Source organism: Allgaiera indica, assembly GCF_900106675.1.
GTDB lineage: Bacteria > Pseudomonadota > Alphaproteobacteria > Rhodobacterales > Rhodobacteraceae > Acidimangrovimonas > Acidimangrovimonas indica.
The window spans coordinates 114,035-169,585 of sequence record NZ_FNOB01000007.1 but is presented as its reverse complement, the minus strand read 5'-3'; the positions used below and the strand labels follow the sequence as shown (position 1 = coordinate 169,585).

Annotated in this window: 57 protein-coding genes (2 of these 57 only partly in view); 13 read left to right on the top strand and 44 right to left on the bottom strand. The window is 66.7% G+C overall.

Annotated features, from left to right (window positions below; genetic code table 11):
• From BLV97_RS08465 to BLV97_RS08310, 32 genes are all read right to left on the bottom strand, one after another.
• A protein-coding gene (locus BLV97_RS08465) for a biotin--[acetyl-CoA-carboxylase] ligase (protein WP_035844256.1) crosses the window boundary here: on the bottom strand, positions 1-616 show its 5' portion. Its footprint begins 152 nt before the window's first position; the window shows 616 of its 768 coding nt (coding positions 1-616); its start codon is at positions 614-616; its stop codon lies off the left edge, out of view.
• A complete protein-coding gene (nuoN, locus tag BLV97_RS08460; RefSeq protein WP_035844258.1) occupies positions 606-2,048 on the bottom strand; it encodes an NADH-quinone oxidoreductase subunit NuoN in 1,443 nt (480 codons plus the stop codon). The genes BLV97_RS08465 and nuoN overlap by 11 nt, the downstream gene beginning before the upstream one ends.
• A 10-nt stretch (positions 2,049-2,058) precedes the next feature.
• Positions 2,059-3,624, bottom strand: coding sequence for an NADH-quinone oxidoreductase subunit M (locus BLV97_RS08455; RefSeq protein ID WP_035844260.1), 1,566 nt, complete (start codon positions 3,622-3,624; stop codon positions 2,059-2,061).
• A 1-nt stretch (position 3,625) separates the two neighbouring features.
• Complete coding sequence (gene nuoL, locus BLV97_RS08450; protein ID WP_035844261.1) at positions 3,626-5,752, bottom strand: NADH-quinone oxidoreductase subunit L; 2,127 nt, start codon at positions 5,750-5,752, stop codon at positions 3,626-3,628.
• Between the two features lie 6 nt (positions 5,753-5,758).
• Positions 5,759-6,064 (bottom strand): NADH-quinone oxidoreductase subunit NuoK, encoded by a 306-nt coding sequence (nuoK, locus tag BLV97_RS08445; RefSeq protein WP_035844263.1) that lies wholly within the window; start codon positions 6,062-6,064, stop codon positions 5,759-5,761.
• Between the two features lie 75 nt (positions 6,065-6,139).
• The gene (locus BLV97_RS08440) at positions 6,140-6,754 is read right to left on the bottom strand and encodes an NADH-quinone oxidoreductase subunit J (RefSeq protein WP_035844264.1); all 615 of its coding nucleotides are present in this window, start codon (positions 6,752-6,754) and stop codon (positions 6,140-6,142) included.
• Positions 6,751-7,161, bottom strand: a complete 411-nt coding sequence (locus BLV97_RS08435) for a carboxymuconolactone decarboxylase family protein (protein WP_035844266.1) — start codon at positions 7,159-7,161, stop codon at positions 6,751-6,753. The genes BLV97_RS08440 and BLV97_RS08435 overlap by 4 nt, the downstream gene beginning before the upstream one ends.
• The gene (gene nuoI, locus BLV97_RS08430; protein WP_035844267.1) at positions 7,158-7,652 is read right to left on the bottom strand and encodes an NADH-quinone oxidoreductase subunit NuoI; all 495 of its coding nucleotides are present in this window, start codon (positions 7,650-7,652) and stop codon (positions 7,158-7,160) included. Before nuoI ends, BLV97_RS08435 begins: the two co-directional genes overlap by 4 nt.
• A gap of 1 nt (position 7,653) precedes the next feature.
• Entirely contained in the window at positions 7,654-8,205 is a 552-nt protein-coding gene (locus BLV97_RS08425) for a hypothetical protein (protein ID WP_143037502.1), read from the bottom strand.
• 3 nt (positions 8,206-8,208) lie between these two features.
• Positions 8,209-9,246, bottom strand: coding sequence for an NADH-quinone oxidoreductase subunit NuoH (gene nuoH, locus BLV97_RS08420; RefSeq protein ID WP_035844270.1), 1,038 nt, complete (start codon positions 9,244-9,246; stop codon positions 8,209-8,211).
• Positions 9,247-9,271: 25 nt separating this feature from the next.
• A complete protein-coding gene (locus BLV97_RS08415; RefSeq protein WP_051646159.1) occupies positions 9,272-9,703 on the bottom strand; it encodes a hypothetical protein in 432 nt (143 codons plus the stop codon).
• A gap of 5 nt (positions 9,704-9,708) precedes the next feature.
• The gene (nuoG, locus tag BLV97_RS08410) at positions 9,709-11,739 is read right to left on the bottom strand and encodes an NADH-quinone oxidoreductase subunit NuoG (RefSeq protein ID WP_035844272.1); all 2,031 of its coding nucleotides are present in this window, start codon (positions 11,737-11,739) and stop codon (positions 9,709-9,711) included.
• Between the two features lie 6 nt (positions 11,740-11,745).
• Positions 11,746-12,249 (bottom strand): DUF3291 domain-containing protein, encoded by a 504-nt coding sequence (locus tag BLV97_RS08405; protein WP_035844273.1) that lies wholly within the window; start codon positions 12,247-12,249, stop codon positions 11,746-11,748.
• A 2-nt stretch (positions 12,250-12,251) separates the two neighbouring features.
• On the bottom strand, positions 12,252-13,547 hold the full coding sequence (gene nuoF / locus BLV97_RS08400) for an NADH-quinone oxidoreductase subunit NuoF (RefSeq protein ID WP_035844275.1): 1,296 nt from the start codon (positions 13,545-13,547) through the stop codon (positions 12,252-12,254).
• Positions 13,548-13,551: 4 nt separating this feature from the next.
• Positions 13,552-13,785, bottom strand: a complete 234-nt coding sequence (locus tag BLV97_RS08395) for a DUF5337 family protein (protein WP_051646160.1) — start codon at positions 13,783-13,785, stop codon at positions 13,552-13,554.
• A 42-nt stretch (positions 13,786-13,827) separates the two neighbouring features.
• On the bottom strand, positions 13,828-14,520 hold the full coding sequence (locus BLV97_RS21565; RefSeq protein ID WP_051646161.1) for an NADH-quinone oxidoreductase subunit E: 693 nt from the start codon (positions 14,518-14,520) through the stop codon (positions 13,828-13,830).
• 25 nt (positions 14,521-14,545) lie between these two features.
• A complete protein-coding gene (locus tag BLV97_RS08385; protein WP_035844276.1) occupies positions 14,546-15,721 on the bottom strand; it encodes an NADH-quinone oxidoreductase subunit E in 1,176 nt (391 codons plus the stop codon).
• Entirely contained in the window at positions 15,721-16,095 is a 375-nt protein-coding gene (locus BLV97_RS08380; RefSeq protein ID WP_035844278.1) for a hypothetical protein, read from the bottom strand. The genes BLV97_RS08385 and BLV97_RS08380 overlap by 1 nt, the downstream gene beginning before the upstream one ends.
• Positions 16,092-16,358 carry a hypothetical protein gene (locus BLV97_RS08375; RefSeq protein ID WP_035844280.1) on the bottom strand — a complete coding sequence of 89 codons (267 nt, stop codon included), beginning with the start codon at positions 16,356-16,358 and terminating at the stop codon, positions 16,092-16,094. Before BLV97_RS08375 ends, BLV97_RS08380 begins: the two co-directional genes overlap by 4 nt.
• A complete protein-coding gene (locus BLV97_RS08370) occupies positions 16,355-17,569 on the bottom strand; it encodes an NADH-quinone oxidoreductase subunit D (protein WP_035844282.1) in 1,215 nt (404 codons plus the stop codon). Before BLV97_RS08370 ends, BLV97_RS08375 begins: the two co-directional genes overlap by 4 nt.
• Positions 17,569-17,787 (bottom strand): hypothetical protein, encoded by a 219-nt coding sequence (locus BLV97_RS08365; protein ID WP_244520994.1) that lies wholly within the window; start codon positions 17,785-17,787, stop codon positions 17,569-17,571. The genes BLV97_RS08370 and BLV97_RS08365 overlap by 1 nt, the downstream gene beginning before the upstream one ends.
• On the bottom strand, positions 17,784-18,392 hold the full coding sequence (locus BLV97_RS08360; protein ID WP_035844284.1) for an NADH-quinone oxidoreductase subunit C: 609 nt from the start codon (positions 18,390-18,392) through the stop codon (positions 17,784-17,786). The genes BLV97_RS08365 and BLV97_RS08360 overlap by 4 nt, the downstream gene beginning before the upstream one ends.
• 10 nt (positions 18,393-18,402) lie before the next feature.
• The gene (locus tag BLV97_RS08355; protein WP_035844304.1) at positions 18,403-18,927 is read right to left on the bottom strand and encodes a NuoB/complex I 20 kDa subunit family protein; all 525 of its coding nucleotides are present in this window, start codon (positions 18,925-18,927) and stop codon (positions 18,403-18,405) included.
• Entirely contained in the window at positions 18,927-19,292 is a 366-nt protein-coding gene (locus BLV97_RS08350) for an NADH-quinone oxidoreductase subunit A (RefSeq protein ID WP_092164024.1), read from the bottom strand. The genes BLV97_RS08355 and BLV97_RS08350 overlap by 1 nt, the downstream gene beginning before the upstream one ends.
• Positions 19,293-19,550: 258 nt before the next feature.
• Positions 19,551-20,333 carry a crotonase/enoyl-CoA hydratase family protein gene (locus tag BLV97_RS08345; RefSeq protein ID WP_035844312.1) on the bottom strand — a complete coding sequence of 261 codons (783 nt, stop codon included), beginning with the start codon at positions 20,331-20,333 and terminating at the stop codon, positions 19,551-19,553.
• A gap of 141 nt (positions 20,334-20,474) precedes the next feature.
• The gene (locus tag BLV97_RS08340; protein WP_035844314.1) at positions 20,475-21,329 is read right to left on the bottom strand and encodes a hydroxymethylglutaryl-CoA lyase; all 855 of its coding nucleotides are present in this window, start codon (positions 21,327-21,329) and stop codon (positions 20,475-20,477) included.
• Complete coding sequence (locus BLV97_RS08335) at positions 21,322-21,975, bottom strand: glutathione S-transferase family protein (RefSeq protein ID WP_035844316.1); 654 nt, start codon at positions 21,973-21,975, stop codon at positions 21,322-21,324. Before BLV97_RS08335 ends, BLV97_RS08340 begins: the two co-directional genes overlap by 8 nt.
• Positions 21,972-23,930 (bottom strand): acetyl/propionyl/methylcrotonyl-CoA carboxylase subunit alpha, encoded by a 1,959-nt coding sequence (locus BLV97_RS08330; RefSeq protein ID WP_092164017.1) that lies wholly within the window; start codon positions 23,928-23,930, stop codon positions 21,972-21,974. Before BLV97_RS08330 ends, BLV97_RS08335 begins: the two co-directional genes overlap by 4 nt.
• A gap of 120 nt (positions 23,931-24,050) precedes the next feature.
• On the bottom strand, positions 24,051-25,655 hold the full coding sequence (locus BLV97_RS08325) for a carboxyl transferase domain-containing protein (protein WP_035844320.1): 1,605 nt from the start codon (positions 25,653-25,655) through the stop codon (positions 24,051-24,053).
• A gap of 64 nt (positions 25,656-25,719) precedes the next feature.
• Positions 25,720-26,883 carry an isovaleryl-CoA dehydrogenase gene (locus BLV97_RS08320; RefSeq protein ID WP_035844322.1) on the bottom strand — a complete coding sequence of 388 codons (1,164 nt, stop codon included), beginning with the start codon at positions 26,881-26,883 and terminating at the stop codon, positions 25,720-25,722.
• A 356-nt stretch (positions 26,884-27,239) separates the two neighbouring features.
• A complete protein-coding gene (gene aroB, locus BLV97_RS08315) occupies positions 27,240-28,349 on the bottom strand; it encodes a 3-dehydroquinate synthase (protein WP_035844324.1) in 1,110 nt (369 codons plus the stop codon).
• Between the two features lies 1 nt (position 28,350).
• Entirely contained in the window at positions 28,351-28,929 is a 579-nt protein-coding gene (locus BLV97_RS08310) for a shikimate kinase (RefSeq protein WP_035844326.1), read from the bottom strand.
• Positions 28,930-29,050: 121 nt separating this feature from the next.
• On the opposite strand from BLV97_RS08310, the gene BLV97_RS21170 reads away from it, so the two are divergent.
• The 4 genes from BLV97_RS21170 (at position 29,051) to BLV97_RS08295 (ending at position 33,473) form a co-directional block, all read left to right on the top strand.
• On the top strand, positions 29,051-29,188 hold the full coding sequence (locus tag BLV97_RS21170) for a hypothetical protein (RefSeq protein WP_160169187.1): 138 nt from the start codon (positions 29,051-29,053) through the stop codon (positions 29,186-29,188).
• On the top strand, positions 29,178-30,794 hold the full coding sequence (locus BLV97_RS08305) for a hypothetical protein (protein ID WP_092164016.1): 1,617 nt from the start codon (positions 29,178-29,180) through the stop codon (positions 30,792-30,794). The genes BLV97_RS21170 and BLV97_RS08305 overlap by 11 nt, the downstream gene beginning before the upstream one ends.
• Positions 30,795-30,797: 3 nt before the next feature.
• The gene (locus BLV97_RS08300; protein WP_081825116.1) at positions 30,798-31,745 is read left to right on the top strand and encodes a site-specific tyrosine recombinase XerD; all 948 of its coding nucleotides are present in this window, start codon (positions 30,798-30,800) and stop codon (positions 31,743-31,745) included.
• 429 nt (positions 31,746-32,174) lie between these two features.
• Complete coding sequence (locus BLV97_RS08295) at positions 32,175-33,473, top strand: HlyC/CorC family transporter (RefSeq protein WP_035844328.1); 1,299 nt, start codon at positions 32,175-32,177, stop codon at positions 33,471-33,473.
• A 173-nt stretch (positions 33,474-33,646) separates the two neighbouring features.
• Here the strand turns inward: BLV97_RS08295 and BLV97_RS08290 are convergent, their stop codons facing one another.
• From BLV97_RS08290 to BLV97_RS08265, 6 genes are all read right to left on the bottom strand, one after another.
• Positions 33,647-34,189 (bottom strand): sarcosine oxidase subunit gamma, encoded by a 543-nt coding sequence (locus BLV97_RS08290; RefSeq protein ID WP_051646164.1) that lies wholly within the window; start codon positions 34,187-34,189, stop codon positions 33,647-33,649.
• Positions 34,182-37,118 (bottom strand): sarcosine oxidase subunit alpha family protein, encoded by a 2,937-nt coding sequence (locus BLV97_RS08285; protein WP_092164015.1) that lies wholly within the window; start codon positions 37,116-37,118, stop codon positions 34,182-34,184. Before BLV97_RS08285 ends, BLV97_RS08290 begins: the two co-directional genes overlap by 8 nt.
• The gene (locus BLV97_RS08280; protein ID WP_035844339.1) at positions 37,115-37,381 is read right to left on the bottom strand and encodes a sarcosine oxidase subunit delta; all 267 of its coding nucleotides are present in this window, start codon (positions 37,379-37,381) and stop codon (positions 37,115-37,117) included. The genes BLV97_RS08285 and BLV97_RS08280 overlap by 4 nt, the downstream gene beginning before the upstream one ends.
• Positions 37,382-37,383: 2 nt before the next feature.
• Positions 37,384-37,884: a hypothetical protein gene (locus tag BLV97_RS08275; RefSeq protein ID WP_035844341.1), complete on the bottom strand. Its 501-nt coding sequence runs from the start codon at positions 37,882-37,884 to the stop codon at positions 37,384-37,386.
• A 10-nt stretch (positions 37,885-37,894) separates the two neighbouring features.
• The gene (locus BLV97_RS08270; protein WP_092164014.1) at positions 37,895-39,169 is read right to left on the bottom strand and encodes a sarcosine oxidase subunit beta family protein; all 1,275 of its coding nucleotides are present in this window, start codon (positions 39,167-39,169) and stop codon (positions 37,895-37,897) included.
• 268 nt (positions 39,170-39,437) lie between these two features.
• The gene (locus tag BLV97_RS08265; RefSeq protein WP_035844349.1) at positions 39,438-40,868 is read right to left on the bottom strand and encodes a Glu/Leu/Phe/Val family dehydrogenase; all 1,431 of its coding nucleotides are present in this window, start codon (positions 40,866-40,868) and stop codon (positions 39,438-39,440) included.
• 425 nt (positions 40,869-41,293) lie between these two features.
• Here BLV97_RS08265 and BLV97_RS08260 point away from each other — a divergent pair, with 425 nt between their 5' ends.
• The 9 genes from BLV97_RS08260 (at position 41,294) to BLV97_RS08220 (ending at position 49,851) form a co-directional block, all read left to right on the top strand.
• The gene (locus BLV97_RS08260; RefSeq protein ID WP_176992640.1) at positions 41,294-42,940 is read left to right on the top strand and encodes a TadE/TadG family type IV pilus assembly protein; all 1,647 of its coding nucleotides are present in this window, start codon (positions 41,294-41,296) and stop codon (positions 42,938-42,940) included.
• Positions 42,937-43,506, top strand: coding sequence for a TadE/TadG family type IV pilus assembly protein (locus BLV97_RS08255; RefSeq protein WP_035844351.1), 570 nt, complete (start codon positions 42,937-42,939; stop codon positions 43,504-43,506). Before BLV97_RS08260 ends, BLV97_RS08255 begins: the two co-directional genes overlap by 4 nt.
• 3 nt (positions 43,507-43,509) lie before the next feature.
• Complete coding sequence (locus tag BLV97_RS08250) at positions 43,510-44,139, top strand: TadE/TadG family type IV pilus assembly protein (RefSeq protein ID WP_051646167.1); 630 nt, start codon at positions 43,510-43,512, stop codon at positions 44,137-44,139.
• 410 nt (positions 44,140-44,549) lie between these two features.
• Positions 44,550-45,500: a DMT family transporter gene (locus BLV97_RS08245; protein ID WP_051646168.1), complete on the top strand. Its 951-nt coding sequence runs from the start codon at positions 44,550-44,552 to the stop codon at positions 45,498-45,500.
• A gap of 49 nt (positions 45,501-45,549) precedes the next feature.
• Positions 45,550-46,419 carry a hypothetical protein gene (locus BLV97_RS08240; protein WP_035844353.1) on the top strand — a complete coding sequence of 290 codons (870 nt, stop codon included), beginning with the start codon at positions 45,550-45,552 and terminating at the stop codon, positions 46,417-46,419.
• Positions 46,420-46,422: 3 nt separating this feature from the next.
• Entirely contained in the window at positions 46,423-47,346 is a 924-nt protein-coding gene (gene metA, locus BLV97_RS08235; RefSeq protein WP_035844355.1) for a homoserine O-acetyltransferase MetA, read from the top strand.
• Entirely contained in the window at positions 47,330-48,304 is a 975-nt protein-coding gene (locus BLV97_RS08230) for an alpha/beta fold hydrolase (RefSeq protein ID WP_035844357.1), read from the top strand. The genes metA and BLV97_RS08230 overlap by 17 nt, the downstream gene beginning before the upstream one ends.
• Before the next feature lie 67 nt (positions 48,305-48,371).
• Entirely contained in the window at positions 48,372-49,241 is an 870-nt protein-coding gene (ppk2, locus tag BLV97_RS08225; RefSeq protein ID WP_035844359.1) for a polyphosphate kinase 2, read from the top strand.
• Positions 49,234-49,851: a TetR/AcrR family transcriptional regulator gene (locus tag BLV97_RS08220; protein ID WP_035844361.1), complete on the top strand. Its 618-nt coding sequence runs from the start codon at positions 49,234-49,236 to the stop codon at positions 49,849-49,851. Before ppk2 ends, BLV97_RS08220 begins: the two co-directional genes overlap by 8 nt.
• An 85-nt stretch (positions 49,852-49,936) precedes the next feature.
• On the opposite strand, the gene lpxB is transcribed toward BLV97_RS08220, so the two are convergent.
• From lpxB to bamA, 6 genes are all read right to left on the bottom strand, one after another.
• Complete coding sequence (lpxB, locus tag BLV97_RS08215; RefSeq protein WP_035844363.1) at positions 49,937-51,088, bottom strand: lipid-A-disaccharide synthase; 1,152 nt, start codon at positions 51,086-51,088, stop codon at positions 49,937-49,939.
• Positions 51,085-51,915 (bottom strand): LpxI family protein, encoded by an 831-nt coding sequence (locus tag BLV97_RS08210; protein ID WP_035844365.1) that lies wholly within the window; start codon positions 51,913-51,915, stop codon positions 51,085-51,087. Before BLV97_RS08210 ends, lpxB begins: the two co-directional genes overlap by 4 nt.
• Positions 51,912-52,709: an acyl-ACP--UDP-N-acetylglucosamine O-acyltransferase gene (gene lpxA, locus BLV97_RS08205; protein ID WP_035844367.1), complete on the bottom strand. Its 798-nt coding sequence runs from the start codon at positions 52,707-52,709 to the stop codon at positions 51,912-51,914. Before lpxA ends, BLV97_RS08210 begins: the two co-directional genes overlap by 4 nt.
• Positions 52,709-53,170 (bottom strand): 3-hydroxyacyl-ACP dehydratase FabZ, encoded by a 462-nt coding sequence (gene fabZ / locus BLV97_RS08200; RefSeq protein ID WP_035844369.1) that lies wholly within the window; start codon positions 53,168-53,170, stop codon positions 52,709-52,711. The genes lpxA and fabZ overlap by 1 nt, the downstream gene beginning before the upstream one ends.
• Before the next feature lie 168 nt (positions 53,171-53,338).
• Entirely contained in the window at positions 53,339-54,100 is a 762-nt protein-coding gene (locus tag BLV97_RS08195) for an OmpH/Skp family outer membrane protein (RefSeq protein WP_051646169.1), read from the bottom strand.
• A gap of 8 nt (positions 54,101-54,108) precedes the next feature.
• Positions 54,109-55,551, bottom strand: partial view of an outer membrane protein assembly factor BamA gene (gene bamA / locus BLV97_RS08190; protein ID WP_081825119.1) — the 3' portion only. Its footprint extends 939 nt past the window's final position; the window shows 1,443 of its 2,382 coding nt (coding positions 940-2,382); the start codon falls outside the window, past its right edge; its stop codon occupies positions 54,109-54,111.

Here is a 55,551-nt window from a genome sequence, read left to right as displayed (position 1 = left end):
GCAGCCAGGCCTCGCGGATCGGGGCGAAGCCTTGGGTGGTGAAGAGGGTTTCGCGCGCGGCATAGGCGGGGGCCAGAAGATCCAGGAATTCCTCGGGGGTGACGCGGGCGCCGGTTTCGGCGATCAGGCTGACCGGGCGGGTGGCGCCGGGTTCGACCTGGGCCGCCTCGGGCGCGGCGGCCAGGTTGATGCCGATGCCGATCGCCAGATGGCTGACCCGCGGCCCCTGCCCCGTGCTTTCCAGCAAGATCCCCGCCACCTTGCCACCGTTCAGAAGCACGTCGTTGGGCCATTTCACCGAGAAGGGCTCGGCCCGGCCGGTGACGGCGACGAAGGCGTCATGCAGCGCCAGCGCCGCGACGAAGCTGCGCAGCGCCACGATCTCGGGGCGCTCGGCCGGGTGCATGACCAGCGTGGCCGCGAAATTGCCCGCCGGCATCGCCCAGGGCCGGCCGCGCCGGCCGCGCGCCGCATTCTGGTGCCGCGCCAGGATCCATTCCGGCGCCGTCAGCCCCGGCGCGCGGCGCGCGGCCTCGGCATTGGTGCTGTCGGTCTGGTCCAGGATCACCCGGCCATAGCCCGCAGGCCAGCCCCGGCGCGCAAGATCACTGGACAAGCGTCAGCGCGGCGGCCTGCGCCAGCCCCTCGACCCCGAACAGGTTGATGACCCCCAGCAGCGTGACCGCGGCCGAGCCCATCAGCATCACCCAGGGCATCACCCCCATGGGGCCGGTGTCGAGGCCCTCGTTTTCCTTGCCGAAATACATCAGATAGACGATCCGGATGTAATAGACCGCGCCGATCACCGAGGCGACCACGGCCAGAAGCGCCAGCCAGTACAGATGCGCGTCGATCGCCGCCTTGAGGACGTAGAACTTGGCGATGAAGCCCAACATCGGCGGCACCCCCGCCAGGCTGAACAACAGCACCATCAGCGCCAGCGCCTTCAGCGGCTCCTTATTGGCATAGAGGTTCAGCGCCCGCAGATCGGTGATCTGCACGCCGTCGCGTTCCATCGACAGCATGAAGGCGAAGACGCCGATCGTGGTGGTGGCGTAGATCGACATGTAGATCAGCATCGCCTGCACGCCCTCGGGGGTTCCCGCCGACAGGCCCACCAGCGCATAGCCCATATGGGTGATCGAGGAATAGGCCATCAGCCGCTTCAGGTCGTTCTGGCCAAGCGCCGCGACCGCACCCAGGAACATCGAGCCCACCGCCAGCACAGACAGCACCTGGCTCCATTCCTGCACGGCGGTACCGAAGGCGCCGAACAGCAGCCGCGCCAGCAGCGCCATTGCCGCCGCCTTGGGCGCGGTGGCGAAGAAGGCGGTCACCGGGGTGGGAGAGCCCTCGTAGACATCGGGGGTCCACATGTGGAAGGGCACCGCCGAGATCTTGAACGCCATCCCCGAGATCAGGAACACCAGACCGAACAGCAGCCCCAGCGACATCTGCCCGCCATGCACTGTCTGGATTATGCCCGAAAACAGCGTCGTGCCGGAAAATCCATAGGTCAGCGAGGCACCATACAGCAAGATGCCCGAGCTAAGCGCGCCCAGGACGAAGTATTTCAGCCCCGCCTCGGTCGACTTGATGCTGTCGCGGCGCAAGCTGGCCACGACATAAAGCGCCAGCGACTGCAGTTCCAGCCCCATGTAAAGCGACATCAGGTCGCCGGCCGAGACCATCACCATCATGCCGACGACGGCCAGCGCGATCAGGATCGGATATTCGAACCGCCCCAGGCCGCGCTTGGCCATGTAATCTTGCGACATCACCAACACGGCGGCGGCCGAAAGCAGCACAACCACCTTCGCGAAACGCGAGAACCCGTCGTCGATGAACATGCCGCCAAAGGCGGTATGGGTGCCCGGCCCGGTCACCCCGATCCAGAAGGCCAGCACCGCGAAGACCCCGGCCGTGGTCCAGGTGATCACCGGCATGGCGCGGTCCTTGCTGGTGTAGGCCCCGAACATCAGCGCCGCCATCGCATAGACCGCCAGCACGATTTCGGGAAGCAGAAGGCTCAGATCGTCGGAAATCATCGGCTTGTCCTTAGTGCTGCATGGGCGCGGTCAGCGCCGCCGGGTCGAAGGCCGCCTGGGCCGCGGTCACGTCGTTCACAAGGTCGGCCACACTGGGCCCCACCAGGTCGGTCACCAGCGAAGGATAGACCCCGAACAGCAGCGTCAGCGCGATCAGCGGCGCGAAGATGAACTTCTCGCGCAGGTCCAGATCCTTGATGCCCTTCAGGCTTTCCTTGATCAGATCACCGAACACCACCCGCCGGTACAGCCACAGCGCATAGGCCGCAGACAGGATGATCGCCGTGGTGGCGAACATCGCAACCCAGGTACTCACCTGGAAGGCGCCGACCAGGATCAGGAATTCTCCGATGAAGTTGGCGGTGCCGGGCAGGCCCACATTGGCCAGGGTGAAGAACATGAAGACCAGCGCATAGACGGGCATCCGGTTCACCAGTCCGCCGAAGGCCGCGATGTCGCGGGTGTGCATCCGGTCGTAGATCACGCCCACGCAAAGGAACAGCCCCGCCGAGACGAAGCCATGCGCGATCACCAGCATGATGCCGCCCTCGATCCCCTGCTGCGTACCCGAGAAGATACCCACCAGCACAAAGGCCATGTGCGCGACCGAGGAATAGGCGATCACCTTTTTCATGTCCTGCTGCACCAGCGCCACCAGCGAGGTGTAGATGATCGCCACCACGGCCAGCGCCATCGCGATCGGGCCCAGTATCTGGGTGCCCACCGGGAACATCGGCAAGGTGAAGCGCAAAAAGCCGTAATCGGCCATCTTCAGCAGCACCGCCGCCAGCACGACCGACCCCGCGGTGGGCGCCTCGACATGGGCGGCCGGAAGCCAGGTATGCAGCGGCCAGAGCGGCATCTTGACCGCGAAGGAGATGAAGAAGCCAATCCACAGAAGCGTCTGCAGCCCGCCCTTGATCGGAATGCCCAGCACGTCGAACGTCTGATAGTTGAACCGGTGGGTCAGCAGCCCGCCGCTGTTGGCCGAACCGGCCATATCGGTGGTGCCGGTGACGCGATAGATCGCGATGATCGCGACCAGCATGAAGATCGACCCGCCGAAGGTATAGATAAAGAACTTGAACGCCGCATAGACCCGGTCCTTGCCGCCCCAGATCCCGATGATCAGGAACATCGGGATCAGGCCGCCCTCGAAGAACAGGTAGAACAGCACCAGGTCCAGCGACATGAACACCCCGAGCATCAGCGTCTCGAGGATCAGGAAGGCCATCATGTATTCCTTGACCCGCGTGGTCACGTTCCAGCAGGCCAGGATCACAAGCGGCATCAGGAAGGTCGTCAGCAGCACGAAGCTGATCGAAATCCCGTCGACCCCCATCTTGTAGTGCAGCCCCAGGATCCAGCGATAGTTTTCCTGGAACTGGAAGCCGGTGTTCGACGGGTCGAACCCGGCCAGGACGAAGAGCGAGATGATGAAGCTCGCCGTGGTGGCCAGCAGCGCCACATATTTGGCGTTGCGCTGCGCCGCCTCGTCGGTGCCGCGCAGGAAGACGGCCAGCACCAGCGCCGCCACCGACGGGATGAAGGTGATGATGGAGAGCAGATTGTCCATGTCAGTGTGCCCCTCCGGAGAGCGTCATCCAAGTCACCAGAAGGGTAATGCCGATCACCATGGTGAATGCGTAAGTGTAGACGTAGCCGGACTGCAGCCGCTTCGCGAGGCCGGTGAGATAGGGGATCACCCGCGTCGCCAGGCCGTCGATCGTGCCGTCGATGACAACGCCGTCGCCCCAGCGCCACAGGAAGCGCCCCATCGCCAGCGTCGGCTTGACCAGCACCGCGTCATAGATCTCGTCAAAATACCATTTGTTCAGCAGGAACAGGTAGAGCGGGCGGTTGGCTTCGGCCAGGCGGCCGGGCAGCGCCGGGCTGCGGATATACATGATCCAGGCGGCCAGCGTGCCCAGAAGCATCGCGATGAAGGGCGAAAGCTTCACCCAGTCGGGCGCCGCGTGGGCGTTCTCGATCGCGTGGTTCTCGCTTCGCAGGAAGATCGCGCCGAACCCGGGCACGTTGGCCTCGGCACTGCCGGCCTCGTCCGCCAGCTTGGTGCCGGGGGAAACATCGCCGGTCGTGGCGATGGTGGGCGCCGATCCGCCATGGCTGGCGGCGGCGCTGGCCTCGGCAGAATGCGGCAGGTGGAAGAAGCGCGTCATGTCGGCGTGGCTGCCGAAGAAGCTGTTGTACCAGACCATCCCGGCAAAAACCGCACCGACCCCCAGCACGCCCAGCGGGATCAGCATGACCAGCGGGCTTTCCTTGGCATGTTCATGCGCGTGACGGTCGCCCCGGGGCGTGCCGAAGAAGGTCATGAAGATCAGCCGCCAAGAATAGAACGCGGTGAAGGCGGCGGCCACAACCAGCATCCAGAAGGCATAGCCGGCGCCGTCGGCACCCCAGACGCCCTCGATGATCGCGTCCTTGCTGTCGAAACCGGCAAAGCCCAGCGGCACGCCGAACAGCGCGTCGCCCACGAACGGAATGCCGGTCCCGGTGATGGCCAGCGTGCCGATCACCATCATCCAGAAGGTGAAGGGGATCTTGCGGCGCAGCCCGCCATAGGCGCGCATGTCCTGTTCGTGGTGCATCGCGGTGATGACCGAGCCCGCGCAAAGGAACAAGAGCGCCTTGAAGAAGGCATGCGTCATCAGGTGGAACATCGCCGCCGAATAGACGCCGGCGCCGGCGGCCGCGAACATGTAGCCCAGCTGCGAACAGGTGGAATAGGCGATCACGCGCTTGATGTCGTTCTGCACCAGTCCCACCGTCGCCGCGAAGAAGGCGGTGGAGGCGCCGATCACCAAGACCACCATCGCCGCGGCGGGGGCGTATTCGTAGATCGGCGACATCCGGCAGACCAGGAACACGCCGGCGGTGACCATCGTGGCGGCGTGGATCAGCGCCGACACGGGCGTCGGACCCTCCATCGCGTCGGGCAGCCAGGTGTGCAGGAACAGCTGCGCCGACTTGCCCGCCGCGCCGATGAACAGAAGCACCCCGATCACATCGGCCGCGTTCCAGCTGCGCCACAGGAAATGCAGCTGCGTGTCGCCCATCACCGGCGCCTGCGGGAAGATCACGTCGAAATTGACACTGTCGGTCAGGTAGAAGATCGCGAAGATCCCCAGCGCGAAGCCGAAATCACCGACCCGGTTGACGATGAAGGCCTTCATCGCCGCCGCATTGGCCGAAGGCTTGCGATAGTAGAAGCCGATCAGCAGATACGAGGCCACCCCAACCCCTTCCCAGCCAAAGAACAGCTGGACCAGGTTGTTCGCCGTCACCAGCGACAGCATCGCGAAGGTGAAGAAGCTGAGATAGGCGAAGAAGCGGGCCTTGTAATGCTCGCCCTCCTTCCAGTTCTCGTCATTCTCCATGTAGCCGATCGAATACAGATGGACCAGCGACGACACCGTGGTGATCACCACCAGCATGATCGCGGTCAGCCGGTCCAGGCGGATCGACCACTGGGCCTCGAAGCTGCCGGAATCGATCCAGCGCATGACCGGGATGATCTGGGTGTGGCCGTCGAAGGTGAGGAACACGATCCACGACAGAAGACAGGCGAGGAACAGCACCGCCGTGGTCAGGATCTGGGCGCCGCGCTCGGTGATGTAACGCCAGCCGAAGCCCGCGATGATCGACGCCGCCAGCGGCGCGAGAACGATGAACGGAAGCATGTGCCCTTACCCTTTCATCACGTTGACGTCTTCGACGTCGATCGTGCCGCGGTTGCGGAAGAAGACCACCAGGATGGCCAGGCCGATCGCGGCCTCGGCGGCGGCGACGGTGAGGACGAACATGGTAAAGATCTGCCCCACCAGATCGTCCAGATGGGCCGAGAAGGCGACGAGGTTGATGTTCACCGCCAGAAGCATCAGCTCGATCGACATCAGGATGACGATCACGTTCTTGCGGTTCAGGAAGATGCCGAAGATGCCGATGACGAAAAGCGCCGCCGCCACCGCCAGGTAATGTGTCAATCCGATCATGTCGTCCCTCCGGGTCTGGCCCGTCTCTTTCATTCTTTTCGCCCGGTTCAGGCCCGGGCCTCGATCTTCGCGCGGCTAAAGCCCCTGCCCGGGCTTCACATCCTTCAGCTCCATCGTCTTGGCCGGATCGCGCCACATCTGATCCAGCACGTTCTGGCGCTTGACGTCCTTGCGGTGGCGCAAGGTCAACAGGATCGCACCGATCATCGCGACCAGCAGGATCAGCGCCGCCAGCATGAAGAGGTAGACGTATCTGTCATAAAGCAGCAGCCCCAGCGCGCGGGTGTTCTGCACCTGGTCGGGATCCGGCGTCACCGCCTGGCGCAGCGCATCGGCATTGGGCGCGGCATGCCAGCTGCCGAAGAGCACGGCGAATTCCAGCAGCAAGATCACCCCGATCAGCAGCGCCAGCGGCATGTAGCGCGCCATCTCGGCCTTCAGTTCGGAGAAATCCACATCCAGCATCATCACCACGAACAGAAACAGCACCGCCACCGCACCGACATAGACGATGATCAGAAGCATCGCCACGAATTCCGCGCCCATGGTGACGAACAGCCCCGCCGCCGACAGGAATGTCAGGATCAGCCACAGGACCGAATGCACCGGGTTTCGGGCAATGGTGACGAACAGCCCCGAAGCCACCGCAACAATGGCGAAGAGGTAGAAGGTGAAAGCCGCGACAGTCATGCGCTGTCCTCCTCATGGTCGTCATAGACCTTCTGCGCGATCTCCAGCGCACGGGTCATGGCGGGGACGCCGCCGAACATGGACATCTGGGAAATCACCTCGGCGACCTCCCGCTTCGTCGCCCCCACCTCGATCAGGTGGCGGATGGTCAGCCGGATCTGCGGCTCGGCCTGGGCGCCCAGCACCGTCAGCGCGGCCAGGGTCACCAGAAGCCGGGTCTTGGCGTCAAGCCCCTCGCGGTTGAAGGTGCGGCCGAACCACATCTCCATCATCTCGGCCGGCATGGTCGGCATCAGCGCGTCGAAGCCCCGGCCCGGCATCGACTCGAGCGCCGGGTTGAAGGCGCGGACCATCTCCTGCCCCTGCTCGACCATCGCCTGGAACATCTTGGTGAAGCCCTCGGTCATCTGTACGGCGCGTCCAGTTCCAGGTTGCGGGCGATCTCGGCTTCCCAGCGTTCGCCGTTGTCCAGCAGTTTCTGCTTGTCGTAGAACAATTCCTCGCGCGTTTCGGTGGCGAATTCGAAATTCGGCCCCTCGACGATCGCATCGACCGGGCAGGCCTCTTGGCAGAAGCCGCAATAGATGCACTTGGTCATGTCGATGTCGTAACGCGTGGTCCGGCGCGAGCCGTCGTCGCGCGGCTCGGCGTCGATGGTGATGGCCTGGGCCGGGCAGATCGCTTCACAGAGCTTGCAGGCAATGCAGCGCTCCTCGCCGTTGGGATAGCGGCGCAGCGCGTGCTCGCCCCGGAACCGGGGCGAGAGCGGGCCCTTCTCGTGGGGGTAGTTCAGCGTCGCCTTGGGCGCGAAGAAGTATTTCATCCCCAGGCCGAAGCCCTTGATGAAATCCACCAGGAAGAAGTATTTGACGGCGCGGTTGAAGTCGATCTTGCTCATGTCAGCCTTTCGGGCAAACGGGCGCGGTTGCCATCACCTTGGTAAAATAGGCTTTTCCTTCCGCCGACAGTGGCTTGACGCCATCGAGGGCGGGCCATTCGGGCTTTGGCAGCTTGGCCTCGACATGGCAATAGAGGTTCTGGAACCCGGCCTCGCAGCCGGTGTTGCCGCGCCCCTTGCACATGTCGGCATCCGCCAGCACCGCGAAGCCGTAGACGAAGGGCGGACGCGCATCCGGGCCGTTCAGCTTCTTCAGGATCGGATGCACCAGCTGGGTCAGATCCTTGGGCTGCGCGCGCGCCGCCGCCTCGACGAAGGCGGCCTGCAGGAAGGCCATCGAAGGCGAGGTCTTTTCGCCGGTCGCGGGCTTGATCTTGCCTTCGAGGTACAGCGTCAGCGCCGATTCATAGGCGCATGAGAAATCGCCTTGGTTGTAGCAGGACTTGGCGGAATCCCAGGTCGCGCCAGGCATGGCAGCCTGAGCGCCCTGGGCGAGCACCAGCGGCGATAAGCCCACCAGGGCTGTGAGGAGGTAGGAGGTCATACGTTTCATGAGTTATATACCTATCGTCCAACGGGCCCAGAAATGCCCGAAGATTTCATATTTTGCGAGGAACGCCACGATCACGACCCAGCCCAGGCTGAGCGGCAGGAACACCTTCCAGCCGATCCGCATCAACTGGTCGTAGCGGTAGCGCGGTACGATCGCCTTCACCATCGAGAACAGGAAGAAGAAGACCGCCATCTTGGCCACCATCCAGAAGGCGCCGTCAGGCAGCCCGGGGATGGGGCTGAGCCAGCCGCCGAAGAACAGCAGGCTGAGCAGAGCGCTCATGAGCCATATGGCGATGTATTCGCCGGCCATGAACAGAAGGAACGGGGTCGAGGAATACTCGACCTGATAGCCCGCCACCAATTCGCTTTCGGCCTCGGGAAGGTCGAAGGGCGGGCGGTTGGTCTCGGCCAGAGCCGAAATGAAGAACAACACCACCATCGGCAGATGCGGCAGCCAGTACCAGTCCAGAAGGCCAAGATTGCCCTTCTGCGCGGCGACGATGGCCGAGAAGTTCATGCTGCCGGTCGAGATGATGATGCCGATGATGATCAGGCCCAGGCTGACCTCGTAAGAGATCATCTGCGCGGCCGAGCGCAGCGAGCCGAGGAAGGGATATTTCGAGTTCGAGGCCCAGCCGCCCATGATCACGCCGTAGACTTCCAGCGACGAGACCGCGAAGACGAACAGGATGGCCACGTTGATGTCGGACAGCACCCAGCCCTGGGCGATCGGAATCACCGCCCAGGCCAGAAGCGCCAGCACGAAGCTGAGCATCGGCGCCAGCATGAAGACGAACTTGTCCGCCCCCGCCGGGATGACGATTTCCTTGACGACGTATTTCAGCGCGTCGGCCACCGTCTGCAACAGGCCCCAGGGCCCCACCACGTTCGGCCCGCGACGCATCTGCACCGCGGCCCAGATCTTGCGGTCGCCATAGACGAGGAACAGCAGCGAAATCATCACGAAGGCGATCACCAGGATCCCCTGCAGGATGATCAGTAGTGCCGTTCCCAGCCCGGTTTGCAGAAATTCAGCCATATGCTCTCACCTGTCCTTCAGGTCCTCAGACCGTCGGTATCCCCTGTGCCCCGCAATCGCGCACCGTTACTTCCGCGTCGATGGTCTTGGGTCCGGGCGGCAGCGCCGCCGAGATCGTATAGACCGCATCCGCGCGCCAGACCCCGCCATCCACGTTCACCGTCGTCCGCACCTGCCGGGCAAAGCCGAAGCCCCGGATCAGCGCGTATTGGGCCGCCGCGCAACGCGCATAGGCCAGCACGTCGTCCGGCCCCAGCGCGCCGGTCATCGAAACCCGGAAATCGACCAGATCCTTGTCGATCAGGACCGTGTCGATGCCCCGGTAAACCACCGGCGGCGCGCCCGCACCGCGGGCCTCTGCCGGCGCCCCCACCCCTTGCGCAGGCGCGCAGCCGCCCAGCATCGCCAGCGCGGCGATGGCAGCGGCCGGGGCCTGGGTCTGGGGTCTGCGGATCATCGGCCCTACTCCGCCGCCAGGGGCGCGTCGCGCCTTGCCGCCGCCATCCGGGCCAGTTCCCCCATCAGCTGCGAAGCCCGCGCGATCGGGTTGGTCAGATAGAACTCGCCTACCGTGAAACGGAAGGTCGCGGTCGCCGGTTCCATCGCCTCGACCGGCTGCCAGCGGTTTTCGGCCACCTCGTCGATCCGCGCCAGATGCGGATGTGCCGCGATCAGCGCGCGCCGCAGATCGGCCAGGCTGTCCCAGGGCTGGGTCGCGTCCAGTTCCGTCGACAGCGCCCGCACGATTGCCCAGTTCTCCTTCGCCTGGCCCGGCGCGAAGCCCGCGCGCAGCGCGAGCTGCGGCCGGCCCTCGGTGTTGACGAAAAGGCCGTTCTCTTCGGTGTAGGCCGCGCCCGGCAGGATCAGGTCGGCCCGGTGCGCGCCGCGGTCGCCATGGCTGCCCTGGTAGATCACGAACGGCCCGCCATCCGCGTCGCGCGCGATGTCGATCTCGTCGGCACCAAGGTTATAGACCACCTCGGCGTCCTCCAGCGCGGCCATGCCGCCCTCGGCCACCGCGCCCACATCCATCGCGCCGACCCGGCTGGCGGCCGTGTGCAGCACCAGGAATTTCGAATTGCTGTTCTCGGCAAGCTTCATCGCATGGCCCAGTACCGCGGCGCCGTCGGCCTCGGTCAGCGCGCCCTGCCCCACGATCACGAGGCTGCGCCTGGCCTTGGTCTTCTCGCTGATTTCCTTCGACGACAACGCCACCAGCGCTGCCCGATCGGTGCCGACATGGGCGTATTCGTAGGTCAGGTCAACCGCTTCTCCGACAACCCCGATCTGCGCTCCGCGCAACCATGCCTTGCGGATCCGCGCATTCAGCACCGGCGCCTCTTCGCGCGGGTTGGTGCCGATCAGCTGGATCATCTCGGCTTCGTCGATATCCTCGATCCGCGCCGTGCCGACATAGGCCGACCGGTTGCCCGCCGGCAGCCGCGCGCCATCGGTGCGGCATTCGACCTGGCCGCCCTGCCCCTCGATCAGCTGTTTCAGCGCGAACACCGCCTCGACCGGGGCCAGATCACCGACCAGGCCCATCACCTTGCGGCCCTTCATCGCCGCCGCCGCGGCCGACAGCGCCTCGGGCCAGGTGGCGGGGCGCAGCTTGCCGTTCTCGCGGATATAGGGGGTGTCCAGGCGCTGGCGCCGCAGACCGTCCCAGATGAAGCGGGTCTTGTCCGAGATCCATTCCTCGTTCACCCCGTCATGGTTGCGCGGCAGGATGCGCATCACTTCGCGCCCCTTGGTGTCGACGCGGATGTTCGACCCCAGTGCATCCATCACGTCGATTGTCTCGGTCTTGGTCAGCTCCCACGGCCGGGCGGTGAAGGCGTAGGGCTTCGACACCAGCGCGCCCACCGGGCACAGGTCGATGATGTTGCCCTGCAGGTTCGAGGCCAGCGTCTGGTTCAGGTAGCTGGTGATCTCGGCATCCTCGCCGCGCCCGGTCTGGCCCATCTGGGCGATGCCGGCCACTTCGGTGGTGAAGCGCACGCAGCGGGTGCAGGAGATGCAGCGCGTCATGTGGGTTTCGACCAGCGGGCCGAGGTTCAACTCCTCCGTCGCGCGCTTGGGTTCGCGATAACGGCTGAAGTCCACCCCGTAAGCCATTGCCTGATCTTGCAGATCGCATTCGCCGCCCTGGTCGCAGATCGGGCAGTCGAGGGGATGGTTGATCAGCAGGAACTCCATAACCCCCTCGCGCGCCTTCTTGACCATGGGGGAGTTGGTCTTGATCTCGGGCGGCTCGCCGTTGCGGCCGGGGCGCATGTCGCGCACCTGCATGGCGCAGGATGCGGCGGGCTTGGGCGGGCCGCCGACGACCTCGACCAGGCACATGCGGCAATTTCCGGCGATCGACAGGCGTTCGTGATAGCAGAAGCGCGGGATTTCCACCCCCGCCTGCTCGCAGGCCTGGATCAGCGTAAGCGCGGGATCGACCTCGATTTCCTTGCCGTCGATGATGATGGTTTTCAGATCAGCCATTCTTTCCTACTCCGCCGCCATCGGGCTGCAGCCCCGTGTTTTCCACAGCTGCGCGTCCTTCAGATGTGCCCAGCCAAAGGCATGGTCGCTATCGCCATGCGCCTCGAAATGCCGGAACCGCGCCATGCCTTCGGCAATGCCGGGGCGATGCCCCTCGGGCACCCACCACATCACAAATCTCAAACTCTTCACCGCGTCATACCACTCGGCGCGCCGTTCATAGAACCGCCGGTGCACGGTGTTCCAGACGAAAGCCTCAAGCGAGGCCACATCTTCCCAGACCGACAGGGTCGAGGCGGTCCGGGGATTGCCCCCAAGTGCGCCCTCGGGATCATTCTGCTCCGCCTCCATCGCGTCATCGCCCAGCCGCCAGACAAAGCCCGGGCTGCGCGCCGCCACCCCGTTGACGAGGTCGAGCCCGTCAACGAAATCCTTTACCCGGGGATCGTCCCAGTCGTGACGCAGAACCCCGAAGTTCAATTCGGCGATATGATGACCCGTCGGTTGCATCCCTACTCCGCCGCCATCGCGCCCATGCGGCCCGTCTTGCGCGCCTTGATCCGGTCCTCGATCTCTTCGCGGAAGTTGCGGATCAGGCCCTGGATCGGCCAGGCCGCCGCGTCGCCCAGGGCGCAGATCGTGTGGCCCTCGACCTGTTTCGAGACGTCGAACAGCATGTCGATCTCCTCGATCTCGGCCTCGCCGCGCACCAGACGGTCCATCACCCGCATCATCCAGCCGGTGCCCTCGCGGCAGGGCGTGCACTGGCCGCAGCTTTCGTGCTTGAAGAATTTCGACAGCCGCCAGATCGCCTTCACCACGTCGACCGACTGGTCCATGATGATCATGCAGCCGGTGCCGAACGAGGACTGGTTCTCGCGCATCCAGTCGAAATCCATGATCCCGTCCTCGATCTGGTCGCGGCGCAGCACCGGACAGGAGGCGCCGCCGGGAATGATCGCCTTCAGATTGTCCCAGCCGCCGCGAATGCCGCCGCCGTGCTTTTCGATCAGCTCGCGCACCGGCAGGCTCATCTGATCCTCGAAGACGCAGGGGGTGTTCACATGGCCGGTCAGCGCGAACAGCTTGGTGCCGGCGTTGTTGGGCCGCCCGAAGGAGGCAAACCAATCCGGCCCGCGGCGCAGGATCGTCGGCGTCACGGCGATCGATTCCACGTTGTTCACCGTGGTCGGGCAGCCGTAAAGCCCCGCGCCGGCCGGGAACGGCGGCTTCATCCGGGGCATGCCCTTCTTGCCTTCCAGGCTTTCCAGAAGCGCGGTTTCCTCGCCGCAGATATAGGCGCCCGCGCCGTGGTGCAGGTACAGATCGAAATCATAGCCCGATCCGCAGGCGTTCCTGCCGATCAGCCCCGCGTCATAGCATTCGTCGATCGCCGCCTGCAGCGCCTCGCGCTCGCGGATGTATTCGCCGCGGATGTAGATATAGGCCGCATGCGCCCCCATCGCGAAAGAGGCGATCAGCGCCCCCTCGATCAGCGTGTGCGGATCATGGCGCATGATCTCGCGGTCCTTGCAGGTGCCGGGCTCGGATTCGTCGGCGTTGATCACCAGATAGCAGGGCCGCCCGTCGCTTTCCTTCGGCATGAACGACCATTTCAGGCCGGTGGGAAAGCCCGCGCCGCCGCGCCCGCGCAGCCCCGAGGCCTTGACCTCCTCGACGATCTTGTCGCGGCCGCGCGCCAGGATCTCCTTGGTGCCGTCCCAATGGCCGCGCTTGCGCGCCCCGGCAAGCGAACGGTCGTGCATGCCGTAGAGATTGGTGAAGATCCGGTCCTGATCGCTCAGCATCTCATCATTCCTTGTTGTCCTGCCGCCTGCGCCAGACGCGCCAGACCACCACGAAGGCGAAGACGAAGGCCGCCAGCGCCGCGAAATCCATCAGGAAGGCAAGGCGCGGATCCAGCCCCAGCCAGCCCCCCAGCCATTGCCCGCCCAGCCAGACGACCATGGCGATCGCGATCACCAGCGCCGCCAGCCGCATCTGCGCGGCCTGGGCCCGTTCCTCCGTATCGTCCGGTCTGTTCATTCACCCGGCACCTCAACACACCTTGCCTCAATACACCTAGCCTCAAGTCACCTTGCCCGTGTCCGCGCGGGCCGAGAACTCGGTCTCGCCCCCTGCGGCCAGAAGCTTCGCCTGCGCCACCCAGTCGTCGCGCGTCGCCCGGCCGCGGAACCCTTGCAGGTTCTCGTCGACCCAGGCGATTTCGGGCGCCGTCCAGGCGGCGATCTGGTCGAAATGGTAGATCCCCATCCCGTGCAGCGCCTGCTCTAGCTTCGGCCCCACGCCCTTGATCTTCGTCAGATCGTCCGCTTGCCCACCGCGCGCCGCGGCCAGACCGGCGGGGCCGTCATCCGCAACCGAAGAAGTCGCCGGCGTCGGCGCGGGCGCCCCCGAAGGCGCCTTGGCAGGGGCGGGGGCCCCGACATCCGCCGCCAGGGCTGCCTTGGTGGGCGCCACCGCAGCGGTTTCGGCGGCGGTTTCGGCGGCGGTTGAGGGCGAGATCTTGGGGGGCGTGGCCTTGGGGGCCGGCTTCGGCGCGGGCACCGCTTCGTGGCCATCCAGCAGGCTGCCGCCCCGGCACAGCGCCCAGCGAAGCGCCAGCGCCACGGCCCCGCCGACGATCAGGCCGCCCAGCAGCGCCCAGATCCAACCCCAGCCGAAATCATGGCGCAGAAGACCGAGCATGAGCAAACCGGCAATGGCGCCGATCCCCAGCGAGAGCGCCTCGCCCGTCACAATCTGCGGTTTCCTGTCCATCTCATCCATCCTCGCCCAATCGCCGTCAGTCGTAGACATCACCCTTGTCGACACGTTTCGAGAATTCGGTCTCGCCGCCCGAGCCCAGCAGCCGCGCCTGCGCCACCCAGTCGTCGCGCGTCACCCGGCCCTTGAAGCCTTCGAGGTTCTCGTCGACCCAGGCGGCTTCGGCGGCAGTCCAGCCCGCGACCTGGTCGAAATGATAGATCCCCATGGAATTCAACAGCAATTCCAGCCTCGGCCCGACCCCCTTGATCTTCTTCAGATCATCCGCCTTGCCGTCGCGCGGCGCGCTCAGGCCGGCCGGTTTCGTGCCCCCGGCGGCAACATCCGCCGTCGGCGCCTCGGTGGGCGTGTCGGCCGGCGCCCCGGCCTTGGCCGAGCCCCGCGCCGTCTCATGCGACGCAACGCTTCCGGCCGGATCCGCCGCCGCGGCCCCAGCTTCGGCCCCGGTGTCGGCCCCGGTCCGGGGCGCGGGCTGTCGGGCGGCGGGGCCGTCGCGCCAGGGCGCGCGCAGCGGCACCTCGGTGCCGTCGATGCGCTTGAGCGTGTCCCCAAGCGCCAGGGCCCGCGCGACCGAGGCATTGTGCGGCGCGCGGCCCTCGTTGCCTTCGGTCAGGCAGGTCGGCCCGCCCTTGGCCTCGGCGGCGTAGCGGCCGTTCTGGGGGCCGGGCTGCGGCACCTTGCCGGCGGCCATCTCGTCGATCAGCGCCGCGAAACCCTCGGGCTTCAGATCCTCATAGTAATCCTTGCCGATCTGGGCCATGGGCGCGTTGCTGCAGGCGCCCAGGCATTCGACCTCTTCCCAGCTGAACTTGCCGTCGGCGGACAGCTCATGCGGGTTGGGGGCGATCTTCTCGCGGCAGATGCGCAGCAGGTCCTCGGCGCCGCAGATCATGCAGGTCGTGGTGCCGCATATCTGAAAATGCGCCACCGATCCAACAGGTTGCAGTTGGAACATAAAGTAGAAGGTAGCGACCTCCAGGGCGCGGATATAGGCCATGCCCAGCAGATCCGCGACATGTTCGATCGCCGCGCGCGACAGCCAGCCTTCCTGTTCCTGCGCGCGCCACAGCAGCGGGATCACGGCGCTGGCCTGCCGCCCTTCGGGATATTTCGAGATCTGCGCCTCGGCCCAGGCCTGATTGGCGGCGGTGAAGGCGAAGTTCTCGGGCTGTTGCGGATGCAGGCGGCGTAGCATCAGAAGGCGGCTCCGGTCTGAACGATGGTGGCAAGGGCCAGCACGGCGACCAGCGCCGCACCGAACCCCGCGATCCAATGTTTCGAAGTGGGATGGCCCGCCTGCGCGTAGATCAGTGCATCGTGGAAGGCCATATAGGAAAAGGCGGAAAATGTCGCGGCGATGACCACGAAATCTCCGTAGAGCAGCGAGAAGAGCCCCAGCGCCGACAAGGCGACGTAGCGTTCCCCCATCACCTGGGGCAGTGACTCTACGTGGTGCCCGGTCAGCGCCAGGCCGCGCGCGGGATTGCGCAGGAAGATATAGGCCAGCCGCGCGGTCAGCGCCGTCGCCAGCGCCGCGAGCCCCAGGGACAGAAGGCCGAGGAAGGTCATCGGCAGTCCTCCAACCGATAGGCGGGTCCAGCCACCTGCGCCACGCGGTGCGCGCGCACCAGGGCGTCCAGCGTCATCCCGGCCTCGGCGGCCGTAAGGCCCGCGGATTTAAGCACTGCGTCCTGGTTGGCCGCGTCCAGCACGCAACCCGCCTGCGTCATCGCCGCCGCCAGCGCCCGCATCTGCGCGGGGCTGGGCCCCCCTTCGGCCAGGGCCGGACCGGCCCCGAGCGCGAGCAGCAGAAGGGCGGCGCCGGGTTTCACCGGTCAATCTCCCCGAACACCACGTCGAGAGAACCGATGATCGCCGAGACGTCGGCCAGAAGATGCCCCTTGCAGATGTGATCGCAGGCCTGAAGATGCGGATATCCCGGGGCGCGGATCTTGGCGCGGTAGGGCCTGTTGGTCCCGTCCGAGACCAGATAGACGCCGAATTCGCCCTTCGGCGCCTCGACCGCGGCGTAGACCTCGCCCGCGGGGACGTGGAAGCCCTCGGTGTACAGCTTGAAGTGGTGGATCAGGCTTTCCATCGAGCGCTTCATGTCGGCGCGCTTGGGCGGGGTGATCTTGCCCCGCGCCAGCACGTCGCCCTGCCCTTCGGGCGCGCGCAGCTTGGCGATCGCCTGATGGATGATATTGGTCGCCTGGCGCATTTCCTCGACCCGCACGAGATAGCGGTCGTAGCAGTCGCCGTTCTTGCCGACCGGCACCTGGAATTCGAATTCGTCATAGCATTCATAGGGCTGCGCGCGGCGCAGATCCCAGGCCATGCCCGCGCAGCGCGCCATGACACCGGTAAATCCCCATTGCTGCACCTCGTCGGGGGTGACCACGCCGATATCGACCATGCGCTGCTTGAAGATCCGGTTCTCGGTCAGCAGCGTCTCGAGATCGTCGAGGTAATCGGGGAATTTCTGCGCCCAGGCCTCGATATCGTCGAGCAGCGCGGGCGGCAGGTCCTGGTGCACGCCGCCGGGCCGGAAATAGGCCGAATGCAGCCGCGCCCCGCAGGCGCGCTCATAGAAGATCATCAGCTTCTCGCGCTCCTCGAACCCCCACAGCGGCGGGGTGAGCGCGCCGATGTCCAGCGCCTGTGTGGTGACGTTCAGCAGATGGCTGAGGATCCGCCCGATCTCCGAATACAGCACCCGGATCAATTGCGCCCGACGCGGCACCTCGATCTGCGTCAGACGCTCGATCGCCAGGCACCAGGCATGTTCCTGGTTCATCGGCGCCACATAGTCGAGGCGGTCGAAATAGGGCAGGTTCTGCAGATAGGTGCGGCTTTCCATCAGCTTCTCGGTGCCGCGATGCAGCAGCCCGATATGCGGGTCGGCGCGTTCCACGATCTCGCCGTCCAGTTCCAGCACCAGGCGCAGAACGCCGTGCGCGGCAGGGTGTTGCGGGCCGAAGTTGATGTTGAAGTTGCGGATCTGCTGTTCGCCGGTCAAGGCATCGTCAAACTTGCCGTCCATCACCCGCGCCCTCCATCACCCTTGTCCTTGAAGGCCATGATCCACAGCAGGATCAGCGCGCCCAGCGGGATCACCGAAACCAGCGACACCCAGTTCGGCATGCCGAAGCGCGGCAACAGCCGCCAGAACGGCACGATCACCAAAGCCGCGTAGATCACCAGCCACAGCAGGCCGAAGGCCCCCAGGCCGTGATAGCCGTAGGAATAGGACCACATCATTTCGCCGCCTCCTTCTCGTCTCCGGGAAGGATATATTGCGCGCCCTCCCAGGGACTCATGAAGTCGAACTGGCGGTATTCCTGCACCAGGCTGACGGGCTCGTAGACCACCCGCTTCTCGGCCTCGTCATAGCGCACCTCGACATAGCCGGTGGTGGGGAAATCCTTGCGCAGCGGATGCCCGCGAAAGCCGTAATCGGTAAGGAGGCGGCGCAGGTCCGGGTGCCCCGAGAACAGGATGCCGAACATGTCGAACACCTCGCGCTCGTACCAGCCGGCCGAGGGATGCACGGTACAGACCGAGGGCACCATCTCGTCCTCGCGCACCGCCACCTTCACCCGGATGCGGTGGTTTTGATGCATCGACAGCAGGTGATAGACCACGTCGAAACGCGCCGGGCGTTCGGGGTGGTCGACCGCGGTGATATCGATCAGCGAGGTGAAGCGGCAATTGGGATCGCCGCGCAGGAACTCGATGAAGGCGGGGATCGCCGCCAGCGTCACCTCGATCGTCAGTTCGTTGAAGGCGATGATCGCCTCCAGCACCGCTTCGGGCCGCTTGTGGCGGATGTGTTCGGCCAGTTCGCTCAGCGCCACGTCGGACATGGGGGCCTCCTCAGCGAGTGATCGTGCCGGTGCGGCGGATCTTGCGTTGCAATTGCAGCATTCCGTAAAGCAGCGCCTCGGCCGTGGGCGGGCAGCCGGGCACATAGACATCGACCGGCACCACCCGGTCGCAGCCGCGCACCACCGAATAGCTGTAATGGTAGTAGCCGCCGCCATTGGCGCACGATCCCATCGAGATCACATAGCGCGGCTCGGGCATCTGGTCGTAGACCTTGCGCAGCGCCGGGGCCATCTTGTTGGTCAGCGTCCCCGCCACGATCATCAGATCGGATTGCCGCGGCGACGCGCGCGGCGCCATGCCGAAACGCTCGACATCATAGCGCGGCATCGACGCCTGGATCATCTCGACGGCGCAGCAGGCCAGGCCGAAGGTCATCCAGTGCAGGCTGCCGGTGCGGGCCCAGTTGATCACATCCTCGGTCGAGGTCAGCAGAAAGCCCTTGTCCTGCAATTCGCGGTTCAGGGCCTGTGTGGCGACCTCGGGATCGCCACCGGCGGTGTTGGCTCCGGTCATCATTCCCATTCCAGTGCCCCCTTCTTCCATTCATAGGCGAAGCCGATGGTCAGCACGCCGAGGAAAATCATCATCGACCAGAAGCCGACCATGCTGATCTGTCCGAAGGCCACGGCCCAGGGGAACAGGAAGGCAACCTCGAGGTCGAAGATGATGAACAGGATCGAGACCAGGTAGAAGCGTACGTCGAACTTCATCCGCGCGTCGTCGAAGGCGTTGAAGCCGCATTCGTAGGCCGAGACCTTCTCGGGGTCGGGGTTGCGCACCGCCAACACCACCGCGGCCAGCACCAGGATCAGCCCCAGCGCGATAGCCATGGCGAGGAAGATCAAGATCGGAAGATACTCTCGCAGCAAATGCTCCACGGGCGCCTCGCTCTTGTTCTGGCGGCTCCGCCGGCGGAGTTCCGCCACTTGTTCCGGCTGCGCCCCATTTACTCCCCCGCCCCGGCAGGGTCAACCAACGGTGACCGTCCGCAATGGGCTTTCTACAAGGGTTTTCAGGGCGTAAACACATTCACTTTCATTAATTTAACAATCTATGCTGCGCCGCAGCTAAATCCAGTGCGGTGGCGGCGGCTGGCGCGACTCAGCCCGCGCGGGGTTGGTGGGTCCGGCCGGGGCTCAGCCGGCCCAGGGCGGCGTCTGGCGCGCAAAGAAGGCACCGATGCCGTCGCGAGCCTCGTCACTTTCCCAGCGCGCGACAAGTGCGCGAATCGTCTCATCGATCACCGCGTCGGTGATCGGCGGCCCCAGACGGCGCAGCAGCCCCTTCGCTTCGGCGACGGCCCCGGGCGCACAGGACAGGTAGGGCGCCACCTCGGCCTCGACCGCGGCATCGAGCGCCTCGGGCGCCACGCTGCGCGCCAGAAGACCCAGCGAGACAGCCTCATCCGCGCCGAAACGGCGGCCGGACATGAATACCCGCCGCGCCCGCGCCTCGCCCATCCGCGCGGCGACATAGGGGCCGATGGTCGCCGGGATCAGGCCCAGCCGCGTCTCGGTCAGCCCGAACTTCGCGCCCAACGCCCCGATCGCGACATCGCAGACCGCCATCATGCCGATGCCGCCGCCGAAGGCCTGGCCCTGCACCCGCCCGATCAGCGGCTTGGGCATCTCGTTCAGCGCCTTGAGCATCCAGGCCAGCTTGCCCGCCTCGCGGCCCCGCGTATCGGGATCAGCTGCCATCTGCTCCTTCATCCATCCCAGATCGCCGCCTGCGCAGAAGCTTTCCCCCGCCCCGGTCAGCACCACGGCGCGCACCGCCCCGTCCGCCCCCAACCGCGCCGCCGCCTCGGTCAGTTCGGCGATCATCCGCGCCGACAGCGAATTGTGCTTCTCCGCCCGGTCCAGCGTCAGCGTCGCGACGCCGCGCGCATCGGTCTCGATGGTGATGGTCTCGAACATTCCAGCCTCCTGATCCTGTTGCCGCCGCCCGGCCCGAGTATTTGTGCCAAGATGAAGACCAAGGAACGCCCTTCCCCTTCATCTTGGCGCAAATACTCCGGGGGAGCGTCGGAAGACGCGGGGGCAGCGCCCCCTCCCGGCCTATGCCGCCCGCATGGCGCGCGCCATCTCGGCCCCGCGCGCGATCACCTCGCGGTCAAGCCCGGTCGCATAGCCCAGATCCGCCAGCCGCGCGGCCACCGCCTCGGTCGCCACGTTGCCCGCCGCGCCCGGCGCATAGGGGCAGCCGCCCAGCCCCCCCACCGCGGCGTCGAAGACCCGCAGCCCCAGCTCCAGCGAGGCCTCGATATTGGCCAGCGCCCTGCCCGCCGTGTCGTGGAAATGCCCCGCCAGGCGCGCCGCCGGCACCTCCTGCAACACCGCGCGCAGCATCGCCGCCACCGTCTCGGGCCGGCCCTGGCCGATGGTGTCGCCCAGGCTGATCTCGTAGCAGCCCAGATCGCGCAGCCGCGCCGCCACCCGCGCCACCGCCGCCGGATCGGTCGGCCCGTCGTAGGGGCAATCGATGACGCAGGAAATATAGCCCCGCACCGGAATCCCGTCCGCCCGCGCCGCCGCGCAGACCGGGGCGAACCGTTCCAGGCTTTCCTCGATCGAGCAATTCACATTGGCCCTGGAAAACCCTTCCGAGGCCGAACCGAAGATCGCCACCTCGTCGGCGCGCGCCGCCCGCGCGCCCTCGTAGCCGCGCATGTTGGGCGTCAGCGCGGCATAGCGGACCCCCGGCATCCGGGTGATGCCGGCAAGCACCTCGGCGCTGTCGGCCATCTGCGGCACCCATCTGGGGCTGACGAAGCTGGCGATCTCGATGCGCCGGAACCCGGCGGTGGACAGCAGATCGACCAGCGCGATCTTTTCCGCCGTGGGGATCTGGCGCTTCTCGTTCTGCAGCCCGTCGCGGGGGCCAACCTCGAAGATCTCGACCGTGTCAGGCATCGGGCACCTCATAGAAGGGCTGGACATAGATCTCGGGCGCGCCGTCACGCGCCTGCGCCCGCAGATAGGCCGGCCGCGCCTGCAGCCGGCCCAGCCAGCCCGCCACCCGCGGTAGCGCGTCAAGCCGCACGAAGCGCCGCGCCAGCCCCGCACCATAGCCCATTGTCGCATCCACCGCCGAGAAGCCCGAGGCCAGCAGATAGTCGCGCCCCGCCAGCGCCGCCTCGGCCGCGCCCAGGGCGTTTTGCAGACGCTTCGCCTCCAGCCGCATCACCGTGGGGCTGCGCATCCAATCCTCGCGCAGCACGATATGCTGCTGGGTCAGCGCCGCCAGATGCTGGCCCAGCGTTTCCGAATAATGCAGCCATTCCAGCCACTCGGGCCGCTCCTCGGCGCCCGGCGGCGGGGCCAGGCGGCCGCGCGTCTCGCACAGGTATTCGACGATCGCGCCACTCTCGAACAACACCCGGCCGTCGATTTCCAGCGCCGGCACGCGGCCGGCAGGCGAAAGCTTCAGATATTCCGGGCTGCGCAGCGACTTGTCGAAGAAGCTGTGGGGGACGACATCGAAACGCTCGCCCAACTCCTCGAGCAGCCACAACACGCGAAAGGAGCGCGCCTGCGGCACATGGTGCAGCCGGATCATTCCGCCACCTCGGCCTCGAGCCGCACCAGCGCGGCGCCGGCCTCGACCTGGGCGCCGGCCTGGGCCAGCACCTCGGCGACCACGCCGTCGCGGCCGGCGGTCAGGGTATGTTCCATCTTCATAGCCTCAAGCACCGCCAGCCGGTCGCCCTGCGCCACCGCCTGCCCGGCCGAGACAAACACCGCCTTCACCAGCCCCGGCATCGGCGACAGCGTCACATCGCCCCCCCCGCCCGCCTCGGTGCCGCGCGCCAGGGGATCGACCGGCGCGAAACTGGCGGTGACGCCCGCATCGAAGACATGGATCGCGCCGTTCGCCATCACCAGCGCCGGCGCCTTCGCCGCGTCGAGCCACCAGCCGTCCTGGCGCCGCTCGGCCCGCACCTCGGCGACCGCATCGTTCCTGCGCAGCGTGATGCGCGCCGCGTCCGGCCCGGTCACGGCGATCAGCGCCGAGACCTCCTCGGCGTCGCGCCGCAGCCCGATCTTGCGCTCAAGCGGCGCCCACAGGGCGAAGCCGGCAAGCGGCTCGGCCCGTTCCCACAGCCCCGCCTCGGCCAGCACCGCGGCTGCGGCAATCCGGGGGCCAGGTTCGGGCGCGGCAATCAGCGCCTCCAGATCACGTTCGATCAGGCCGGTGTCGACATCGCCCGCGGCAAAGCCCGCATGCCGGGTCAGCGCGCCGAGAAAGCCTAGGTTCGTCACCGACCCGGCCACCTGCGTCTGTTCCAGCGCGCGCGTCATCTGCTGCAGCGCCGCGCCGCGGTTCGGACCATGGGTGACGATCTTGGCGATCATCGGATCGTACCAGGGGCTGATCGTGTCGCCGGCGCGCACGCCGGTATCGGCCCGGCAGCCCGGCGCGAAAGCCAGATGGTGCAGCGTCCCGGTGGCCGGCAAAAAGCCCGCGGGCACGTCCTCGGCGTAAAGCCGGGCCTCGAAGGCATGGCCGGTGATCGACAGATCCTCCTGCCGCGCGGGCAGCGCCTCGCCCGAGGCCACGCGCAGTTGCCATTCCACCAGATCGACGCCGGTGATCGCCTCGGTCACGGGATGTTCCACCTGCAGGCGGGTGTTCATCTCCATGAACCAGAAGCGATCGGGGCGCAGCCCCTCGGACGCGTCGACGATGAATTCGATCGTGCCGGCGCCGCTGTATCCGATCGCCTCGGCCGCGCGCACGGCGGCGGCGCCCATGGCGGCGCGCATCGCTTCGGTCATGCCGGGCGCGGGGGCTTCCTCGATCACCTTCTGATGGCGGCGCTGCAGCGAACAATCGCGCTCGAACAGATGCACGGCGCGGGTGCCGTCGCCAAAGACCTGCACCTCGATATGGCGCGGCTTCTCGACGAATTTCTCGATCAGCACGGCCTCGTTGCCGAAGGCCGTACTGGCCTCGCCCCGCGCGCTTTCCAGCGCGGCGGCAAAGTCCTTTGGGGCGAAGACCTTGCGCATTCCCTTGCCGCCGCCGCCGGCGACCGCCTTGATCAGCACCGGATAGCCGACCTTCGCCGCCTCGGCCGCGAGATGGGCGGGGTCCTGATCGGCACCGTGATAGCCGGGCACCACGGGAACGCCCGCCTTTTCCATCAGCGCCTTGGCCGCGTCCTTCAACCCCATCGCCCGGATCGCGCGCGCCGAAGGGCCGATGAACACCAGGCCCGCGGCCTCGACCTCGGCGACGAAATCGGGGTTCTCGGACAGGAAGCCATAGCCCGGATGGATCGCCTGCGCGCCGGTGGCCCGCGCCGCCGCGATGATCGCCGCGCCGCGCAGGTAGCTGTCGGCTGGCGCCGGGCCGCCGATATGCACCGCCTCGTCGGCCATCGCCACATGGCGGGCGCCCGCGTCCGCGTCGGAATAGACGGCGACCGTGGCCACACCCAGACGGCGGGCGGTCTCGATCACCCGGCAGGCGATCTCGCCGCGGTTGGCGATCAGGATCTTGTGGAACATGCGTTCCTCCCGTTTCCAAAGGGGGGCTCCGCCCCCGCGTCTGTCGACGCTCCCCCGGAGTATTTTTGCCAAGATGAATGGGCCTTCATCTTGGTCCAAATACTCCCGCCGGAGGCGTCCCTACATTCTGAACACGCCGAACCTGGTGGGCGCGATCGGGGCGTTCAAACTGGCCGACAGCGACAGTGCCAGCACCTCGCGGGTGCGGCGCGGGTCGACGATGCCGTCGTCCCAAAGTCGCGCCGAGGCATAGAGCGGATGGCTCTGGCGGGCGAACATCTCGATCGTGGGGCGCTTGAACTCGGCCTCTTCCTCCGCCGACCATGTGCCGCCCTTGCGCTCGATCCCGTCGCGCTTGACTGTGGCCAGAACCCCCGCGGCCTGTTCGCCGCCCATCACCGAGATGCGCGAATTCGGCCAGGTCCACAGAAAGCGCGGCGAATAGGCGCGGCCCGCCATGCCATAGTTGCCGGCCCCGAAAGAGCCGCCGACCAGCATCGTGATCTTCGGCACGTTGGTCGTGGCCACCGCCGTGACCATCTTGGCGCCGTGGCGGGCGATGCCTTCGTTTTCATATTTGCGGCCAACCATGAAGCCGGTGATGTTTTGCAAGAACACCAGCGGGATATTCCGCTGAGAGCACAATTCGACGAAATGCGCGCCCTTCACCGCGGCCTCGGAAAACAGCACCCCGTTGTTCGCCACGATCCCCACCGGGCAGCCCATGACATGGGCAAAGCCCGTGACCAGCGTCTCGCCGAAGCGCGGCTTGAACTCGTCGAAGCGCGAGCCATCGACCACGCGGGCGATGACCTCGCGGATGTCATAGGGGGTGGAAAGGTTCGCCGGCACCACGCCCAGGATCTCGGCCGGATCATAGGCGGGGTCTTCGGGGCTTTGCCAGACCACGGTGTCGGGCTTGCGGCGGTTCAGCCCGGCCACCGCCCGGCGCGCAAGGGCAAGCGCATGGGCGTCATCCTCGGCCAGATAGTCGGCCACGCCCGAAAGGCGCGTATGCACGTCGCCGCCGCCGAGATCCTCGGCCGAGACCACCTCGCCCGTCGCGGCCTTCACCAGGGGGGGACCTGCGAGGAAGATCGTGCCCTGTTCCTTGACGATGATGGTCACGTCCGACATCGCCGGCACATAGGCCCCGCCCGCGGTGCAGGAACCCATCACCACGGCGATCTGGGGGATGCCCTTGGCCGACATCCGCGCCTGATTGTAGAAGATGCGGCCGAAATGGTCGCGGTCGGGAAAGACCTCGTCCTGGTTGGGCAGGTTGGCGCCGCCGGAATCGACCAGATAGACGCAGGGCAGCGCGCATTCCTCGGCTATTTCCTGGGCGCGCAGGTGCTTCTTCACGCTCATCGGGTAATAGGTGCCGCCCTTCACGGTGGCATCGTTGCACACCACCATGACCTCCTGGCCATGGATGCGCCCCACCCCGGCGATCAGCCCGGCGGCCGGGGCGGCGCCGTCATACATGCCATGCGCGGCGGTCGCGCCGATCTCCAGAAAGGGGGAGCCCGGGTCGAGCAGGTCGGCCACCCGTTCGCGCGGCGGCAGCTTGCCGCGCGCGACGTGGCGGGCAAGCGCCGCCTCGCCGCCGCCGGCGGCGGCAGTGGCCGCGGTCTCGGCGACCTCGGCCAGCAGCGCCTCATGCGCGGCGACATTGGCGCGGAAAGCGTCCGAGGACGGCAATGCCTGGGATTGAAGTTTCATCGAGTCTCTCCCGCTATTCGGCGCTGACACATGCGGATCCGCCGCCGGCATCCGACGCCGAACTTCATCCCATCGCACCCATCAACTCGCGCCCGATCAGCATGCGGCGGATCTCCGAAGTGCCCGCGCCGATCTCCATCAGCTTGGCGTCGCGCATCAGCCGGCTGACGACGCTGTCGTTCAAAAAACCCGCGCCGCCCAGCGCCTGCACCGCCTGATGCGCCTGCACCATCGCCTGTTCGGAACAGTAAAGCACGCAGCCCGCCGCGTCCTGACGCGTCACCTCGCCCCGGTCGCAGGCACGCGCGACCTCATACAGATAGGCCCGCGCGGTGTTCATCGCGACATACATGTCGGCGATCTTGCCCTGCATCAGCTGGAAATTCCCGATCGGCTGGCCGAACTGCCGGCGCTCGGCCATATAGGGCATGACCTCGTCCAGGCAGGCCGCCATGATGCCGGTGCCGATGCCCGAAAGCACCACGCGTTCGTAATCCAGGCCCGACATCAGCACCCGCACGCCGCGGCCTTCCTCGCCCAGCACGTTCTCGAACGGCACCTCGACATTCTCGAAGATCAGCTCGGCCGTGTTCGAGCCGCGCATTCCCAGCTTGTCGAAATGCGGGCTGGTCGAAAAGCCCTTCATCTGCTTTTCGATCAGGAAGGCGGTGATGCCCTTCGATCCGGCCTCGGGGTCGGTCTTGGCATAGACGACAAGGGTGTCGGCGTCTGGCCCGTTGGTGATCCAGTACTTGGTGCCGTTCAGCACGTAGCGATCATTCTTCTTCTCGGCCCGCAGCTTCATCCCCACCACGTCCGACCCGGCCCCCGCCTCGGACATCGCCAGCGCGCCGACATGTTCGCCGGAAATCAAACCGGGCAGATATTTGCGCTTCTGCGCCTCGGTGCCGTTCAGCTTGATCTGGTTCACGCAAAGGTTCGAATGCGCGCCATAGGACAGCGACACGCTGGCCGAGGCGCGGGCGATCTCCTCTACCGCGACGCAATGGGCAAGATAGCCCATCCCCGCCCCGCCGTATTTCTCGGGCACGGTGATGCCCAGAAGGCCCAGTTCGCCCATCTCCTGCCACAACTCGTTCGGAAAGGCGTTGTCGCGGTCGATCTGCGCCGCCATCGGCTTCAGCCGCTCCTGCGCCCAGCGGTGGACCATATCGCGCAGGGCGTCGATATCCTCGCCCAGATCGAAACGCATCGACGCCGTGAACATGAGGCCTCCTCCGAGTTTATTGAACGCTTGTTCATTTCTTTAGCCAAGGCGGCGAGTCGGGTCAATGGGGGACGCCACGCCGCGGGGCGGAAGCGGGGAAGGTGGCGGCCCAAGGGGGCCTGACTTGTGTTGACGCCTTCCCAGTGCAAGAAGGGCGAGCGCCTGCCCGTGGGGTGGCGCCTCCTGACCTGCGAGCGTCGCCATTTATGGCTGCAAGGTCCTGCCTTGGCCGCCGCGTGATCGAGAACTGCAAAGCGCCAGCCCGCGGGAACGGGCAGGCGCTCGCCCTGCGCCTGCGGCGCGTACCGGGCGGAAAGAGAGCTTAGCGGCAGCGGGAAGAGATCCCAGGGTCAGTCTCACCGCCCGCGCAGCGCCTCTTCCAGTACCGCTTTCACCACGCCGGGGTCGACGTCCTCGGCGACGAAAGCCTCGCCGATCCCACGCGCCAGGATGAAGCGCAGGCGCCCGTCGACCACTTTCTTGTCCTGCGCCATCAGCGCCAGCAACCCCTCGGCCCCCGGCAGATCGCCGGGGATGTCGGCCAGATCCACCTTCATCCCCATCGCCCGCAGATGCGCCCGCACCCGGCTTGGCGCCTCTTGCGAACACAGGCCCAGGCGCTGGCTCAGCTCAAACGCCAGCGCGCAGCCGATCGCCACGCCTTCACCATGTAGCAGCCGGTCGCCATAGCCGGTCGCGGCCTCCAGCGCATGGCAGAAGGTATGGCCCAGGTTCAAAAGCGCGCGTTCGCCCTGCTCGGTCTCGTCGCGCGCCACGATGCCGGCCTTCATCTCGACCGAGCGGCGCACCGCGCGCTGGCGCTTTTCGGGGTCCACCGCCAGCACCGGGCCGTTGGCTTCCAGCCAGTCGAAGAAGCCGGCATCGCCCAGCAGCCCGTATTTCACCACCTCGCCATAGCCGGCCAAGAAATCGCGCGGCGCCAGCGTTTCCAGCACGTCGATATCGGCCAGCACCAGCGACGGCTGGTGAAAGGCGCCGATCAGGTTCTTGCCGGCGGGCGAATTGATCCCGGTCTTGCCGCCGACCGAACTGTCGACCTGCGCCAGAAGCGTCGTGGGGATCTGCACGAACCGCACGCCGCGCCGCAGGACCGCCGCCGCGAAACCACCCAGATCGCCGATCACGCCGCCGCCGAAGGCCACGACCACGTCGCGCCGCTCGACCTTCTCGGCCAGCAGCCATTCGACCGCGCGTTCCAGCCCGGCCCAGCACTTGGTGCCCTCGCCCGGCGGCAGGGCCAGCGCGGACATCGCGATGCCTTCCGTGGCCAGCCCGTCGCGCAACGCCTCCAGATGCAGGCCCGCCACCGTCTCGTCGGTGATCACGGCCACACGCCTGCGCGCCAGCAGCGGCGCGATCTCGGCGCCCGCGCGGGCGATCAGGCCCGGCCCGATCCGCACCCCATAGCTGCGCGCACCCAGGGCCACGCCGACTTCCTCGACCATCTCAGATCCTTTCCAGCACGTCGGGGCGGTGGGCGACCAGCGCCTCGGCCACCCTTCCCGCCATCTCGTCGATCGAATAGTCCGGCTGGGCTTCGACCGCCAGATCGGCCAGCGCATAGACCGGGACCCGGGCCTCGTACATCGACGAAAGCGTGGCCTTGGGATCGGGGGTGCGCAGCAGCGGCCGGGTGGTCTTGTGACGCACCCGCGCCCAAAGCAGCGGCAGATCGGCCTTCAGCCAGACCGACACCCCGCGTTCGTGGATCAGCGCGCGGTTGCCCGCATGCAAGAATGCCCCGCCCCCGGTCGAAAGCACCCCCGCAGGCCCATCCAGCAGACGTGCCAGAACCCGGGCCTCCTTTTCGCGGAAGAACGGCTCTCCGTAGCGCTCGAAAATCTCGGCCACCGACAGGTTGGCGGCGCGCACGATCTCTTCGTCCGAATCGAGGAATCCCACCCCCAGATCGCGCGCAAGCTGGGTGCCGACGGCTGTCTTGCCCGCCCCCATCATGCCGACCATGACGATTGTCTTGTTCAGGCGCCACGCCACCTGGCAGGCCTCCGCCGACTGGTTTGTGATCGAAAACTTTCCGCCTTCAATGGCGTGAACTCTCGGGAAATGCCATATATAATCGTGCCGTTCCGTGCCGGTCGGCCGCTAACGATTGAAAAATACAACGAAAACCAGAAGGCAGGAATTGATGGGACGTCTGGCCAAGGCAATTGCGGTATTGATCGTTCTGGGGGCGGTGGCCTTCGTGGGCTATGCGTACTGGCCCGGTACGCTGAAGCCGCATGTGACGAAAGTGGAACAACCGGTGAAGCTGGATGCGAACTAGACGGCCCGAGGGCCGCGCGATCGGGGCGATTGCGGCGGCGGCCGCGCGCGTGGGCGCCAGGGCCGCGCTTGTCGGCGCGCTGTGCCTGACCACCGCCCTGGCCCCGACGGCCGGCCTGCGTGCCGAAACCGCCCCGGGCAAGCCGCTGTCGGCGATCCAGTGGCTTTCCAATTCGGTGACCCGACCGGTGGCGCCCAAGCCGGTGCAGCCAGTTCCGCCCGGCAGCGCCCTGCCCGCCCCGGTCTCGACCTCGGTGCTGCGCAAGGGGCCGGCGCTGGATGCGGTCGGGCTGTTGCCGGTCAAGACCACGGGCTTTCCGCGCGATCTGTGGGGCAAGACGCCCACCGACACGCTGGTGCGGCTGATCCGGGGCGAAGACCTCAACACACTGCCCGCCCTGCAAAAGCTGTTCACCGAGATGATGCTGGCCGAGGTCGACGCCCCCGACGACAGCTCAGGGTCGGGCAAGCTGCTCTTGGCGCGGGTCGACCGGCTGCTGGATCTGGGCGCGCTGGATCAGGCGCAGGCACTGTTGAGCCAGGCCGGCACCGACCGGCCCGACATCTTCCGGCGCTGGTTCGACGTGGCGCTGCTTCTGGGCGACGAGACCCGCGCCTGCACCGAGATGAAGGCCCAGCCCGACGTCGCCCCCACCTTCCCGGCGCGGATCTTCTGCCTGGCGCGCAACGGCGACTGGAACGCCGCGGCGCTGACCTTGCAGACTGCCAAGGCCCTGGGCTTCGTCAAGGGCGAGATGGCCGAACTGCTGCAGCGCTTTCTGGACCCCGCCGCCGAGGAAGACGCCGACCCCCTGCCGCCGCCGCAGCGCCCTTCCCCGCTGGTGTTCAGGATGATGGAGGCGATCGGCGAGCCGATGTCCACCAATACCCTGCCGGTGGCCTTCGCCCAGGCCGACCTGCGCGAGAACATCGGCTGGAAAAGCCAGCTTGACGCGGCCGAGCGGCTGGCGCGCACCGGGGCGATCCCGGCCAGCCGGCTTTGGCTGCTTTACCGGCAGCACCAGCCGGCGGCCTCGGGTGGGGTCTGGGACCGGGTGGCGCGGGTGCATGTGCTGGACGACGCGCTGCGGCGCGGCAACCTGGGCGCGGTCGAGATGGCCTTGCCCGAAGCCTGGAAATCCTTCCGCGAGGCAGAACTAGAGGTGCCCTTCGCGCAGATCTATGCCGAGAAGCTGGCCAAGCTGCGGCTGGGCGGGCGCGCGGGCCAGGTCGCCTTCGACGTGGCGATGCTGTCGCGCGACTACGAGGCATTGTCGAAGAAGCTGCCCATCTCGACCCGGCGCGAGGCCTTCCTGGCCTCGATCGCCCGCGGCCAGCCCGACGCGGCGCTGGCGCCGAACAGCATGGGCAGCGCCATCGCCGCGGCCTTCGCCAGCCCGGCGCCGGTGCCGCAAAGCCTGGCCGATCTGGCCGACAACCAGCAGCTGGGTGCCGCCATACTGGAGGCGATGAGCCGCATCACCGACGGCGCCAAGGGCGATGTCGGCGGCGTCACCGCGGGGCTGGCCTTGCTGCTGAAGGTGGGCCTGGTCGATGTGGCCCGGCGCAGCGCGCTGCAGCTGATGCTGCTGGATCGGCGGGGATAGGGCATGGCGGGCAGCCCGGCAGCCGGCGGGATGACGCGCTGGATCTCGACCTTCCTCGAGGCCCAGGCGGCCGAGCGCGGATCGGCCCGCAACACGCTGCTGGGCTATGGCCGCGACCTGCAGGATTTCACCGCCTGGCTGGCGCGTCGCGGCGCCGATCTCGACACCGTCGACCGCGCCACGATCGAGGCCTACCTGATCGCCTGCGACGCCGAGGGCCTGAGCCGCGCCACCCGCGCGCGGCGGCTGTCGTCGATCCGCCAGCTTTTCCGCTTTGCCTATGAGGAAGGCTGGCGCGCCGACAATCCCGCCCTGCGCATCACCGGCCCCGGCCGCGACAAGCGCCTGCCCAAGACCCTGTCCGAAGCCGAGGTCGAGGCGCTGCTGGAGGCCGCCCGCAACACCGGCCGCGAAGGCGATCGGCTGCGCAACACCTGCCTGATGGAACTGCTCTATGCCACGGGAATGCGGGTAAGCGAACTGGTCTCGCTGCCGGCCACGGCGGCGCGCGGCGATCCGCGGATGCTTCTGGTACGGGGCAAGGGCGGCAAGGAACGGATGGTGCCGCTCTCGGGCCCCGCGCGGGCGGCGTTGGCGGCCTGGCTGCAACGCCGCGATGCCGAGGAAGAGACCGCGCGCGCGGGCGGCGCGGCCCCGAACCACCATCTGTTCCCGGCGCGCGGCAAAGCGGGGCATCTGACGCGGCAAAGCTTCTTCCAGCTGATCAAGCGGCTCGCGCGCGGGACCGGGCTGGACCCGGCCCGCGTCACCCCGCATGTGCTGCGCCATGCCTTCGCGACTCATCTGCTGGCCCATGGCGCGGATCTGCGCGCGATCCAGACGCTCCTGGGCCACGCCGATATCGGCACGACCGAGATCTACACCCATGTGCTGGAAGAACGCCTCAAGACCCTGGTGCTGGAACACCACCCTCTGGCCCGAGAGGAATAACCAGGCCACAGCCACCCTTTCGCAAGCGCCGGTCGCAGCCCGACGCACGCGCAGGCCCTTGTCGCGCGCCGGCACGCGGGCTGACCTCGTCGCGCGCCGGCACGCGCGCTGGCCCAGCAGGCCCGCCCCGCCGCGCGCCGGCACGCGCGCTGGCCCGGCAGGCCCGCCCCCAGCACGCACCGCCCGTGCCGGGCACACCAGAGAAGCAAGATGCCGCCCCGGCACGACCGGGCCGGCGCCAAGTGGCTTTCGCTCACCGCACAAGCCATGCGGGATGCTGCCCCAATAAGGGCAGCCGCGCCTGGCCCGAACCAGCCCCCGCGGACAGGTGCGCTGCCTGCATGGGGCGCGCAGGACCGCTGCGCCCTTGCATCCGCCCCCCCGCGCCTTTCATAAGGAAAGCCGCACCATTTTAACCCAGGACCGCCCATGCTTGCCGATCTCGATGCCACCTTCTGGATCACCGCCGGGGCGATCGTGCTGCTTTTGCTGCTCTCGGCCTTTTTCTCGGGCTCGGAAACCGCGCTGACCGCGGCCTCGCGCGGCAAGCTGCGCGCGCAGGCCGACAAGGGCTCCTCCGGCGCCCGGGCGGCCCTTGGCGTGACCGAGGACAGCGAACGGCTGATCGGCGCGGTGCTGCTGGGCAACAACCTCACCAACATCCTCTCGGCGTCGCTGGCGACCTCGCTGTTGACGCGGATGTTCGGCACCTCGGGTGTGGCACTGGCGACGCTGGTGATGACCTTCCTGGTGCTGATCTTCGCCGAGGTCCTGCCCAAGACCTACGCGATCACCAATGCCGAGGCCGCCGCCGCCCGCATCGCCCCGGCGATCCGGATCGTGATCATCCTGTTCTCGCCGGTGGTCGCGGCGATCCGCTGGCTCGTGCGGCTGATCCTCGCCCTCGTCGGCGTCAAGACCGATCCCGACAGCCATATCCTGGCGGTGCGCGACGAGATCGCCGGCGCCATCGCGCTTGGCCACAGCGAGGGTGCGGTGCTGAAGGAGGACCGCGACCGCCTGCTTGGCGCGCTCGACCTGTCGGACCGCACGGTCGAGGAAATCATGCGCCACCGGTCAGAGATCGAGATGGTCGATGCCGACGCCGCGCCCGATCAGATCGTGACCCAGGCGCTGACCTCGGCCTACACCCGTCTGCCGGTGTTCCGCGGCGAACGCGAGAACATCATCGGCGTGATGCATGCCAAGGACCTGCTGCGCGAGGTCGACCGCCTAGTGCGCGGCGGCGAAAGCACGGTCGCCAACATCGGCGAGCTCGACGTGATGAAAGTCGCGATGAAGCCCTATTTCGTGCCCGAGACCACCTCGCTCGACGATCAGATGCGCCAGTTCCTGCGCCGCCACACCCATTTCGCGCTGGTGGTCGATGAATACGGCGCCCTGCAGGGGCTGATCACGCTGGAAGACATCCTCGAAGAGATCGTGGGCGAGATCACCGATGAATTCGACATCGGCGAGGCCGTGCCGCTGAAACGCGCCGAGAGCGGCGATTACCTGGTCGACGGCGCGATGACGATCCGCGACCTGAACCGCGCCACCGACTGGGCGCTGCCCGACGACGAGGCCAACACCGTGGCGGGGCTGGTGATTCATGAGGCGCAGATGATCCCGGCCGAAGGCCAGGTGTTCTCATTCCACGGGTTCCGCTTCGAGGTGGTGACGCGCAAGGAAAACCGCATCACGCGGCTGAAGATCCGGCCGTTGTGATCGCGGCGGGCGCCGGCGCCGGGGGTTTCACACCGCGTCGCCATCGTCGCTGGGCGCGATGGCGCGACGATTACGACGCCCGTAGAGTATTTGGACCAAGATGAAGGGGGAAGTTTCCCAACTTCCATTGCGCCGCGCTCCTCGGGCCGCCGGGCGGGGCGGTGCCCCTGCCCTCAGGCCTGCTGCCGCGCGGCAAGGGCGGCCATCGCCACCCCGATCTCGTGCACGGCGGCGCGCGCCATCGAGCGAAACAACAGCATCTCGATCCCCTCGGGGGCGCGCATCACGACCGAGAGCATGTGACCCACCGGAGCACGCGCCGCGCTTCCTGCCCCGAAGACCTGGGGGCGCAGGTCAATCGGGATCAGCCGCGCCAGCGCATCCTCGGCGCCCGGACCGGAAAGCCGCAGCCCGACCCAGCCGTCGCTTTGGTCGGTCAGCGCGGCAAGGCCGGTCAGCGGCGCTGGATCGGCGTCGATCAGGAAGGCCTGGCCCGGGCCGGTCCAGACGCAGCGGCCCGCGGCGGCCTCGACCACCTGGTTCGGCGCGGCAAAGCGCAGGCCCAGCGGTTTCAGCGCCTGCGCGACATCGGCCTCCCGGCCCTTGAACGGCGCGACCGAGGTGATGCGCGCGGGCGTCGCGTCCGTCAGCGCCAGCGCACCATGGCGGACCGGAACGAGGCCCTGAAGGGCCGAGGTGGTGATCAGGCTAGGCACGGGCGCGCCCCCCTTCCTTGTCGAAGAACACAGGATCGGTCACCTCGCACAGCACATCGAGGCCGCGCAGGTGGTCGACCAGCCGCACGCGCTTGCCGATCCGGGCGCGGCCGTCCAGCAAGAACCCAAGCCCAAGGTTCGTGTGTAGCGTCGGCGACCAGCAGACCGAGGTGACATAGCCCTGCGCATTCACCCGATCGGCCTTGGTGCCCGGCGCGAAAAGATGCGCCCCCGCGCCCAGCTCATGCTTCGGCTGCACCGGCTTCAGCCCGACCAATTGCTCGCGCTCCCCGGTCAGGCCGGGGCGCTGCGCCGCCGCCTTGCCGATGCAATCCTTCTTGGCGCTGATCATCCGCCCCATGCCGATATCGCCCGCCGTCACCCGTCCGTGGATCTCGGCATGCGTGATCAGCCCCTTCTCGATGCGCAGGACGTTCAGCGCCTCCATCCCGTAGGCGCCGCCGCCCATCGCCTCGGCCCGCGCCACAAGATCGCGGTAGAGCGCGTTGCCGTAACGTGCCGGCACCGCGATCTCATAGGCATGTTCGCCCGAGAACGAGATCCGGAACAGCCGCCCCGCAACCCCCTGCACCGAGATTTCACCACAAGCCATGAAGGCAAAGGCCGTGCCGTCAACCGGCGCGTCCAGCAGCGTGTTCAGCAGATCGCGCGATTTCGGCCCGGCAACGGCAAATTGCGCCCATTGCTCGGTGACCGAGATGAACTGCACGTCCAATTCGGGCCGCAGCGCCTGGCGCACGAATTCCAGATGCCGCATCACCGCGCCGGCGGCGGCGGTGGTGGTGGTCATCAGGTAATGGCCCTCGGCCAGGCAGGCGGTGGTGCCGTCGTCCATCACATGGCCGTCTTCGCGCAGCATCAGGCCATAGCGCACGCGCCCCGGCTTCAGCGTCGAGAACGTGTTGGCATAGACGAAATCTAGGAACGCCCCCGCATCCGGCCCCTGAATGTCGATCTTGCCCAGGGTCGAGACATCGCAGATCCCCACGGCGGCGCGCACATAGCCCACCTCGCGGTCGCAGGCGGCGCGCCAGGTGGCTTCACCGGGGCGTGGGAAATAGCTTGGGCGGTACCACAGCCCGGCCTCGATCATCGGCGCGCCGCGTTCGGCGGCGGCCGCGTGCGAGGTGGTGAAACGTTCTGGCGCGAAACCCTTGGCGCGCGCGCCGGCCCCCAGCGCGGCGATCGAGACCGGGGTATAGGGCGGGCGGAAGGTGGTGGTGCCGGTGGCGTCGATCCCGCGCCCGGTGGCATCGGCCAGCACCGCCAGCGCGGTGACGTTCGAATTCTTGCCCTGGTCCGGCGCCATGCCCTGGGTGGTGTAGCGCTTCATGTGTTCGACCGAGGCGAAGTTCTCCTGCGCGGCCAGCTTCACGTCCTTCGCGGTCACGTCATTGGCGAAGTCGAGCCAGGCGCGGCGCTTGCCCTCGACCAGCCAGAACGGGCGGATCGCATAGGCGCCGTCCTCGGCCTGCGGGATCTCGGCGGCCTTCGGCCTGAAGCCCAGCGCCTGCGCCGCCTCGGCGCCCTTCTCGGCGCCATCAGTCAGGCAGGCGGCGGTGGAAAACCGCCCCGCCGCCGCGCCGCAGACGCTTAGCCCCGGCACGGCGCCGGGCGCCGGCAGGAAGGCCGCAAGCGCCGGATCCCAGACCGGGCGTCCGCCCATGTGGCAGGTCAGATGCACCGAAGGGTTCCAGCCGCCCGACACCGCCAGAACGTCGGCCACGACCTCGTGCAGGCGGCCTTGATGGCGGAAACGCACCTTGGTCAGCCCGTGGCGCCCCTCGGTCCCGGTGACCTGGGCGCCGGCAAAGGTCGGCGCGCCGGGGTCGTCCGCCGCATCGGGGCGGACATCGAGCAGCGCGGTCACCTCCAGCCCGGCGGCACGCAGATCCGCGGCGGTCTGGCGCGCGCCGTCGTTGTTGGCGAAGATCACCGCCCGGGCGCCGGGGCTGGCGGCATAGCGGTTGAGGTAGCTGCGCAGCGCGCCGGCCAGCATCACGCCGGGACGGTCGTTGTCGGCAAAGGCGATGGGACGTTCCAGCGCGCCGGCGGCCAGCACCGCGCGCTTCGCCACGATGCGCCAGAAACATTCGCGCGGCCGCCCCCTCGGATCGGCCAGATGCAGCGCTACCCGTTCCAGTGCGCCATAGGTGCCGCCGTCATAGGCGCCGGTCACCGTGGTGCGGGTCATGATGCGGACGTTGGGCAGCGCGTCCAGTTCGGCCACCGTGCTGGCGGCCCAGTCGGCGCCGGACCGACCGCCGACCTCCAGCCGTTCCGACAACAGGCGCCCGCCGGGGCGGGTGTCCTCGTCGGCCAGGATCACATCGGCCCCCGCGCGGCCCGCCGCCAGCGCCGCCGCCAGGCCCGCGGGCCCCGCGCCGATCACCAGGACGTCGCAAAACGCCCAGGCCTTCTCATACGGGTCCTCGTCGGTGCGGCCCGACAGCGCCCCCAGCCCCGCCGCGCGACGGATCAGCGGCTCGTACAGCTTTTCCCAAAGGCCGCGCGGCCACATGAACGTCTTGTAGTAGAACCCCGCGCTCAGGAACGGCGAGAGCAGATCATTGATGCCCGCGAAGTCATAGGCGAGCGACGGAAAGCGATTCTGACTGCGCGCCGAAAGCCCGGGGTAGATCTCTTGCATGGTGGCGCGAACGTTCGGCGTGGTCTGGGCCGCGCGCCCGCTGCCCCGGTCGATCTGCACCAGCGCGTTGGGCTCTTCCGAGCCCGCCGTCATCACCCCGCGCGGGCGGTGATACTTGAAGCTGCGGCCCATCAGCCGCACGCCGCCCGCCATCAATGCCGAGGCCAGCGTATCGCCGCCGAAGCCCTGATAGGCATGCCCGTCGAAGGTGAAATCGACCCGGCTGGACCGGTCGAGAAGGCCGCCAGAAAGTCTCATTCCGTGGCCTCCCCGTCGACGGCCCGGACGCCGAGGATCTCATGCGTCACGGTGTTGCGCGTCACCAGCAGCCAGGCGCCGCAGCCCTGCTCGTGATACCACAGATCGCGCGTCGCCCCGGCGGGGTTGTCGCGCAGGTGAAGATAGGCGTCCCAGGCCGCGGGGGCGGCATCCTCGGCGGGGCGGTGCAGGTAATCCTCGGCGCCCAGGTAATAGAATTCGCGCCGGTCGCGCGCGCCGCAATGGGGACAGGTGATTCTCACGGCTATTTATCCCGCATGTTGATACTAAGTTTTCCATTCCCTTCGAACTTCGTGTTCAAGAGGACACCTCCGAATGCTCGGATCGCGAAGGCCTCCAAGCCGCCGATTAGATCCTTGGAAACCTCATAAGCAGAGAAGTAATAGGCGACATCTGCAAGAGAGAAGCCACTACGACTAATTTTGCGCGTCTTGGTCGCGTCGTATCGGCCTCTACCCACGGGGTGGACCACCCCGGGTATCTTCAATTGGCGGTCACGGTATTTATTGTATGACTGGTTTGCTCGATCCCAAATCGGCTGTGTTGGCGCGATGCCTACATATAAGGGACGAGCCAGACTGTCATAGAAGACATACAGACCATTCGACGCTTTCAGCCGTTCGATGATTGGCCCCCAGTAGGGATCATTGCCATACTGGGCTTCATCGAAAACTGTGTATTGCGCGCGCGTATCCTCCGCCCAATCGACAGCAGCATATTCGACGATTACGCCCAACTTGCTCATCACCCGTCCCCTAGTGCAAATTGTGCTGACTGCCGGTGCCTTCCTCGTCCAGCAGATGGCCGGTCTCGAAGCGGTTCAGGCGGAAGCCGCGGGCGACCTCATGGCTTTCGCCGGTGGCCATCAGATGGGCCATGCACCAGCCCGAGGCCGGCACCGCCTTGAAGCCGCCGTAGTTCCAGCCGCAATCGATGAACAGGCCGTCGATATGGGTCTTGTCGATGATCGGGCTGCCGTCGGGGGTCATGTCCATGATGCCGCCCCAAGAGCGCAGCACCTTCGGCCGCCCGATCATCGGCATCAGCGCCATGCCGGCCTCCATCACATGTTCGACCATCGGCAGGTTGCCGCGCTGCGCGTAGGAGGCGTAGAAATCCAGATCGCCGCCGAAGACGAGGCCGCCCTTGTCCGATTGCGAGATGTAGAAATGCCCCATGCCGAAGCTGATGACATGGTCGATGCAGGGCTTCAGCCCCTCGGTCACGAAGGCCTGCAGGATGTGGCTTTCCACCGGCAGCCGCATCCCCGCCATCGCCGCCACCTGGCCCGAACGCCCGGCGACGATCATCGCCACCTTGCGCGCCTTGATCGCGCCGCGCGTGGTCTGCACGCCCAAGACGCGCCCACCTTCGACGTCGATCCCCGTGACTTCGCAATTCTGGATCAGGTCCACGCCCAACCGGTCGGCGCCGCGCGCATAGCCCCAGGCCACCGCGTCATGGCGCGCGGTGCCGCCGCGGGCATGGTACAGGCCGCCGTAGATCGGAAAGCGCGCATTGTCGAAATCCAGATAGGGCAGCATCCGGCGCACCCCCGCCCGATCCAGCAGCACCGCGTCGTCGCCCTGGTTCACCATCGCGTTGCCGCGCCGCGCGAAGGCGTCACGCTGGCCGTCGGAATGGAACAGGTTGATCAGACCGCGCTGCGAATGCATCACGTTGTAATTCAGTTCCTGCTCCAGCCCTTCCCAGAGCTTGAGCGAATGGGAATAGAACTCGGAATTGCCCGGCAGGAAGTAGTTCGCCCGCACGATCGTGGTGTTGCGCCCCACGTTGCCGCCGCCAAGATAGCCCTTTTCGAGCACGGCGATATTGGTCAGCCCGTGGTTTTTCGCCAGGTAATAGGCGGTCGAAAGGCCATGGCCGCCGCCGCCGATGATCACCGCGTCATAGCTGTCCTTGGGCGCGGGATCGCGCCAGGCGGGCGTCCAGCCCTTGTTGCCCAACAGGCCCTCGGCCAGCACCCGAAGCCCCGAATAGCCCCCCGCATTCCAATGCTTGAACCCCATGACGGTCCCCGATCCTTGCCCACCGCCAGAGTGAACCCCCAACGCACCGAGTCTTCAATGACCGATTGCGCCAAGCCTTGTACGTCCGCGACGGATCGTGTCGCGAATGGGCGGATCATTCGAAAGGTTCGGATGACGGCGCCGGGGGCGCGGCCCCCGGACCCCCGGAGTATTTTTCCCAAGATGAAGACAAAGAGCGCCCTTGTCCTTCTTTCTGGTCCGAATACGCACCGAGGGGCGCAGGGGGCAGCGCCCCCGCCCGCGGCGCCTACAGCCCCTTCGAGCGGTAGGCTTTCGCGACCCGGTCGATCGCCACGATGAAGGCGGCGACGCGCAGGTCTTCGATGCCTTCACGGCCATGCCAGAGCGCGCGCATCTCGCCATAGGCCGCGCGCATCGTGTCGTCGAGCCCCGAGCGCACCAGCTCCAGCTCGTCGGCGCCGCGCAGGTACTGCTCCTTGAAGCCCGGCGACAGCGACCAGCCCAGCTGACGGTCCGAGGACAGGCGCTCCAGCTCGTCGACCAGCATCTGGTGGCGGGCCTCCTCGCGGCGGCGCTCGATCCGGCCGAAACGGATATGGGTGAGGTTCTTCACCCATTCGAAATAGCTGACCGTCACCCCGCCCGCGTTGGCATAGAGATCGGGGATGATCACCTTGCCCTTCGAGCGCAGGATCTCGTCGGCGCCGAAGGTGATCGGGCCGTTGGCGGCCTCGGCGATCAGCGACGCCTGGATGCGATGCGCGTTCGACAGGTTGATCACACCCTCCATCGCGGCCGGGATCAGGATGTCGCAATCCTCTTCCAGCAGCGTCGCGCCGTTCTCGACATAGGTGGCGTCGGGATAGCCCTTGACCCCGCCATGCCCCACCAGCCAGTCGCGCACCTTCGCCACATCAAGCCCGTTGGGATTGTAGAGCCCGCCGTCGCGTTCGATGATCGCGGTGATCTTGCAGCCGTCCTCGGTCTGCAGGAACAGCCCCGCGTGATAGCCCACGTTGCCCAGGCCCTGCACGATCACCCGCTTGCCGTCGAGCGTGCCGGAAAGCCCGGCCTTGGCCTTGTCCTCGGGGTGGCGGAAAAACTCGCGCAGCGCATATTGCACGCCGCGACCGGTGGCCTCGATCCGGCCCTGAATGCCGTCGCCGTTCAAGGGCTTGCCGGTGACGCAGGCGGTGGCGTTGATGTCGGTGGTGTTCATGCGCCGGTACTGGTCGACGATCCAGGCCATCTCGCGCTCGCCGGTGCCCATGTCGGGGGCGGGCACGTTCTGCGACGGGTTGATCAGGTCGCGCTTGATCAGCTCATAGGCGAAGCGGCGGGTGATCTGCTCCAGCTCATGTTCCTCGTACTGGGTCGGGTCGATGCACAGCCCCCCCTTCGAGCCGCCGAACGGGGTTTCGACCAGCGCGCATTTGTAGGTCATCAGCGCGGCCAGCGCCTCGACCTCGTCCTGGTTCACGCTCATCGCGTAGCGGATGCCGCCCTTGACGGGTTCCATGTGCTCGGAATGGACCGAGCGGTAGCCGACGAAGGTTTCGATCTTGCCGCGCAGGCGGACACCGAAGCGCACGGTATAGGTGGAATTGCAAACCCGGATCTTCTGCTCGAGCCCCGGTGACAGATCCATCGCCGCGACGGCGCGGTTGAACATCATGTCGACGGATTCACGAAAGCTCGGTTCGCTCATGGCGGCCATTTTATCCTCCTGATGGCGCGTGCCGGGGTTGACCCGGTCGGATGCGACGCGCCTCGCGGTATACGCCAATCATTTTCAGGTGCCACCCCCGTTTTGGCTGGCGCCGCCGCCCCGCCACACCGTCAAGGGCGATTCGCGGCGCGAGCTTCACGCCGCGATTCTGAAAGCGATACCCGCGAAAACGGCTGTTCACCTGCGGAAATGTTCCATTTTTCCGGTTTGGACCCGTTTCACGCCTCATTTTCGCCAAACCCGTTCCCGCTTATAGGGGCGGAAAGGACCGTTGCGATCTCTCGGACATCCCCGGTCCATGATGTTGAGAACCGGGATTGCCCGGCAGAGGGACAATGATGCGTGCGCTCAGCCACTTCCTAGCGGATACCGCCTGTGGAAGCCGTTCCCGCGGCGCCGGCGACGCATCCCGAATGCCGCGCTGGCATCGCCTGACCCGGTTCCGTGACGACGAATCCGGCGCCATGCTGCTGTTCGGGCTGATGATGCTGGTCGGGATCCTGGTGATCTCGGGGATGTCAGTCGATCTGGTGCGCTACGAATCGATGCGCACCCGGTTGCAGAACACGCTCGACAGCGCGACCCTGGCCGCGGCCAATCTCGACCAGTCGCTGAACCCGACCTCGGTGGTGCAGGACTACATGACGAAGGCCGGCCTCGGGGATTACCTGACCAACGTCACCGTCACCGGCGGAATGAACAATCGCACCGTTTCGGCCCAGGCCGCGGCCGACGTGCCCACCGTCTTTCTGCGCCTGGCCGGTATCGACAACCTCACCCCGACGACCGCCAGCACCGCCTCCGAGGCGATCGGCAGCGTCGAGATTTCGCTGGTCCTTGATGTGTCGGGGTCGATGAACCAATACAACAAGATCGGCGAGCTGCGGAACGCGGCGACGGAATTCGTCACCAAAATGTTCAACTCGACCGAGCCGGGGAAGCTGTCGATCTCGGTCGTGCCCTACGCGGCGCAGGTGGCGATCTCGCCCGAATTGTTCAACTATTTCTCGTCGACCCGCGACCAGACCTATTCCTATTGCTTCGATTTCGCGCAGGCCGATTTCAAGACCACCGCAATGCCGCTGGACCATACCTATCAGCAGGCCGCGAACTTCGACCCTTGGTACTGGGATCAGACCACAAACATCTCTCCGGCGATGCGGGTCTGCCCGCTGGAATCGAACCGCGACGTGCTGCCGTTCTCGGCCGACGAAAGCACGATCAAGAGCGTGATCGCGGGGCTACAGGCCGGCGGAAACACCTCGATCGACGTGGGCATGAAATGGGGCGCGGGGCTGCTTGACCCCAGCACCCAGCCGATCATGTCGGCGATGATCAACAAGGGTGAACGCAACGCCGATCTCGCCGGTCGCCCCTATGCATTCGACGACAAGGAAGCGATGAAGGTGATCGTGCTGATGACCGACGGCGAAAACACCTCGCGCGCGGAAATCAATCCGGCCTATGCGTCCGGCACGTCGAACGTGCTGTTCAACAGCGCCGACAGGAATGCCTTCTCGATCTACGACGCCGCAAGCAAGAAATACTATTGGAGCGCCGACGGCAAGTGGCACACCATGCCCTTCGAACAGGGCGGCGACAGCTATAGGGGCTGCACCTCCTACAGTCGCTGGGGCGAATGCCGTTCCTATGCCACGATGCAGCCGAAGGGAAAGGCGGTTCCAGTCACCTGGCCGGAGTTGTGGAACGAAGTCTCGGTGCGCTACTTCACCGAACAGATGATCTATCCTGCCTATGGCAGCCATGCTGCCTCGACCTGGTACAAGGACATCGTCGACTGGCAGGATGGCATCCCCGGCTACAATAACGGCCGGAACTCGGGCATCCAGGACAGCAACCTCAACCACATCTGCAACGAGGCCAAGCGTCAGAACATCACGATCTACTCGATCGGCTTCATGACATCCAACCACGGCAAGGCGGTGCTGAAGACCTGCGCCACCAAGCCCAGCTACTTCTTCGACGTGCAGAACCTCGATATTGCGAGCGCCTTCGCGTCGATTGCGAATTCGATCAACAAGCTGAGGCTGACGCAATGACCCCCGCATTTCCCCCCGCCAAGACCCGCGCGGGCCTGTGGCGCCGCATGACGCGCTGGGCACGACGCGAGGACGGCACCGCGACGGTCGAATTCGTGGTCGTGGTGCCGATCTTGCTGATCCTGTTCATGTCCTCGGTCGAGGCCGGCTTCATGCAGCTGCGCTATGTGATGCTGGAACGCGGTGTCGACATGACCGTGCGCGAACTGCGCCTGGGCCAGATCCATCAGCCGACACAGGACAAGCTTCGCAACGAGATCTGCCGCCTGGCGATGGTGATCCCCGATTGCGTGAACTCGCTTCTGGTCGAGCTTCGCCCCGTCGACACCAGCACCTGGGGCGGGATGGGCGACACTTCGACCTGCATCAACCGCGACGAGCCGATCGCCCCGCAAGAGCCGCCGAACTTCAACCCCGGCGTGGGCGACCAGCTCATGCTGATCCGCGCCTGCGCCGTGTTCGACCCGATCTATCCCACCGTCGGTCTGGGGCTGCAACTGGCCAAGGACGTGGGCGGTACATATCACCTTGTCGCTTCTTCTGCCTTCGTCAATGAACCGAGCTGAGCCATGATCGCACCCTTCAAGATCCTGCCGCTGCTGCGCCCCTTCCGCCGGTTCCTGCGAGAAGAGCGCGGCGCCATCCTGGCCGAAACCGTGATCGTCCTGCCGGTGCTGTTCTGGGCCTATCTTGGCAGCTACGTCTATTTCGACGCCTTCTCGACCAAGAACACGGCGATGCGCGCGACCTACACGATCGCCGATCTTATCTCTCGCCAGACCGACACGCTGACCTCGGCCGATATCGAGGGGATGAACAAGGTCTTCGATTTCATCACCAGCGCAACCCGGCGCGGTGCCACCACCCATATCCGGGTGACGGACGTTTCCTTCGACGTCAAGAAGCAGATCTTTCTGGTGAACTGGTCGGATGCGACGCGCGGCCACGCCGCGCTGTCGAGCGTCGAAATCGGCAATTACGCCGATCGCCTGCCGAAGATGGCGCTGGGTGACACCGAAATCCTGGTGGAAAGCTGGGAAACCTTCACGCCGGCTTTCAACATCGGGCTGGGTGCGAAGAACTTCCACAACATGGTCGTCGTGCGGCCGCGGATGTCGCCGAATGTCGACTTCCTGTCGAACAACAATAATGGCAATGGCAATGGTGCGCAAAAGAACCAAGAGGACAGCAGTTCCTGACGCCGCAACCTGCCGCACCTTTCCGGGCAGAAGGGCCTCGCCTCCCTCTGACGCCCTGAACCGGATGCCTCCCTGCAAAGGGGGGCATTCGTCGTTTCCAGCCCGCGCAAACAGCACGGGGCACATTCCTGCGCGCGGGGTGGCGTCTGCCGGCCGGGAGCGTCGCAACAAATTGATGCAAGAGACTACCCGGATACAAACGTGATCGGACGCATCACCCACCAACCTGCCAAGCAGCCAGGCACGCAACCATGTGTCAACGCGCCCTCGGCATGACGAGATAGGCAGGCATGCGCTACCCCCCTGCCGCAGCCCATAGTCCCTGCCGCAGAACGATCACCCCCAAACCGCAATTTCCGGGTCGCGGTCCGCGCGCGGGCGTGGCATCGGTGGGCCGAAGGAGACAGATCATGGCCCGTCCGCCCCAGACCACTATTTCCGCCCGCGCCTGGGCCGAGTTGCTGCTGCTTGCCGCGATATGGGGCGGGTCGTTCCTGTCCATCCGGGTGACGCTCGATCAGGTCGGAGTGCTGACTTCGGTCGCCTTTCGGGTCGCGGGCGCGGCAGTGGTGCTTTGGGCCTATGTCGCGTGGCGGCGCCTGCCGGTGCCGCGCGACCCGCGGCTGTGGGCGGGCTTCCTGGGCATGGGGATCCTCAACAACGCCCTGCCCTTCACGCTGATCACCTGGGGCGAGATGCACATCCCCTCGGGCCTTGCTGCGATCCTGAACGGGGCGACGGCGATCTTCGGGGTGCTGATCGCGGCGCTGGTGTTCAGCGACGAACGGCTGGGCCCGCGCCGCGCGGCGGGGGTGATGCTGGGCTTTGCCGGGGTCGCGACCGCCGTCGGGCTGAACACGCTGCGCGATTTCGATCTGACCTCGACCGCGCAGCTGGCGGTGCTGGCGGCGGCGTTCAGCTATGGCTGCGCCGCGGCCTTCGCGCGCGGGGTGCTGCGACGCCTGGCGCCGGGCCTGTCGCCGCAGGTCACGGCGGCGGGCATGCTGACCGGCGCCGCGCTGATCCTGGTGCCCGCCGCCCTGGCCACCGAGGGCGCGCCCACCTTGCGCTACGACGCCGCGACCTGGGCAGCGCTGGCCTATCTGGCGGTGGCGGCCTCGGCCTGGGCCTATCTGCTTTACTACCGGGTGCTGGCGATGGCCGGGGCGGGGAACCTTAGCCTGGTGACGCTGCTGGTCTCGCCCGTCGCGATCGTGCTGGGCTGGGCGGTGCTGGGCGAGACGCTGCCGCCGCATGCGCTGGCCGGTTTCGCGCTGCTTGCGGCCGGCATGGTGGTGCTTGACGGGCGCGCCCTGCGCCGAATCGGCCGCCGCCCCCTTCCCCCGGCGCAAAAATCGTGAAAAACACCGCCTGACGGTGCGGCACGCACCCCAGGGCACGGGTAGGACGATGATCTATTCCAATGCGAGGGACTGGCGCGCGGCCAAGGCCAAGCGCGTCCTGATGTTCGGCATGTCGGGCCTGGGCAAGACCCACCTTTCAGGCCTGTTGCGCGATGCCGGGGGATGGTTCCACTATTCGATCGATTACCGCATCGGCACCCGCTACATGGGGGAACTGATCGCCGACAATTTCAAGCGCGAGGCGATGAAGGTGCCGCTCTTGCGCGAGCTTCTGCTGACCGACAGCGTCTATATCAGTTCCAACATCACCTTCACCAATCTCGCGCCGCTGTCGACCTATCTGGGCAAGCCCGGCGACCCCGCCAAGGGCGGCCTGCCCTTCGCGGAATACCGTTTGCGCCAGGATCAGCACCGCGCGGCCGAAATATCGGCGCTGCTGGATACGCCGCATTTCATCCAGCGCGCGCATGACATCTACGGCTATGATAATTTCATCTGCGATTCCGGCGGCTCGATCTGCGAAGTCGTCGACCCCGAGAACGAAAACGACCCCGTCCTGACCGCGCTGTCGGAAAATCTGCTGCTGGTCTGGATCGAAGGCTCGGACGCCCATGCCGCAGAACTGGCGCGCCGCTTCGACCGCGCGCCCAAGCCGATGTATTACCAGCCCGAATTCCTGGAAGCCGCCTGGGCCGAATATCTGGACCTGCACGGCGTGACCGAGGCCCAGGTCGACCCCGACGCTTTCGTGCGCTGGACCTATGCCCGCGCCCTGGCGCATCGCCGCCCGCGCTACGCCGCGATGGCGCGCAACTGGGGCGTCAGCGTCACCGCAGAAGAGGTCGGCGCCGTCCGCACGCAGGCCGATTTCGACGACCTGATCGCCCGCACCCTCGACCGCCGAGAAGAAGCCTGACCCATGCCCATCACCCTGCCCGAGAACCTGCCCGCCTTCGACACCCTCAGCCGCGAGGGCGTGATGGTGATGTCCGACGTGCGCGCCGCCCGGCAGGACATCCGCCCGCTGCGCATCGGCCTGCTGAATCTGATGCCCAAGAAGATCCAGACCGAGACCCAGTTCGCCCGCCTGATCGGCGCGACGCCGCTGCAGATCGAGCTGAACCTGATCCGCATGACCGAACATCAGTCCAAGAACACAGCCGCCGAACATATGGACGAATTCTACCGCCCCTTCGCCGAGGTGGCGGCGACGGGCGAGAAATTCGACGGCCTGATCATCACCGGCGCCCCGGTCGAGCACCTGCCCTTCGAGGAAGTCACCTACTGGGACGAGCTGCTGCGGGTCTTCGACTGGACCCGGACCCATGTCCATTCCACCTTCGGTGTCTGCTGGGGCGGCATGGCGATGATCTATCACCTGCACGGGGTGCCCAAGCACATGCTGGACGCCAAGGCCTTCGGCCTGTTTCGCCACCGCAACCTGGCGCCGACCTCGCCCTACCTGCGCGGCTTCTCGGACGAATTCGTGATCCCCGTAAGCCGCTGGACCGAAATCCGCCAGTCCGATATCGACGCCGCACCGGGGCTGGAGACATTGCTGGGATCAGACGAGGTCGGGCCTTGCCTGGTGCGCGACGCGGGCGCGCGGGCGCTGTATATCTTCAATCATCTGGAATACGACAGCACCACGCTGAAAGAGGAATACGACCGCGATGTAGCCTCGGGCGGGCCGGTCACCGTGCCGGTGAACTATTACCCCGATAACGATCCCTCGCGGCTGCCGCCGAACCGCTGGCGCAGCCATGCGCATTTGCTTTACGGTAACTGGATCAACGAGATCTACCAATCCACACCCTTCAACATGAATGCCATTGGTCTCTAGCCTTCTGCTCGCCCTCGGCCCCGCCGCGCTTGGGGGCCTCGCGGGGCTGACCATGCGCCGCGCCCGGGCGCGCGAAAGCGTGGCGGAAGAGGCCTTTCCCCCGCGCGGCATGCTGATGCGGGTAAAGGGGGACTTCGGCAAGACCACCGTCCATGCCGAGATCCGCGGCGACGGGCCCGACCTGATCCTGATCCACGGCGCCTCGGGCAGCGCGCGGGAATTCACCTTTGGGCTGATGGACCGTCTCAAAGGGCGCTACCGGGTGATCGCCTTCGACCGGCCAGGCCTGGGCTGGTCCGACGACATGGGCAAGACCACCCGGTCTCCGCTGGGCCAGGTGAAGGTTCTGCAGGCCGCCGCCGCGCGGCTGCGCGTACATCGCCCGGTGATCCTGGGCCAAAGCTACGGCGGCGCGGTGGCCATGGCCTGGGCCTTGGCGGCCCCCGACGAGGTCGCGGCGCTGGTCATCGTCTCGGGGGCCACCCATCCCTGGTCCGGGGGCCTGGGCGGCTGGTACCGGCTGATGAAGGCTCTGCCCCTGCGCCCGCTTCTGCCCGCGCTGGTGTCGGCCTGGGCGACCGAAGATCTGACGCAGCGCGCGCTCAGCGCGATCTTCGCCCCCGACGAGATGCCCGAAGGCTATGCCGAGCATATCGCCGCCAGCCTGTCGTTGCGCCGCGCGACGCTTGCGGCCAATGCGGGCCAGGTCAACGCACTGCGTTCCAATCTGCGCGACATGGCACCGCGATATCCCCGGCTGCCGATGCCGCTGGAGATCGTGCATGGAACCGCGGATGCGATCGTGCCGATCGGCGTCCATGCCGAGCATCTGGTCCGCCAGGTCCAGGGCGCCAACCTCACCCGGATAGAGGGCGCGGGCCACATGCCGCATCACACCCACCCCGACATCGTGATCGCCGCAATCCACCGCGCCTTTGCCCGCGCCCGCGGACGCTAGGTCGCGCCGGCCACGCTTGCCCCGCCTGCCGCAATCGCCATACTGGCCAAAACGCAGAGGTTTGCGCATGAAACTTCCCTTCGACGGCGCGATCAGCGCCTTCTTTCGCGACGAGGCGCCCCAGGCCGTGCGTGACGCCATCGCCTCGGCCGACAAGCGCGAGATTCTCGATCCCTCCTACCCGTATGAGCAGTGGCTGAAGAAGAAGGACTACCAGGACCACCTGGACGCCCTGCAGATCGAGCTGGTCAAGCTTCAGGCCGACGTGAAGGCAAGCGGCAAGCGCGTGCTGTTGATCTTCGAGGGCCGCGACGCCGCCGGCAAGGGCGGCACGATCAAGCGATTGCGCGAGAACCTCAACCCGCGGGTCGCGAATGTCGTGGCGCTGCCGAAACCCACTGACCGAGAGGCGGGCGAATGGTATTTCCAGCGCTATATCAAACGCCTGCCCGCCGCGGGCGAGATCGCCATTTTCGACCGAAGCTGGTACAATCGCGGCGTGGTGGAAAAGGTCTTCGATTTCTGCACCCCGGAGCAACGCGCGCTGTTCTTCGACCAGGTGCCGGGGGTCGAGAAGATGCTGATCGACGCGGGCATCCACCTGGTGAAGTTCTGGCTCAACATCAGCCGCGCCGAACAGCTGCGCCGCTTTCTTCAGCGCGAACGCGACCCGCTGAAGCAGTGGAAGCTTAGCTGGATCGACGTCGAGGGGCTGAAGCGCTGGGATCTGTACACCGCCGCGATCCGCGAGACGCTGCAGCGCACCCATTCCCCCCAGACACCCTGGACGGTGATCCGCGCCGACGACAAATATCGCCTGCGGCTGGCGGCGATCCAGACGGTGCTGGACGGCATGGATTACGCCGGCAAGGACCCGGTGGCGATCGGCGCGATCGACCCGAAAATCTGCGGCGGGCCGGACCTCTGGCATGGCTAAGCAAGGCTATCACCACGGCAATCTGCGTCAGGCTCTGGTCGATGCGGCGCTTGCGCTGATCAAGGACAAGGGGCCGCAGGGCTTCACCCTGTCTGAGGCCGCCAAGGCCGCGGGCGTGACCCCGGCCGCCGTCTATCGCCATTTCGCCGGGCGCGACGACCTGATCGCCGAGGCCGCGCGCCAGGGCTATGTGATCTTCGCCGATCTGATGGAGCATGCCTACGACCATGGCCAGCCCACCGCGCTGGCCGCATTCGAGGCCACCGGCCGCGCCTATCTGGCCTTCGCACGCAAGTTCCCCGGCCATTACATGGCGATGTTCGAAAGTGGCATCTCGCTGACCGCCAACCCCGAACTGAACCACGTCGCCAATCGCGCCCGCGCGGTGCTGGAACAGGCCGCCGCGGCGTTGGCCCAACGCATCCCGCCGGAAAAACGCCCCCCCGCGGCGATGTTCTCGGCCCATATCTGGGCGCTCAGCCACGGCGTGGTAGAGCTTTTCGCGCGCGGCTCCCCCGGCGCCACGGCCCCGTTCCCGCCCGAGCAATTGCTTGAAACCGGCGTCGGTATCTATCTGCGCGGCCTGGGCCTCTTGCCTCAGGACGAATGAAGCCCGCGCAACCTTCACGCATCACTTCAAGACAGCGCGGCAAGACATTATTTTTGCTTGCAATATCAAAAGCAACGGCTGCGCTTCAGGCACGGTGCCCCAGCGCCCCCAGAACCGAGCGCGCGGCGCGCAGGCCCGGCGCCTCGCCGCCCGCGCCCAGGCGTTGCATCGTCACCGCCATGGCATCCAGTTCTGCCGCCCGTTCGGGCCCCGCCGCCATCATCCGCAACAGCGCCGGCGCGATCGCCTCGGCCCGGCAGGCGGGGCCCAGGAATTCCGGCACCACCCTTGTGTCAGAGACCAGATTGACCAGCGTCACCGTGTCGATCAGCGCGCGGCGCTTGATGATTTCCCACGTCAGGCGGTTGAAATTGTAGCCGATCACCATCGGCACCGCGTTCGCCGCCAGTTCCAGCGACACGGTCCCCGACGCCGCCAGCGCCACATCCGCCGCCGCAAAGGCCGCGCGCTTGTCGTCCGCCGTCTCCACCACCACCGGCGCGCCGGGCCAGGCAGCGGCCATCGCGCGCACCGCCCCCGCCACATGCGCCACCGTCGGCAACACCACCCGAGCCTCGGGGCGCGCGGCCACCACAAGCCCCAGCGCCGCGCCGAAGACCGGGCCCAGCCGCCCGACCTCTCCGCGCCGAGAGCCGGGCAGCACCAGGATCAGCGGCGCTTTCCCGATGCCATGGGTTTCGCGGAAGGCCTGCGCCTCGGCGGCGGTGGCGCGCGGCTCGGCCACCACCGGATGGCCGACGAAATCGCAGCTCATTCCCACCGCCTGCATCAGCGGCGGCTCGAAGGGCAACAGCGCCAACACATGGTCGATCACCTCGGCCATCTTCGCCGCCCGCCCCGGACGCCACGCCCAGACCGAGGGCGCGACGTAGTGGATCGTGCGCTGTTCAGGCCGCCTGGCGCGCACCAGACGCGCCACGCGCAGGCAGAAATCGGGGCTGTCAATGGTGATCAGCGCGTCGGGCGGATCGGCCAGGACGGCCTCGGCCGTTTGATGAAGCCTGCGCCGCAACTTTCTGTATTTCGGTAGAATTTCAGCGATTCCCATGACCGAGAGTTCGTCCATGGGAAACAGGCTTTGCAGACCTTGTGCCTGCATCAGCGGCCCGCCGACCCCCGCGAAGGCAACCCCCGGCGCCAGCGTCTTCAGCCCTTCCATCAGCGCCGCGCCCAGCCGGTCGCCCGAGGCCTCTCCGGCGACCAGAAACAGCTTCATGGCTCTCGCGCCCACAGAAATAGCCCCGCAGCCTCGGCCTCGGCCTCGACCGCCTCGCGGCCCAGCAGCAGGACGCCGCCCGCCTCCCAGGCGATGCCGGCCAGGCCCGCCGCCGCGGCCCGGCGCACCGTCTCGGGGCCGAGCGCGGGCAGATCCATGCGGCGTTCCTGCCCGGGCTTCGGCGCCTTGTAGAGCACGCCCCGGGCGCCCTTCGGATCAGGGCGCAGCGCCACCCCGGTGGCGGCCACGAAATCAAGCATCGCATCGGTGCCCGGCAGGGATTCAACCGCAAGGCACAACCCCTGCGCCACCACCGCGCCCTGCCCCACATCCACCGCCCCCAGCGCCGCGACGATCTCGGCGGCGCGCGCGGCGTCACGTTCGTCGGCGGCGGTGGGGGCGCTGCGGCCCAGCACGCCCGCGTCGGGCACCAGATCGGGGGCGATGTCATGCGCCCCCAGGACGGTGAAGCCCGCGTCCTCGTACAGCGCGAGGATCGCGCGCAACAGCGCGTCGTCGCCCTGCTGGATCGCGGGCAGGATCTTCGGCACCAGTTGCGCGGTGGCCGGATCAAAGAGCGCCGGATCAAGCCGGGGCCGCCGGATGCCTCCGGCGAAGGCCACCCGCGTTACCCCCTCGTCGTGCAGACGGTCGAGGAACGGCACCAACCGCTCCAGCCGGAACTGGATGTCGGGGGTCAGCCCCTCGACCTCGTAGCCGTCGACGGCGCAGATCAGCGGCGCGCCCGCGGCCCGGGCCAGCAGCGCGGGCAGCGCCCCGGCACCGCAGATCAGGGCCAGGCGGCCGGATTGGGAATTGTCGGTCATCGCGGTGTCAGGAAGGAACGATCGGTGGCGGACAGGATGAAATCGGTGACCTCGCGGACATATTCGCTGTCGGTCTCTTCGGCCAGGCGGCGGGCGCGGTCCAGGAACGGCCCCTCGCCCTGGGCCAGCATCTGATAGGCGGCGCGCAGCGCGGTGATGTCGGCGCGCGCCACGCCCTTGCGTTTCAGCCCCACCAGGTTAAGCCCGTCGAGTTCGCCGCGCGGCGCCTGCACCAGACCGTGGGGAATGACGTCGTTCGCGACCATGGTGACCGCGCCGATGATCGCGCCGCGCCCGATGCGCACGAATTGATGGATCCCCGACAGCCCCCCGACGATCACGTCGTCGCCGATCACGCAATGGCCGGCGATCGCCACCTGGTTGGCCAGCACAATGCGGCTGCCCAGCTGGGCGTCATGGCCGACATGGGCGCCGGTCATGATCAGGTTGTCGTCACCTAGCCGGGTCACGCCGCCGCCGCCCTCGGTGCCGGTGTTCAGCGTCGCGCCCTCGCGGATGCGGTTGCGCTTGCCGACGACCAGGCGGGTATGTTCGCCGTGATATTTCAGGTCCTGCGGGATCTCTCCGACCACCGCGAAGGGAAAGATCACGCTCTCGTCGCCGATCTCGGTCCAGCCGGTCACCACGGCGTGGCTTTTCAGTTCGACGCCCGCGCCCAGCCGCACCTCGGGCCCGACGCTGCAGAACGGCCCGATCCGGCAGCCCGGACCAATCACCGCGCCCGCCTCGATCACCGCGCTGGGATGGATCCTGGCCGAGGGATCGACAGACATCAATTGCCCCTGAGGTCGATCATCGCGGTGAATTCCGCCTGGGTCGCCAATTCGCCGTCGACTTTGGCCTCGCCCAGGAATTTCCAGATCTTGCCACCGCCGCGCTTGACCGTCACATGCATTTCCAGCACATCGCCGGGCACCACCTTGCGGCGGAACTTGCAATTGTCGATGTTCATGAAATAGACCAGCAATTCCTTGTCTACCAGATCCAGCGTGATCCCCACCAGAACGCCGGCCGTCTGCGCCATCGCCTCGACGATGGTGACACCGGGCATGATCGGCTGGCCCGGGAAATGACCCTGGAAATGTGGCTCGTTGAAGGTGACGTTCTTGATCCCCACCGCCGATTTCCCGGGCACGATGTCGCGCAGCTTGTCGACCAGCAGGAACGGGTAACGGTGCGGAATCACACGCTGGATCAGCGACAGGTCAGCCTCGGTGATCGGGGCGTCGGTCATCTCGGTCTCCTCTCTTCCGGGGCAATCACCCGCGCCGGGGCGATGTCGCGTTTCGATAACAACACGGCGAGCCAAGGGCAAGCCACTGGAATGCTTCGCACATCGCCCACTTTGCCGCAGCCTGGGCGCGCGGATCGCGTCACGGCACAGGCAAAGCAGCGGGCGCCCTCAGTTCCCCGAAGCCGCCGCCCCGCCGCCGGGCGGGGCCACGCCGTTCGGGGCGACGGCCTCACCCACGCCCGGCACGGCAACCTCGCGCGGGGCCGATCCGGCATCGCCATCGCTGACCGAAGGTGCCGGCGGCGGGCTGGCCGAAAGATCGATCTTGCCCGCGCCTTTTGCGCCGTCGCCTAGCGTGGCGTCGAGCCGCGCGATCGCCCTGTCGGTCACGTCGATCGACTTGAACGACAGGAACACCGCCTGCGAATTCAGGATCGCGACCGCGCCGGAATCGCGCACCAACTGCCCAAGGATCGGCAGCGCGGCCTCATAGAAGCGCTGGCGTTCCTTCTGGCGCCAGGCCTGGATGATGCGGTTCTTCGCGTCCTGATCGCGGCGAATCTTCTGCACCTTGGCGTCGAAGGCATTGGCAAGCTTCTCGAACGCTTCGGGCGACACGGTCTTGCGCTCGTCTGTCAGCTTCTTTTCCTCGTCCGCCAGGGCGGTTTCCTTCTTGTGGTTTTCCGCCAGCAGCCGCGCCTGCGCCGCCGCGACCTCGGCCGCCACCCGCTTGCCGAAATCCGAATCCGCAAACATGCGGTCGCGGTCGAGCGTCAGCACCGGGCTTTGCACCGCGCCGCGACCGGCATTCACCGACTGACCCAGCGGATAGTTCGCCACCTGCGCGCCCCCGGGCAAGGGCACCCCCGCGATCCCGACGGCCAGGGGGGCCGCCAGCACCCCCCCGAACATCTTGCGCAAAAGGCCCATGGCCGCCCCTAGAACTGGCTAGAGATGGTCAGGTCGAAATTCTGCACCCGGTCGTAGGATTCCTTCTTGATCGCGTGCGAGAAGTTGAACCGCAGCGGCCCGATCGGGGTTTTCCAGAAGATCGAAAGCCCAATGGCAGAGCGCAGATGGAATTTCGCCGTATCCTGCGACGATGCGGTCATCAGCGCCAGTTCCGAGGAATTCAGCCCCCAGACCGACCCCATGTCCCAAAACACCCCGCCCGAGATGCCGTATTCCGCCGGCAGGCCCAGCGGGAAATCGGCCTCTAGCCGCAGCACGGCGAACTTGTTGCCGCCAAGCGCGTCCTGGTTGGTCGCGTTCAGGTCGCGCGGGCCGATGCCCCAGGGCCGGAAGCCGCGGATCTCGCCGTTGTTGTTGTAGCGGTCCACCGCGCGCGAGGACTGGCCGCTGAGCATGCTCAGCAACCCGCCCTTCAGCGTCGCGCGCAGCGTCACCTCGTCATCGAAGATCCGGGTCTGGCCCGCCAGCTTGGCCGAGGTCTTGATATAGCGGTTGGCGCCACCGGCCCCGGCAAAATCCTGGCCAAAGCTCATCATGATACCGTCATTGGGGTCCAACCCGGTGCGGCGGCTGTCGAAACTGTATTCGTAGCCCAGGCTCGACGTGGTCCGGCTTCCGACCTCGCTTTGCAGCACCGCCGACGGAACCGCCGCGCCCGAATCGACATTCGACATGCTGTCCGAGGCAAACCGGTAGTTCAGCGTCAGCTTGCCGTTGTTCGAAACCGGGAAGGTCAGGCTGGGCTGCACACCGTAAGAGCTGCTGTCGAAATAGGTGTTGTAGTAATTCTGCCGCGAATAGAAGGCGTTGAAGCCGAACTGCACGTCACGGCCCAGCAGGTAGGGTTCGACGAAGGAGACCACGGAACTGGCATTGTTGACGCCGGTATTGATCTGGAAGTTCACCGCCTGGCCGCGACCCAGAAAGTTCGATTCCGCGAAGTTGACCACCGCGCCGACGCCCGACGACACACCGTAGCTGAGCCCGAAGGTCAGTGATCCGGTAGGCTTTTCCTTCACGTTGACATCGACGATCACCTCGTCGGGGCCAGACCCCGGCTTGGTGCTGACCTCGACGTCGGAGAAATAGCCCAGCTTGCGCAGCCGGTCTGCCGCGGCCTGGATCTTGCGCGGGTTGAAGGGGTCGCCTTCGGCGGTGTGGAACTGGCGCCGGATCACGCGGTCCAGCGTGGTGGTGTTGCCCTGGATGTCGATCCGCTGGACGAAGACGCGCGGAGATTTCTTCAGGGTGAAGACGATGTTGAGCTTCTGGTTGGCACGGTCGCGGGTGATCACCGGATCGACGGTGACGAAGGTCACCCCCTGCTCGGCCAGGATGTTCTCGATCCGGCGGATGTTGTCCTTCATCACCAGCGGCGAATAGGTGCTGCCGGCACGGATGCGCAGCGC

Excerpts from the sequence above, each read along its gene's own strand:
- nuoN (WP_035844258.1), bottom strand. The coding sequence starts at position 2,048 with ATGATTTCCGACGATCTGAGCCTTCTGCTTCCCGAAATCGTGCTGGCG.
- BLV97_RS08455 (WP_035844260.1), bottom strand. The coding sequence starts at position 3,624 with ATGGACAATCTGCTCTCCATCATCACCTTCATCCCGTCGGTGGCGGCG.
- nuoL (WP_035844261.1), bottom strand. The coding sequence starts at position 5,752 with ATGCTTCCGTTCATCGTTCTCGCGCCGCTGGCGGCGTCGATCATCGCG.
- nuoK (WP_035844263.1), bottom strand. The coding sequence starts at position 6,064 with ATGATCGGATTGACACATTACCTGGCGGTGGCGGCGGCGCTTTTCGTC.
- BLV97_RS08440 (WP_035844264.1), bottom strand. The coding sequence starts at position 6,754 with ATGACTGTCGCGGCTTTCACCTTCTACCTCTTCGCCATTGTTGCGGTG.
- BLV97_RS08435 (WP_035844266.1), bottom strand. The coding sequence starts at position 7,161 with ATGACCGAGGGCTTCACCAAGATGTTCCAGGCGATGGTCGAGCAGGGG.
- nuoI (WP_035844267.1), bottom strand. The coding sequence starts at position 7,652 with ATGAGCAAGATCGACTTCAACCGCGCCGTCAAATACTTCTTCCTGGTG.
- BLV97_RS08425 (WP_143037502.1), bottom strand. The coding sequence starts at position 8,205 with ATGAAACGTATGACCTCCTACCTCCTCACAGCCCTGGTGGGCTTATCG.
- nuoH (WP_035844270.1), bottom strand. The coding sequence starts at position 9,246 with ATGGCTGAATTTCTGCAAACCGGGCTGGGAACGGCACTACTGATCATC.
- BLV97_RS08415 (WP_051646159.1), bottom strand. The coding sequence starts at position 9,703 with ATGATCCGCAGACCCCAGACCCAGGCCCCGGCCGCTGCCATCGCCGCG.
- nuoG (WP_035844272.1), bottom strand. The coding sequence starts at position 11,739 with ATGGCTGATCTGAAAACCATCATCATCGACGGCAAGGAAATCGAGGTC.
- BLV97_RS08405 (WP_035844273.1), bottom strand. The coding sequence starts at position 12,249 with ATGCAACCGACGGGTCATCATATCGCCGAATTGAACTTCGGGGTTCTG.
- nuoF (WP_035844275.1), bottom strand. The coding sequence starts at position 13,547 with ATGCTGAGCGATCAGGACCGGATCTTCACCAATCTCTACGGCATGCAC.
- BLV97_RS08395 (WP_051646160.1), bottom strand. The coding sequence starts at position 13,785 with ATGAACAGACCGGACGATACGGAGGAACGGGCCCAGGCCGCGCAGATG.
- BLV97_RS21565 (WP_051646161.1), bottom strand. The coding sequence starts at position 14,520 with ATGGACAGGAAACCGCAGATTGTGACGGGCGAGGCGCTCTCGCTGGGG.
- BLV97_RS08385 (WP_035844276.1), bottom strand. The coding sequence starts at position 15,721 with ATGCTACGCCGCCTGCATCCGCAACAGCCCGAGAACTTCGCCTTCACC.
- BLV97_RS08380 (WP_035844278.1), bottom strand. The coding sequence starts at position 16,095 with ATGACCTTCCTCGGCCTTCTGTCCCTGGGGCTCGCGGCGCTGGCGACG.
- BLV97_RS08370 (WP_035844282.1), bottom strand. The coding sequence starts at position 17,569 with ATGGACGGCAAGTTTGACGATGCCTTGACCGGCGAACAGCAGATCCGC.
- BLV97_RS08365 (WP_244520994.1), bottom strand. The coding sequence starts at position 17,787 with ATGATGTGGTCCTATTCCTACGGCTATCACGGCCTGGGGGCCTTCGGC.
- BLV97_RS08360 (WP_035844284.1), bottom strand. The coding sequence starts at position 18,392 with ATGTCCGACGTGGCGCTGAGCGAACTGGCCGAACACATCCGCCACAAG.
- BLV97_RS08355 (WP_035844304.1), bottom strand. The coding sequence starts at position 18,927 with ATGACCGGAGCCAACACCGCCGGTGGCGATCCCGAGGTCGCCACACAG.
- BLV97_RS08345 (WP_035844312.1), bottom strand. The coding sequence starts at position 20,333 with ATGTTCGAGACCATCACCATCGAGACCGATGCGCGCGGCGTCGCGACG.
- BLV97_RS08340 (WP_035844314.1), bottom strand. The coding sequence starts at position 21,329 with ATGCCTGACACGGTCGAGATCTTCGAGGTTGGCCCCCGCGACGGGCTG.
- BLV97_RS08335 (WP_035844316.1), bottom strand. The coding sequence starts at position 21,975 with ATGATCCGGCTGCACCATGTGCCGCAGGCGCGCTCCTTTCGCGTGTTG.
- BLV97_RS08330 (WP_092164017.1), bottom strand. The coding sequence starts at position 23,930 with ATGTTCCACAAGATCCTGATCGCCAACCGCGGCGAGATCGCCTGCCGG.
- BLV97_RS08325 (WP_035844320.1), bottom strand. The coding sequence starts at position 25,655 with ATGAAACTTCAATCCCAGGCATTGCCGTCCTCGGACGCTTTCCGCGCC.
- BLV97_RS08320 (WP_035844322.1), bottom strand. The coding sequence starts at position 26,883 with ATGTTCACGGCGTCGATGCGTTTCGATCTGGGCGAGGATATCGACGCC.
- aroB (WP_035844324.1), bottom strand. The coding sequence starts at position 28,349 with ATGGTCGAGGAAGTCGGCGTGGCCCTGGGTGCGCGCAGCTATGGGGTG.
- BLV97_RS21170 (WP_160169187.1), top strand. The coding sequence starts at position 29,051 with ATGGGACGTCTGGCCAAGGCAATTGCGGTATTGATCGTTCTGGGGGCG.
- BLV97_RS08305 (WP_092164016.1), top strand. The coding sequence starts at position 29,178 with ATGCGAACTAGACGGCCCGAGGGCCGCGCGATCGGGGCGATTGCGGCG.
- BLV97_RS08300 (WP_081825116.1), top strand. The coding sequence starts at position 30,798 with ATGGCGGGCAGCCCGGCAGCCGGCGGGATGACGCGCTGGATCTCGACC.
- BLV97_RS08295 (WP_035844328.1), top strand. The coding sequence starts at position 32,175 with ATGCTTGCCGATCTCGATGCCACCTTCTGGATCACCGCCGGGGCGATC.
- BLV97_RS08285 (WP_092164015.1), bottom strand. The coding sequence starts at position 37,118 with ATGAGACTTTCTGGCGGCCTTCTCGACCGGTCCAGCCGGGTCGATTTC.
- BLV97_RS08275 (WP_035844341.1), bottom strand. The coding sequence starts at position 37,884 with ATGAGCAAGTTGGGCGTAATCGTCGAATATGCTGCTGTCGATTGGGCG.
- BLV97_RS08270 (WP_092164014.1), bottom strand. The coding sequence starts at position 39,169 with ATGGGGTTCAAGCATTGGAATGCGGGGGGCTATTCGGGGCTTCGGGTG.
- BLV97_RS08265 (WP_035844349.1), bottom strand. The coding sequence starts at position 40,868 with ATGGCCGCCATGAGCGAACCGAGCTTTCGTGAATCCGTCGACATGATG.
- BLV97_RS08260 (WP_176992640.1), top strand. The coding sequence starts at position 41,294 with ATGCCGCGCTGGCATCGCCTGACCCGGTTCCGTGACGACGAATCCGGC.
- BLV97_RS08255 (WP_035844351.1), top strand. The coding sequence starts at position 42,937 with ATGACCCCCGCATTTCCCCCCGCCAAGACCCGCGCGGGCCTGTGGCGC.
- BLV97_RS08250 (WP_051646167.1), top strand. The coding sequence starts at position 43,510 with ATGATCGCACCCTTCAAGATCCTGCCGCTGCTGCGCCCCTTCCGCCGG.
- BLV97_RS08245 (WP_051646168.1), top strand. The coding sequence starts at position 44,550 with ATGGCCCGTCCGCCCCAGACCACTATTTCCGCCCGCGCCTGGGCCGAG.
- BLV97_RS08240 (WP_035844353.1), top strand. The coding sequence starts at position 45,550 with ATGATCTATTCCAATGCGAGGGACTGGCGCGCGGCCAAGGCCAAGCGC.
- metA (WP_035844355.1), top strand. The coding sequence starts at position 46,423 with ATGCCCATCACCCTGCCCGAGAACCTGCCCGCCTTCGACACCCTCAGC.
- BLV97_RS08230 (WP_035844357.1), top strand. The coding sequence starts at position 47,330 with ATGCCATTGGTCTCTAGCCTTCTGCTCGCCCTCGGCCCCGCCGCGCTT.
- ppk2 (WP_035844359.1), top strand. The coding sequence starts at position 48,372 with ATGAAACTTCCCTTCGACGGCGCGATCAGCGCCTTCTTTCGCGACGAG.
- BLV97_RS08220 (WP_035844361.1), top strand. The coding sequence starts at position 49,234 with ATGGCTAAGCAAGGCTATCACCACGGCAATCTGCGTCAGGCTCTGGTC.
- lpxB (WP_035844363.1), bottom strand. The coding sequence starts at position 51,088 with ATGAAGCTGTTTCTGGTCGCCGGAGAGGCCTCGGGCGACCGGCTGGGC.
- BLV97_RS08210 (WP_035844365.1), bottom strand. The coding sequence starts at position 51,915 with ATGACCGACAATTCCCAATCCGGCCGCCTGGCCCTGATCTGCGGTGCC.
- lpxA (WP_035844367.1), bottom strand. The coding sequence starts at position 52,709 with ATGTCTGTCGATCCCTCGGCCAGGATCCATCCCAGCGCGGTGATCGAG.
- fabZ (WP_035844369.1), bottom strand. The coding sequence starts at position 53,170 with ATGACCGACGCCCCGATCACCGAGGCTGACCTGTCGCTGATCCAGCGT.
- BLV97_RS08195 (WP_051646169.1), bottom strand. The coding sequence starts at position 54,100 with ATGGGCCTTTTGCGCAAGATGTTCGGGGGGGTGCTGGCGGCCCCCCTG.